The organism is Collinsella sp. AF23-2 (assembly GCF_003459245.1).
GTDB lineage: Bacteria > Actinomycetota > Coriobacteriia > Coriobacteriales > Coriobacteriaceae > Collinsella.
Genome location: NZ_QRVG01000005.1, coordinates 59165 through 111688, shown reverse-complemented (window position 1 = coordinate 111688; position 52524 = coordinate 59165). Strand labels below are relative to the sequence as shown.

The following is a 52524-nucleotide window of genomic DNA, read 5'->3' as shown; positions in this document are numbered from 1 at the left end:
TATCTTTTTAGTGCCCTCGGATTGGGTCATAGTGTCTGTCGCGCGTGCATTCATGCACATATTCACAATGTATCGCGCAGATAAAATCGAATTTCCGACTGCACGCCAGCTCTATGTGACCTTAATTTTGGGTACATTGTTGTCCCGATATTGAGCTTGGGGGATATATGGAAAATGAGACGAGGGGCCAAGAGGACGCGGCCCAAGATGCAGCGGCGTGCGCCGAGGCCTTGGAGAGCCTAGACCGGTTTTCGCTGGACGAAGTTGCGTTTGACGAGACAATCGTCGACATGCAGGACGCGGCGGGCGATGGCATACCGGATACGGGCGACGACGTCGAGGATGCTCGCGATGAAGCCGATGTCGAAAAAGGCGATGACGAGGGCAATGGCCAACCGGAACCCAACGCGGGAGATGAGACCTCCCTGCTTGGCGACTTGCCCGTCGACGAATCGCTCACCCGCGAGCTCCCCGGCTTGGGCTCTGCGCCAGTCGTCGACGAGACCATCGCCATGGGAGATATTCCCCTGCCGTCCGCTCCCTCGGCACACGAAGCCGAGGTTCGTCATCGTAAGATGTCGCCCAAGCGCCGCAATCTGATGGTCGCCGGTGTCGTGGCCGTCGCGCTCGTCGCCGGCGGCGCGGGCTATGCGGCTTGGAACGGATACCAGCAAGAGCAGGCCGCCGTAGTTGCCGCAAACGCCCATACCATGATGTCGGTGCAAATTGGCGTACATGCCGCGGGACTCGACTGCTCCACCGGCTCAAAGATCCCCGTGCAGGTGAGTGGCCAGGACTCCGACGGCTCTTCTGTGAGCGAAACGCTCTACGTTGACGAGCACGGCCGCGGCATCAAACTGCTGCCCGGCGATTACACGCTCTCCATCGCTGCCTCCCCCATCGCGGCCGACGGCACCATCTATACCGTCCCGACCACCAAGACGCAGGTCACCGTTAAGAGCGATGGACAGGATTTAAGTGCCCAGGCTGCCTTTAAACTCAAGGTGCCTTCGGCCGACACGGTAACCGACGACCAGATCGATGCCGCCGCCAAATATGCCGAGGAGGGAGGCGCGAGCTCCGCCGCCACCGCCAAGGTGCTCCAGCAGGCGGCAACCGCGCGGCGCGACGCCGCCGTCAATGCCCTGAGCGCGCAAAAGGCACAGGCAGCCCGTGATGCCGACGCCCGTCACAAGGCAACCGACCTCTACCAGCTCGATATCCCCGTCGAATGGTACGGCAAGGTCGAGACTTGGCAAAATGGCAGCACGCTATGCATCTATCTTGCCGGCGACAGCGATACGCCGATTGTGACGCTCGTCGCGGTGCGCGAGGGCGAGAGCTTTACGCCCGATGAGGGCGATACGGTTTTGGGTGCGGCCAATCTAGGCAACGGTTATACCGTCTACGCCAGCGGCCCCGTCTATCCGTACGTGGTGCCCCAGACCATCAACAGGCGCACGCAGAACCCCGTGTCGACCTATCCCATGGACACAGCCATTGAGCTTGTCGAGCTTACGACCGGCAACCGCTACACCTACAGCCAGATCAAGAGCGTGCTGGTCGGCAAAGACGGCAAGGCCGACGCTGCCACCAAGCTCGAATGCGACTACATCGCCCAGATTCTGCTGCCGAGCATCAAGGCCCAGGACTAGCCGGGCGCATCATGGTACTCCCCAACCGTGATGAAGGGGCCAGGAGGTCCTGGCCCCACAGATCCGTAGATGATTAGGCAAGGAGCCACTTCCATGCGGGCACAGCGTGTACCACACCGTGTTCACATGGAATATCGGCCTGTTCATCCATAGTAACGATTACCGACTCGCCAAGATCAAACTGGGCCATCGAGGCATCGAGGGCTGCAATTTCGCGTTCGCGCGTTTTCTCGCTTGCCATATCCACACTCACCTGAGTCAGGCTATAAGCCTGCATGAGAAGTGCATCCCCAGCCACAAAGTCAACCTCATGGCTTTTATTCTTCTCCTTGACCAGTAGGCGGCAGACCGAACCGACCCGCACCGCAGGAGTCCTTCTTCTGAGCGCATTGAACACCGCAGTCTCGAGCCTCTGGCCCTGGTCCAATGCCGATGCGGGAGAGAATGCTCCAAACATCGCAGGATCGACAGCGTAGACTTTAGACGCAGACCGCGTATTATTTGCAAGTGAACGCGTAAACTCCGGCACAGAAAACAGCAGGTAGGCGTCCTCGTAATACTCAAGTAAGTCGCTGAGCGAATTACGACTGACGGGTATCTGCCTGCTCTTGAACTCGTTGTACACCTTGTTCACCGACAGCTCTCGTCCCGAAGATGCCATACACCGCGTCAGAAACAGTGAGGCCAAACGAGGGCTCTTGACGTCGTAACGCTCCACAACGTCCATAGCGACCGTTCGCGACGCATATTCCTGTAGCAGCTGAATCGCGTCTGCGGGCGTCTGCTCAAGTGTCGCGATGAATCCCCCTCGCTCGAGATATCCGACCAGATGGTGTCGGAGCAACGCTGCAGCGCTTGAGGAGAAGGGCGCGTTCGACTCAGGAACGCTCCCCGTCTTATATCGGACGTATTCCGAAAAACTCAACGGAAAAAGCTCTCGCACAAGAGAACGGCCCCTGAACTCGCTCTTAAGTTCTGAGGACAGCATCTTAGAAGAAGATCCCGTCACGTAAACGGTCGCCTTCTCCGTATCGACCACGCGTCGCAGAAACGCACCCCATTCGGGTATTTCCTGGATCTCGTCAAAGAAAAGGTAGGCGCCCTCGCCTCGAGCAGCAGGATATAGTGCATAGAATGTATCGAGCACGTCCGCTAGTAGCGATGGCTCATACGGACGCAAGCGCTCATCCTCAAAATTGAAATATAGCATCCGGTCAAGCTCGACGCCTTGGCCCTGAAGCCGCCGTATCTCCTGATACAGGCGATACGTCTTTCCACAACGACGGGCGCCCACAATCACATATACGATGTTGTCGCGCTTTGGCTCCTGCGGGTTGCCCAGATCAAGGTCGCGCTCAAAGACCTGCGGAATCCCCTGTTGCTCAAAGTCCTTTATTTTTTGAGCCACCAAGTCGTTGAATGCCATAATTCTCCAATCTTGCTCTCCTGCTAATCAAGATTATAACGATTCTTGATTAGCAGGAGAGCAAGATTATGCGTATCTTGATTAATGGATAAGCAAGTTTTCTATTAGTGGCCCCTCCCGGAGGATATCGAGCGGCCGAGGGGGCAGGCATGAACGCCTCTAGCCGAAAACAAAGTAGCTAAAAAAGCCCCGTCCCAAATCAGCTACTTAACGCCAGGGGTCGGCTTCGAAGAGGGGCTCGCGCTCGGGGCGACGATCGCTATAAGGATCGTAGCCGTCGTCATCCTCGTTCTCGGCACGAATGTAGGGATCGGTGGGCTTTTTCGTCTCCCTCTTCTCGCGCAGGGGCTGCTTGCACTCGTCCTTGCTATCCATGGCATGCACCTTTCCGTGTGGCTTGAATTCCATTCTTACACTATGACTGATTACGGCCATCGTAATGCATGGATACCGCGGGATGCGGTATCCAGAGCGCACACGTGCTTACGAATCGTCTACGCGTATCGGCGCAGACAGTGTATACATTGCTTTAAACCCAACGCAAGCCCGCCCGAGCGCACCTTAGGCACACTCGGGCGGGTAAACATCGTCTTGAAACTTGCAGCAACTAGCAAATCCCCGTCAGGCCAAGCACCAGGCCAATGATCATGGTGCCGATAATGATCCAGTTCACGTTGGTGTTCTTCTTGAGCAGCTTGAAACAACCCAGGGTGTACAGCAGCGGAATCAGGCCGATGAAGATCGTATCGAGATACGTCTGGATCATGACCGGATCGCCCTCGGGCATCGGAATTGAGATCGCGCAGTTGAACTTAACGAACGAGGCAGCCATGGCGCCGATCATCAGCAGGCCGAGCGTGCTTGAGAGTTTGGTTACAATACCCATCAAGCCGCTCTCGTAGATCTTGGTGATGAAGCTCGAACCGACGCGATACCCAAGAACCGTCAGCACCCAACGCGTAATCCACGACGGAATGTTGTAAATGAGCAGAAACGCGATCGGACCCAGAAGCGATCCGTTCTGAGAGCACAGCGCCATACCGACCGAGGCCGCGATAACACGGATAACGCCCCAGAAGATTGCATCGCCGATGCCCGACATGGGACCCATGAGCGAAGCTTTGACCGAGTCGATCGAATGCGTATCGAAATCAGGCTCGGCCGCGTTCTCCTTCTCCATCGAGGCAACAAGGCCCATGCAGAACGTACCGACATTTGACGTGATGTTATACCAGGTCGAATGGCGTACCAGGGCATCGCGACGCTGTTCTTTATCCGGGTAGAAACGCTCGATGGCAGGCCAGATGGACCACATGAAGCCTGAAGCGCCTCCGCGAGCGCCGCCGCCGTAATGGGCAAAGACGTTGAACGAGTGGAAGAAGATGCCGCGCAGCATCTTACGGTCTTCAGCGGAAAGATCCTTAGTGGAGATGCTGATCTTCTCGCTTGCGGTATCGGTGGTACTCATGCGAAGAAATCCTCCTCTTCGAGCTCGGCGACGGACTGGGCACCAGCTGCGACGCCCGATTCGCGCAAGGCCTTAATCTGGTTGCGCAGGTCGAGATTTTCAAGGTCACGCAGGGCCGTAACGACCAAGATCACTGCACCGACGGCGGCAATTGCGACCATGGGCATGTTGAGATATTGGAAGAGCACGAAGCCGAGCAGGAAATAAATTGCAATCTTGTTATCCCAGAGCATGCGCAGAAGTAGCGCCATGCCCACGGCGGGAAGCAGGCCGGATGCAGCATTGAACCCGTTCAGGACCGCCTGCGGCACCATATTCATAAGCTGCGATGCCGGCTCGGCACCGACCCACACCGCCAAAAACGTCGGGATGGCGAATAGACCGTTCATGACTACGGCGCCGCCAAAATGGCAGATGAAGAGCTTCTTACTGTCACCCGAGTTCGCGGCCCAATCAATAACAGGAGCCCAGAAAAACATGAGCACGTTGAGAACGAGCGAGTAGATGATGTTCGCAAAAATAGCCGCAGCCACCGCGAGCGGAATCGCTACGCCCTGCTCCATGCCAGACACGACCACGAAGCACACAGCGAGCACCGTTCCTGCCACCGTATCAGCCGAAGTCGCACCGCCCACGTTGACGCTTCCGATGAAAATAGCCTGGAGCGCAGCACCGATGATAATGCCTGCGGTAACATCGCCAAAGATAATGCCCGCCACAAGACCCACGCCCAGGGGCTGGTCAATCATGGGCTGTCCAAACGTCCATTGGACGAAATAGCAGATAAAAGCTGCCAAATATGCCAAGAGCGCAGTCGTCAGCATATCAATCCCTCCTTAGAGCTTTGCCAGCAGGTCGGAAACCTTGACCTTACCGTCTGTAACGCCGACCTGATGAAACACCGGCAGATCTTGCTCACACAGCTCGCGCGCTGCAGCCACCTCGTCTGGATTGAGCGTTACACCCGTTGTCAGCAGCACCTTGGCTGCATCGTCGCTTCGATCGAAGCGGCCGACATTCGCAACGTTCACGCTGCCGATCCTACCGGGAGCCCCTTTCACTAGTTTGAGTGCATCGGCGATGTTCCCAGTAAGGGCGAAGATGCGCATCTCGCCCGCACGCGGATCGTTAGCAATCTTGATAGCGTCGTCTATTGTACGGATGAGAAGCTTCTGCCCACTCGGGCAAGCCATCTTGAGCGTCGACGACTGGGTTTCATTTTGGGCCGCAGCGTCATTCGCGACTAAAATACCCTTGGTGCTCAGCTCCTTTCCCCACATGAGCGTGACCTGTCCGTGAACCAGGCGGTCATCCACTCGCAGCTGAACGATCATTTCGTTCTCCTTTCGTCTTCGCTCCGCCCGCCAAAGCGGACCACTTCCTATCCAAAGAAATCGTCATCGGTATCTGTCGCCCCGCCTGCCCGCAGGACCACACGCCGCATGGAGGTCGATGCCTGCGCGATTACGCTGTCGATATACTCGGGCGTGAACGCCTCGCCCGTAATCAGGCATTCGAGAATTAACGCGATGTTGAAACCGGTCACATGTACGATGCCGTGCTTTTCCGGCTGCATGGCCGTAACCATGTTGCAGACGCTCCCGCCCAAAAGATCGGTAACGATCAACGCATCGTCCTCTGGCCTCACGCCATCGATAAACTCTGCGATCTGCTCATTGGGATCCGATTCGTCCACATAGCAATCAACGACGGTTATGGCGCTATCATCATGAAGCAGCACCTCAGCCACACTTTTGACGCCACTTGCTAGGCGTCCGTGGGTTGCAACTAAAATTTTCTTCATAGCACACCCCTTAAGCCAAAGGAGCCGCGCCATTGGCGAATACTCGCACGACATGCTCGAATGTGCTGCGCAGGCTCTCGAACGCGACTGCCGTCATATCGTGCCAATAGATCGGAGCATCCGGATGTCCCTCAGTCTTTTCATCAACCATGGCGCGCACGGCATCGCCGGCATATTTAACGCCATACGTGTAGTAGTTAATCTTGCGGATGCCGGCATTGATGGCACGAGCGTAATCCTCGTCGGAAACACCGGAGCCACCGTGCATGACAAGTGGCACGTTCACACAGCTGCGAATGTCGGTCAGAACGTCAATGTTCAAATGGGGCTCGCCCTTATACAGGCCGTGCACCGTTCCGAACGAGCAGGCCAGGATATCGAGCCCCGTGGACTCAACGAAGTCACGCGCCTGGTCAGGATCGGTATAGATGGCGCCCGCCTCTTCCGCCGTGGACCCAGCATCAGGATCGCCACCCTCACGCGACCCCATAGAACCAAGTTCGCACTCAAGGCCTGCACCAAAGTCGGCGCACATCTGGGCAGCGTACTGGGAAAGCTCAACATTACGTTCGTAGGAAAGTGCAGAACCGTCGAACATGACGCCCGTGAAACCGAGCTCCAACGCACGACGAGCATAGGATAGATTCTCACAATGATCCAGATTCAGGCAGATATGCGCACTCGAGCGCTCAGCCAGTGCTGTAACCAGCGGAGCCACCACGTCAATCGGCACCAGCGACTCGTGAACCTCGGCATGCTGGATGATAATCGGATAACCTGTTTCCTCCGCCACGTCCACAGCGGCGCGGACGGCCTCAAGACTCGCGGAATTTACTGCAGCGACCGCCATATTGTTCTGTTCGGCGATGTTGCAGATATCTCTCATACTGACGAGCATCTGTTCTCCTTTCCTCAGGCAGACCATCGCTGTTTGGCTTTCTCCAAACGCAACATTTTGCGAGTTCATTATATTGCGTTTTGTTTTGCTTTGTTTCGGAATTGACGTCTGCTACCGCGAACGGTCGAAAACCTGCCCCGAACGTTCGATATGTTTTGTTTAGAGTTGTTTTATTTCATTTCAGGAATTGTTGTTCTGGTAAAACTGAAGGTAACAAGCCTTGTCCCACAACAAGCCCTGGGAGTTCTTATGAGTGAACCGCGTCCCTATTACCTGGAAGAACGGCAGGAAGAAATACTCGACTTACTCAATGCGAACAGCACTGTTCGCATTGTTGACCTCAGCGAGCGCTTCGGTGTTTCGGAAGCGACCATTCGAAAGGATATGCGGGCTCTCGAAGGCAGAGGACTTCTCAGGCGAACCCATGGCGGCGCGATCTTACCGAACCCCAATTCTCGCGAACTTTCGTTTGAAGACGCTTCTTCGACGGCCCAAGACGAAAAACGCCGCATCGGTTACGCTGCGGCGAAAATGGTGCGCGACGGCGACACGTTCTTTCTTCAATCGGGAACAACAACGGGCTGCATGCTACGCGCTCTCAAGGGCCGCAAGAATCTCACGGTTCTCACGAACGACCTATCTCACGCGATACTTGCCGAAGAATTGCTGGTGGACAGCGAGGTCATTCTCCTGGGCGGACAACTGAGATTTGGCTATCACTACACACAGGGCAACGAGACTATCCGGCTGCTTAACGAGTACTTTGTTCCCACTGCTTTCATGGGAACCAATACCTTCTCGTTTTCAAAAGGATTTATGGCGCATCGATTGGAGCAGGCGAACATGGTGAGCGCCATCGCGAACGCTGCCGACCGACGCATAACCCTCATGGACTCATCGAAAATCGGCGTCATCGGCTTGGTTCACGCCCTTGACCTCAATGAGATTAACTGCCTGATCACCGACACCGGTGTCGATGCGGACACGAGGCAGCGACTTGCCGAGCTTGCCCCCAACTTGGAGATCATCTACGCCTAGACTGCCCGGCACATTCGACGCAGCATGAAAAAGGGGCGACGGGTAAATCCCGCCGCCCCTTTGCTTGAGCTCAGCTATTCCTCGGGCGCCTCGTATATCGGCGTCGGCGTGTTGTCGCACACGACGGTAAAACCGCCGTCCTTGTCGACATCGACCGTCACCTGATCGCCCTCGCGCACCGTACCGTCGATGATAGCGGCGGCAATGGCATCCACGACCTCGCGCTGCACGAGACGCTTGAGCGGACGGGCACCAAAGACCGGGTCCAGGCCGCCCACGGCGAGCATCTGCTTGGCCGCCGGGGTGATGGCCAGCGTCATGCGCTCCTTGGCCAGACGCGCGCGGACGTCGGCGAGCTGGATGTCGACGATCTTCTCGATCTGCGCCATGCCGAGCGGATGGAACACCACGATATCGTCGATACGGTTGAGGAACTCGGGGCGGAAGGTTTGAGCCATGGCCCCGTCAACCTGATGGCGCATCTCCTCCTCGTCCTTGCCGGACAGATCGGCGATAGCCTTGGAGCCCACGTTGGACGTCATGATGATAATCGTGTTCTTGAAGGACACTTGGCGACCCTGACCGTCGGTCAAACGGCCGTCGTCGAGCACCTGCAGCAGCACGTTAAAGACATCCGGATGAGCCTTCTCCATCTCGTCGAGCAAGATCACGGAGTAGGGACGACGGCGCACGGCCTCGGTGAGCTGGCCGCCCTCGTCATAGCCCACGTATCCCGGGGGCGCACCGATCAGACGCTGGACGCTGAACTTCTCCATATACTCGGACATGTCGATACGCACGAGCGCGCGCTCGTCATCGAACAGGCACTCGGCCAGCGCCTTGGCGAGCTCGGTCTTGCCTACGCCGGTGGGGCCCAGGAAGAAGAAGCTGCCGATGGGCTTGTCTGGGTCGGAGAGACCCGCACGGCTGCGACGCACGGCCGCGGCTACAGCGGAGACGGCCTCGTCCTGACCGATAACGCGCTTATGCAGCTCGCCCTCCAAGCCCTTCAACTTGTCGAGCTCGCCCTGCATCATCTTGGACACGGGCACACCGGTCCAGGCGCTCACGACCTCGGCGATCTCGTCGGAGGTCACCTGTTCGTTGAGGCCCTCGCCGTCCTGCTGCTTTTGCGCCTCGAGCGCAGCCTCGGAATCCTGAATCTGCTGCTGCAGACCCGGGATCACAGAATAGCGAAGCTCGGACGCACGGCCCAGATCGCCGTTGCGCGTCGCGCGCTCCTCTTCGCTCTTGGCCGCGTCAAGCTGGCCCTTAAGCTCCTGCACGTGGTCGATGGCGTTCTTTTGGTTGAGCCAGCCGGCCTTTTGCACGTTGAGCTTTTCCTGGACTTCGGCAATCTCTTGGCGCAGAGCCTCCAAACGCTCCTTAGAGGCGTCGTCGGTCTCTTTCATGAGCGCCTGTTCCTCGATCTGCAGCTGGGTGAGCTGACGCGTGGTGGCGTCGATCTCGACCGGCATGCTGTCGAGTTCCATGCGCAGGCGGCTCGCGGCCTCATCGACCAGGTCGATAGCCTTGTCGGGCAGGAAGCGGTCGGCGATGTAGCGGTCGGAGAGGTCGGCGGCAGCCACGAGCGCGCTATCGGTGATGTGTACGCCGTGGAAGATCTCGTACTTCTCCTTCAGGCCACGCAGGATTGAAATGGTGTCCTCGACGGTAGGCTCGCTGACCATCACGGTCTGGAAACGACGGGCGAGCGCCGCGTCCTTCTCGATGTACTTGCGGTACTCGTCGAGCGTGGTCGCGCCGATCGCGTGCAGGTCGCCACGAGCGAGCGCCGGTTTGAGGATGTTGCCGGCGTCCATGGAGCCCTCGGTGGCACCCGCGCCCACGATGGTATGGAGCTCATCGATGAACAGGATGACCTTGCCTTCGGATTTTTGCACTTCCTTGAGCACGGCCTTCAAGCGGTCCTCGAACTCGCCGCGGTACTTGGCGCCGGCGACCAGCGCGCTCATGTCGAGCTCGATGAGGTCGCGGTCGCGCAGGGTGCTCGGTACGTCGCCGGCCACGATTCGCTGAGCAATGCCCTCGACGATGGCCGTCTTGCCGACGCCCGGCTCGCCGATAAGCACGGGGTTGTTCTTGGTGCGGCGGGACAGAACCTGAATAGTACGACGGATCTCGTCGGTACGGCCGATGACCGGGTCGAGCTTGCCGGCGCGAGCCAGATCGCAGATGTTGCGACCGTACTGCTCCAACGCCTCAAACTGCGTCTTGTCCTCGGCAGACGTCACGCGGTCATCGCCGCGCAGTTCCTCGTAGACTTGCTCGATGCGCTCCTTGGTCACGCCGGCGTCACGCAGCACGCGACCCGCCTCACCCTTGTCCTCGGCAAGTGCCATCAGCAGATGCTCGGTCACCACAAAGCTGTCGCCCATCTTGGTGGCCTTTTTCTCGGCCTTCTCGATCACGCGAACGAGCTCGTTGGACAGGCCCATCTGCTGACCCTCGCCCGACACCTTGGGCGCATGGTCGATGGCATCTTGTGTGGAGCGTGCGAGCTGAGCCGGGTCGGCACCGATGCGCTCGATGATCACGGAGATATTGCGCTCGCCGGCACCGAGCAGGGCAGACAGCAGGTGGATCGGCTCCACCGCGCCGGCCTGTGCATCGGCAGCCGTGCTCATGGCGGTCTGCAGCGCCTCGCGCGACGTCATTGCTAGCTTATCGATTCTCATGGAATCACCTCTCTTGGGGCGGCCGCCCTACGGGGCGGCTTCACGTTGTTCGAGAAGTATTGTTGCCAGCTTTACGCGATCTTATACACAAATCTAAGTCTCTATATATAAGATTTTCTGAGTGAATTACGGATAGGGTACTGAGATGTCAGCCCGCCGCTGCCCAGGCGCGCTACCGTCTCGATCTGTAACATCTAGCAGCCATTTTTGATCCTAGATGTTACAGATCGAGACAGACCGAAAACCACCACAAAGAGGACAGGCACCTTTGTGGTGGTCGCGGTCTCTACTCCTTCGCCGAACCCGTACTTCCCGATTCGACGGTCCAGGGCATCTCATCCTCGAACAGCCATGTACGGGCAGACCCACTATCGCGTGCAGTCTGCGGGTCAGGCAAGCAGGTCTGTTTATAGGCATCTTGGATACACTGACCCATAAAATCGTTGAGCTCGCTCTGGTCGCCCTCCATGACATAGGCGACATCGCCGTCCATGATGTAGATGCCCGGACCCTCATTGCCCTCGTAGCCCGGATCGTACGAGACATCACATAACTTTGCGCCGTTTGCAGTGTCCAGCTCGATGGACGAGTGGCATCCGCCAACCATGTCGTTCGCTTTTGCCCGATAGGACGCATATCCGTACCAACGCTTAAATGTTTTGCCCTTGAGTAGCTCGGACGCCCTATCGATCAGGCTTGTATCCGTGGTATAGCGCATGGCCCCAAGCTGAATACGCGGATAATTACTAATACCCAGCACAGCCGGCTGCTCATCAAAATCAACGGTAATGGTCTCGGGCTTGTCGTCGCCGGTCAGAAGTTCGACAGATTGAGTCACAGGCTTGACCACCGGCTCCGTCACCGCAGCAGGTAGAAATGCCATACCGACAGCGCCCGCGCCAACCACAGCGATCGCAAGCGCCAAGACAATCAATCCAATACGGGCAGAACGGCTCACGGCAAAACACCCCACAATGCAAACCTTCGCCACCTGCACTAATGATACCGCCAGCTAACACTATTACCAAAAGAAGCCGCGCGCTCCTCACCACCACAAAGGGGACAGGCACCTTTGTGGTGGTTTTCGACGCTAACGGTCGACCATCTCGCGCAATGAGATTAAACTTGAATTGCTCTCTGAACATATCCATTTCTGCCTATCCTCAACAGATCTTTGTCTCGAGGAGCGCATATGAAGCCGCCTCATTCCACCGGTCGCAACGTCATCGCCATTCTCGCCATACCCATCGTGATGCTCTTCCTTATCGTCATCACGCCCTTTTCCCTTGGTATCACCTCGCCCTTCGATTTATGCGGAATGGTCGACGCCAGCTCGCGTGCCACCTCGCTCTCCTTTATCTGTCGCGGCGTGTTTTACGAAGATGGAATTCCCACCGGAAGTTGGCAGTCAAAGTTGCCACTGCTCGGTCAGATCGACGGATGCTCCCCCTATTTCTGCCTTGGACCTCAGACGCTAAACTATCTAATCGACGACCAGCCACTCGACTTCATCACCCTCGCCTACGACTACGCACCAAACACCGATGAGCGCCACATGAACCAAGTCCTCGACAAGATGCTTGGACAGTGCGGGCTCACCGAGGAGGCCGGTCGAACCATCTATAGCAACCAGAAATTAAAGCGAACAGAACTCCGCCGTGTCGGAAAAATCAAAGGGCGAAACGGGGCCGCCTACTGGGATGCCTGGGCAACACGCGACAAGGGCGAATTCGGACACAGCACCTATATGGTCACTGTCTACACCAAAGACGGAATTAAGGACAATGTTGACGATTTCGCGTCATCCAAACTCGGCATCCCCAAAACAACCAAACCCGCCAGCCCAGATGAAATTCTGTAGAGCCGCCCATTAACATGCCGCTCAACGATCACAACAGCATCGAGCTCGTCCCCACCACCACAAAGGTGCCTGCCCCCTTTGTGGTGGTTTTCAACAAAAAGAAGCCGCCCCGATAACAGAGGCGGCATCAAGCAAGTCTATTTATTAGCGTCCCTCAAGACCCAACGAGAACGCAGAAATGTAGCCCGGGGCTTACCCTTTCCCGAACGCGGCCCTCGTGAAGCGCGTGAGCGGGCGGGAAAGGGTAAGCCCCGGGCGGACAATTAAGTGCGCTACTCGGCAGCGGCCTTGAACTTGTTGTAGTTGATCAGGCAGCCGGCCTTGACGATGGCACGCTCCTCTGCCGTCATATCGGCAATGTAGAGCTCAATCTGCTCGACCGCACCATCGGCGCGCACCACGTAGGCGGCGATGTCCTTCAGGTCGCCATCGAGCGCGGCACGGATACCCGGCACAAAGACGTAATCGCCCACCTCAAAGTTGGGCTCGGCCTCCATCTGGAAGGGCACCATGCCCCAGTTCATCACGTTGGAGCGATAGCGCTTGGTGGCGTACTCGTGGACGATGTTGGCCAGGCCGCCAATTACGCGCTGGCAGCTCGCGGCCTGCTCGCGGGCGCTGCCGTCGCCAGGCTTCTTGGCGTAAATCATGGAACCGAACTCGGTCGCCTTGGCATCGGCCGCGACACCCGCGCCGGCCAGCGCCTCAAACACACCGGCAAGCTCGGCATCGAACGCCGCCAGGTCGCCCGCGGACTCGCCGGCAACGCGACGCTTCTCCACAGCGTCGACCTCCTTGGAGCGACCCACGTAGGCCGGGTCGCGGCGGCTCAGCGTAAACTCAGCCAGGCCCAGCGGGTTGGAGCGGAAGGAGCTCGTCTCGCCCGAGGGAATGAGCTCGTCGGTCGTGGTGACCGGGTCCATGATCTTGGAGCAAACCTTGAGCAGGATGTCGTCGCCGAGCGGCTCCATCGCGGGCCACGGCTTGATGTTGGGGCCTTCGACCAGCTCGTCGGCAGGCTCCGCCTTGCCAAAGCCCCAGTACACGCGCTTCTTGTACGGCGCGTCGTCAAAGGTGTACTCGCAGGCCTCGTCCCAAGTGTCCTCGGGCAGGTCGGTCGCCGGCGTCAGGACGCCGCCGTTGGCAGCCGTTGCCGCAATGGAGCGGGCGTCCATCAGGGCCACGGCGCTCAGCTGGCCATTACCCGGCTTGGAACCCTCGCGGTTGGGGAAGTTGCGCGTGGTGTGACGGATCGAAAGGCCGTTGTTGGCGGGCGTGTCGCCGGCGCCGAAGCACGGGCCGCAGAATGCCGTGCGCACGATTGCGCCGGCCTCCATGAGGTCGTAGATGTAGCCGCGGCGTGTAAGTTCGAGCGCCACGGGCTGGCTCGTGGGATAGACCGACAGCGAGAACTCGCCGCAGCCGGTATTGGCGCCCTTGAGCACGCGGGCAGCCTGGACCACGGAGTCATAGTTGCCGCCCGAGCAGCCGGCGATAACGCCCTGCTGCACGTGCAGCTTGCCGTCGACGATCTTGTCGAGCAGGCTAAAGTGCGTCTTGCCCTCGCCGATCTTGGCGGCCTCGAGCTCCACCTCGTGCAGGATGTCCTCGAGGTTCTCGTTGAGCTCGTCGATCTCAAAGCCGTTGGAAGGATGGAACGGCAGTGCGATCATGGGCTTGATGCTCGACAGGTCGACCTCGACGCAACCGTCGTAGTAGGCGACATCGGCGGGCTTGAGCTCGCGATAGTCGTCGCCGCGGCCGTGCATGGTCAAAAACGCGTGCGTGTCCTCGTCGGTGGCCCAGATGCTCGACAGGCAGGTGGTCTCGGTGGTCATGACGTCGACGCCGTTGCGGTAGTCGGTCGTCATGCTCGCGATGCCGGGGCCCACAAACTCCATGACCTTGTTCTTGACGTAGCCCTTGGCAAAGACAGCGCGGATGATGGCGAGCGCCACATCGTGCGGGCCGACGCCGGGGCGCGGGGCACCCGTGAGGTAGATGGCGACGACGCCGGGATAGGCGACGTCGTAGGTGTCGCGCAGCAGTTGCTTTGCCAGCTCGCCACCGCCCTCGCCCACGGCCATAGTGCCCAGAGCGCCGTAGCGGGTGTGCGAGTCGGAACCCAGGATCATCTTGCCGCAGCCCGCGAAGTTCTCACGCATAAAGGAGTGGATAACGGCGATATGCGGCGGAACGAAGATGCCACCGTACTTCTTGGCGGCCGAGAGGCCAAAGACGTGGTCGTCCTCGTTGATGGTGCCGCCCACGGCGCACAGCGAATTATGGCAGTTGGTGAGCACGTAAGGCAGCGGGAACTGCTCCATGCCCGAGGCGCGCGCCGTCTGGATGATGCCGACAAAGGTGATGTCGTGGCTCGCCATGGCGTCGAAGCGAATCTTGAGTGCCTCGGGATCTCCGGACGTATTGTGTGCCTGGAGGATCGAATACGCGATGGTGCCGCGCTTGGCATCCTCGGGCGTCTGCGTAATACCGCGCTCGGCAGCCTCGACCGCAGGCACAACCTCGCTGCCGCCGCGCAGGTAGATGCCGTCCTCGTACAGCTTGACCATACTGTCTCCCACTCTGCCCAAAACGATTTGGGCGCATAGCATACATTCGTTCAATATCGTGCCATAGAACGGTTGCGAGTGGGTTACGAATCTGCACGTTCACTTTATCTCAGTAAAGCAAAGAACGAGTTGGGTGCCGGGGGCAGACTTAGACGCCGAAATGACGAGAGTGGATAATCTCCCACTTTGAGCCTGCAAACAGGCCAAAAACGGGAGATTATCCACTCTCATTCTGCGGGCACTCATTTAAGTCTGTCCCCAATGAGTGCCCGGCAGCGTCGGCGGAGCTATAGGTCGCTACCCGTACCTAGCAGCTTGCGCATGACTTGCTCGGGGTTGACTGAGCCGTCGCGCGGGGCCAGGGCGGTGATCTTCTTCTGCATCTTATACTCGTGCAGCTCGTCCTCGAGCTGGCGCACGCGAGCGCGGAGCTTCTCGTTCTCGCGCTCGCGCTCCTCGGAACGCTCCTTCATATCGAGGATGCGCACCACGCCGGCAAGGTTGATGCCCTCGTCGGTCAGTTGGTTGATGAGTTCCAGACGCTCGATATCGGCACGCGAATACAGGCGCGTGTTACCGCCCGAGCGCTGAGGATTCACCAGGCCCTTGGACTCGTAGACGCGCAGAGTCTGCGGGTGCATGCCGGTCAGCTCGGCCGCCACGCTGATCATGTACAGCGGTTTGTTCCTATTGTCCTCGGCCATGCTACCTGACCCCTTTCCGTCTCGTTATCGTCCATCATAAGCCCGCGGGCGTGGGCGTGCGCCGCGACCGCCCTAGTACGTCGCCTTGTAACGATTGACCTTCTCGCGATAGTCGCGCGTGTCGGCCTCGCGCAGCTTGGTCATGGCATCGCGCTCATCGTCGGACAGGTTCGTGGGAACCTGCACCTTGATCTCGACGAGCAGCGCGCCCGTGCGGCCACGGTGCTTAACATCGGGCGCGCCCATCTCCTTAAAGCGGAACTTCTTGCCCGTCTGGGTACCCGCGGGCACTTTCAAACGGACCGTCGCACCGCCGGGCGTGGGCACGTCCACCGTGCAGCCGAGCGCCGCCTCGTAGACCGAGACCGGTACCTCCATGGTCACGTCGGCGCCTTTGCGCCTAAACAGCGGATGCTCCTCCACATGCGTGGTCACGACCAGGTCGCCGCGCTCGCCGCCGGCAACGCCATACTCGCCGCGACGTTTGTAACGCAGCTTGCCGCCGTCGACCGCGCCTTCAGGCACCGAGACCGTAATGGTCTGCTGCTCGCCTGTCGAGGGAATGCGGTAGGTGACCTTGTGCGTCACACCGCGAAACGCGTCCTCGGCCGTCACATCGACGGTCAGCGACAGGTCGCCGCCCTTGCGAGCGCGGCTGCGGCCAGCGCCGGCACCGGCAGCGCCCGCAGCCCCGGCAAAGCCCGAGCCCCAATCGCTGCCCCAGGCGCCGTTGCCGCTAAAGATGCTGTCGAAGATGTCGCCCCAGCCGCTGGCACCAGCGCCGGCACCGTAGCCGCCGCCATACGCGCCGCCCGCGCCCGGCATGCCGCCAAACATGAGCATCTGGTCGTACTCTTTGCGCTTCTTCTCGTCCGAAAGCGTCTCGTAGGCCTCGCTAATCTCCTTGAACTTGGCCTCGTCGCCTCCGGCATCGGGGTGATATTTTTGCGCGAGCTTGCGAAACGCGCTCTTGATCTCTTTGTCGGAGGCGCTCTTGGATACGCCCAGGATGTCATAGAAGGTTTTGCCTGCAGCCATCGTAGCTCCTCTCCTGTTTCATCCGCCGCCCAGCGGGCGGCGGCTCATGCTTTCATATGGCACTAGGCCAGAAAGGGCCCCGGGTGTTGCCCCGGGGCCCTTCTCAATTACTCCTCGGTGCTCTCGGCCGTATCGGCCGTAGCATCCTCGGGCGCCGCTTCGGGCTCCGGTGCGGGGCGCTTCTCGCCACCGTAGGTCACCGTCACCATCGCGGAACGCAGGATGCGATCCGCCATGCGGTAGCCCTTCTGGTACACGTCGTTGACAGTCTCGTCGTACTGCGATGCGTCCTCGACACGCCCCACGGCCTGGTGCTCGAGCGGATCGAACGCCTCGCCCTTGGGGTCGATGGGCTCAACGCCCTCGTGCGCAAACACATCGAGCAGCTTGGCATGCACCGCATCGACGCCATCGACGAACTGCTTAAAGTCGTCGGAAAGCTCCTGGCTACGGGCATGGTCGATCGCGCGCTCGATATCGTCAATCACCGGCAACAGCGCGGTAACAAGCTTCTCGGTCGCGCGCTCGCGCTCGGCGATACGCTCATTGGCGGTGCGGCGACGGAAGTTCTCCCAGTCGGCCTGCAGACGGGCGGTACGCTCGGTGGCGTCCTTTGCCTTGTCCTCGGCGGCCTTCTGAGCCTCTGCCGCAGCATCGAGCTCATTGCGCACGTCGGCAAGCTCTTTCTGAGCCTGCTCGAACTTGAGCTTAAAGTCGTTGTCGGCGGCTTCCTCACCGGCGCGGATAGCGGCTTCCACCATCTCGTCCTCGGTCATCGTCGCCTCCTTGTTGGAATCCTCTACCTGGTTCTCGGCAGCCTCGGCGGCCGGGGCCTCGTTGGCCACGGTATCGTCAACGGCCTCTACGGGAATCTTCACGTCCTTCTCCTCAGAGTCAACGGGGGCGGCGCCAGCGGCGGCCGCCTCCGTGCGAGCTTTACGGGCGGACATGATTATTTGTCCTCGTCGTCCACAACCTCGTAGTCGGCGTCGACAACGTCATCGTCGGCAGGCTGGGCGCCGGCGGCACCGTCGGTCTGCTGCTGAGCGTCGGCGTAGACAACCTGGGCCAGCTCGTAGGCCACGGACTGCAGGGACTCGCCGGCGGCCTTGATAGCCTCGACGTCAGAACCCTCGAGCGCCTTCTTGGCGTCGGCGATAGCGGCCTCGGCCTTGGACTTCACGTCGGCGGAAACCTTGTCGCCCAGCTCGTTGAGGGTCTGCTCGGTGGAGTAGCACAGGCTATCGGTCTGGTTACGGACCTCGACCTCTTCCTTCTGCTTCTTGTCCTCCTCGGCATGAGCCTCGGCGTCCTTGACCATACGATCGACTTCGTCGTCGGACAGAGCGGTGGAGCCGGAGATGGTGATCTGCTGCTCCTTGCCGGTGCCCTTGTCCTTAGCAGAGACCTTGACGATGCCGTTGGCGTCGATGTCGAAGGTGACCTCGATCTGCGGCACGCCGCGGCGGGCAGCCGGGATACCGGTCAGCTGGAACTTACCGAGCGACTTGTTGTCGCGGGCAAGCTCGCGCTCGCCCTGGAGCACATTGATCTCGACGCTGGTCTGGTTGTCGGCAGCGGTGGAGTAGACCTCGGTCTTGGAGGTCGGGATCGTGGTGTTGCGGTCGATCATCTTGGTCATGATGCCGCCCATGGTTTCGACGCCCAGCGACAGCGGGGTAACGTCGAGCAGCAGGATGCCCTCGACGTCGCCGGTGAGCACGCCGCCCTGGACGGCAGCGCCGTCGGCAACGACCTCGTCGGGGTTCACGGACATGTTGGGCTGCTTGCCGGTCATGGTCTTGACGAGCTCCTGGACGGCGGGCATACGGGTGGAGCCGCCGACGAGGATGACCTCGGTCAAATCGGAGAGCTTAAGCTTGGCGTCACGCAGGGCGTTGGTGACAGGCTGCTTGCAGCGCTCGAGCAGGTCGCGGGTGATCTTCTCGAACTCGGCGCGGGTCAGCGTGTAGTTGAGGTGCAGCGGGCCGGACTGGTTCATGGTAATGAACGGCAGGTTGATGGTGGTCTGCTGGGCGGCGGAGAGCTCCTTCTTGGCGTTCTCGGCGGCCTCCTTCAGGCGCTGCAGGGCCATGGGGTCCTGACGCAGGTCGACGCCGTTCTCCTGCTGGAACTTGTCGGCCATCCAGTCGATGACGCGCTGATCCCAGTCGTCGCCGCCCAGGTGGTTGTCGCCCGAGGTGGACAGAACCTCAAACACGCCGTCGGCGAGGTCGAGGATGGAGACGTCGAAGGTACCGCCGCCCAGGTCGAAGACCAGGATGCGCTGGTCGGTGCCCTGCTTGTCCAGGCCATAGGCAAGAGCAGCAGCAGTCGGCTCGTTGACGATACGCTTGACGTTGAGGCCGGCGATCTTACCGGCGTCCTTGGTGGCCTGACGCTGGGCGTCGTTGAAGTAGGCCGGGACGGTGATGACGGCGTCGGTGACGGTCTCGCCCAGATACTTCTCGGCGTCAGCCTTCATCTTGGCGAGCGTCATGGCGCTCACCTGCTCGGCGGTGTAGTCCTTGCCCTCGATATCGACGACGGCACGGCCACCCTGGCCCTCCTTGACCTCATACGGCACGGTCTTGATCTCGGAGGTGCACTCGGAGTACTTGCGGCCCATGAAGCGCTTGATGGAGAACACGGTGTTCTTGGGGTTGGTGACGGCCTGGTTCTTAGCGGCCTTACCCACAACGCGGTCGCCGTCGGCGCGGAAGCCCACGACGGACGGGGTGGTGCGGTCGCCCTCGGCGTTCACGATAATGGTCGGAGAACCGCCCTCGAGAACGGCCATTGCGGAGTTAGTAGTACCAAGGTCGATACCAAGAATCTTACTCATTAGAAATTCCCTCTCTCTTTTGCGTTCGCGCCGCCTCGACGGTCTGTCGCGCGGCGCTTCGGCTTGTCTTTCAGGATGTAGTGTATCCCCTTATGGGCTGGAATATACAAAATCTAAGTCAATTCATATAAGATTTCTTATCTCTGAGAGTTTAGGTTCTCAAATGTGCAGGTAGATGCACTGTTTGAGTTCTCGGCAGATCTATTGAGATCTATGTAGAGTTGACTGAGGTTTGCGTCCGGGGGTGCCTGGGGGCCGTCTTGCGGCAAGCGCATCCCGGTTTGAGCGTGGATTCCGGGTCGCAGTTTCCGTCTGAAGGCTCAACCGGAAACCGTATCCCGTTTTGAGAGCTGATACCGGGTCGCAGTTTCCGCTAGCGGGCCCAACCGGAAACTGCGACCCGGTTTTCGGCCAAATAACGGGATGCCCTTTCCGCAGGCGCGCTCAATAGGTCAATATTACAAGTCACCTATAGCTAACATTTGCGCAGCTCAACGGCCCCACCTGCGCGTTTTTTAGTAAACCTTGGCATACTCGGCGAACGGTATGAAGATGCCGGCCAGAGGGTATTGCAAACGGTCGCTCCCGTGGTATGTTTTTGCCCGAATCAAACCGACGCGCATCGCCTGTAGCGTCGGTCAACAGAGAGGAAACTACCATGGCTCATCCCGTAATTGATGCCGACGAGTGCATCGCTTGTGGCGTTTGCGTCGACTCCTGCCCCGCTGGCGTTCTGGAGCTCCAGGACGTCGCTACCGTCGCCGACGAGGACTCCTGCGTCGCCTGTGGCGCTTGCCAGGACGCTTGCCCCGCTGGCGCGATCACCGAGATCGTCGAGGAGTAACAACTCCCCCACTTGCACACTCAAAAGTACACCGTGCACAAAAAAGGAGGCTTCCGCATCGCCGCGGAGGCCTCCTTTTGTTTGTACAGGCAGCTAATTGGGGACGGGGCTACCTTGGCAGTTGCGGTGGAATAGTTCCTGGCTCATTGCTTAGGTGCCGATTGTAGGAACTATTTCACCGCAACTTATAAAGACAGTATCGGGTTAGGACAAATCATCCTCGTAGGGCATTAAATCGGCAAGGTAGCCTTTCTCCTTGAGCATGGCCTCGATCTCGTCGAGGGTCTGCTCGTCTTCCGCCGCGATGCGATGGAAGTGGTAGCCGCTCGTCACCGTCAGCAGCGGGAAGCTCTTGCCGCTGGCGATGCCCTCTAGGTAGCGCTCGACATCGCGGCGGTTGCGGATGTCCAGGTCGGCCGTGATCTTGCCGTACACGCGGTGATTGACGATCACGTTGAGCACGGCGCCACCGGCGTCGACGATACTCGTGAGCTCATCGCCTGCCTGCTCCACGCTGTGGCGAACCTTGACCAAGCGCGTGGGCACGGCGGGGCTGCTGGGGGCCTCCTGCAGCACGTAGCCGCGGTTGGTCGCCACGATATCGTGCCCATCGGCACGCAACAGGGCAATATCCTGAACCACGACCTGACGGCTCACGCCAACCTCGCGGGCAAGTGCGCTGCCCGAAACGGGCTCCTTGGCTCCTTCGAGCACGCCCATGATGGCACGGCGACGCTCGCGGGCGTTCATTATTTACCGTCCAGCAGACGCAGGTGCTTAAGCGAGAGGTCGAGGATCGGCGCAGAGTGCGTCAGGGCGCCCGAGCTAATATAGTCGACACCCAGATCGGCCAGGGCGCGAATGTTGCTGGCGTCCACGTTGCCCGAGCACTCGGTCTTGGCGCGACCGGCGATAAGCTCGATGGCGGCGGCCATGTCGTCATGGGTCATGTTGTCGAGCATGATAATGTCGGCACCGGCCTCCACGGCTTCGCGCACCATGTCCAGGTTCTCGCACTCAATCTCAACTGTCGTGGTAAACGACGCATGGGCGCGCGCCATCTCGATCGCGCGCGTCACGCCACCGGCGGCATCGATATGGTTGTCCTTGAGCATGACGGCCGTCGACAGGTTGTAGCGGTGGTTGCTGCCGCCGCCAATCTCAACCGCCGCCTTCTCAAACACGCGCATGCCCGGCGTGGTCTTGCGCGTGTCGACGAGCACGGTCTTGGTTCCCTCGAGCGCCGCGGCCATGCTGTGCGTGTAGGTAGCGATGCCGCTCATGCGCTGCAGGTAGTTGAGCGCCACGCGCTCACCCGAAAGCAGCACGCGCGCATCGCCGCGCACCTGACCCACATGGTCGCCGGCGTGCACCTCGTCGCCATCGGCAACGTCGAGCAGCACCGAGCTCTGCGAATCCAGCAGCTCAAAGGTACGGGCAAACACATCCAAGCCGGCGATGATGCCGTCGGCCTTGGCGATAAGCTCCACCGTGGCGGGACGCGCCGTGGGGCACACGCTCGCCGTGCTCACGTCCTCAAACGTAATGTCCTCGCGCAGAGCCTGCAAAATCAGATCATCGACGACGAGCTTCATGGTAATGGGATTCATGGTCTACTCCTCTGCGGCCTGCGTGCCGGCGGCACGGGCCAAATCATCGATTGCAAGGGTATCGGAACTCAGGGCGCGATGGCGTCCATCGAGCGCGGGCTCGCCCGCCTGCTCCACGGCCAGCGACTCGCCGGTGCGCATGTACCACGCGGCGCGACGACCCCAGACCAGCGCCTCGAGCAGACTATTTGATGCAAGGCGATTCTTGCCGTGAACGCCGTTGCAAGCCGTCTCGCCCGCGGCGTAGAGCTCGGGCATCGAAGTGCGGCCGTCCTTATCGACCCATACGCCGCCCATAAAGTAGTGCTGCGTGGGCGTAACGGGGATGGGCTCGTCCAAGATGTCGCGGCCGTCCTCAAGGCAGCGCGCGCGAATGTTGGCAAAGTGCCCAGTCACCACGTCGCGCTCGACGGGGGCAAAGCTCAGCCACTCGTGCTCGGTGCCGTCCTGCTTCATCTGCTCGCGGATGGCGGCAGCGACAACGTCGCGCGGCTGCAACTCGTCGGCAAAACGCTCGCCGGCGGCATTGAGCAGAATCGCGCCCTCACCGCGGCAGCTCTCGCTGATCAGGAACGTACGGCCTGGCTGCGGCGAGAACAGGCCCGTGGGATGGATCTGCACGTAGTCCAGGTGCTCCATCTTAATGCCGTGCTCCTGCGCGATGTAGCAGGCGTCGCCCGTGAGCTGCGGGTAGTTGGTCGAATGGTCGTATACGCCACCGATGCCGCCCGTCGCCCACAGCGTATGGCGGGCATGGATCTTAAACGGCTTACCGACATGCACGCCCTCAGCGGCATTTGCCAGCTCGTCGGCGGGGCGAGCTGAATCGTCCTCGTCCACGGCAACAGCGACGACACCAGTGCACACCGTGGCCCCATCGCGCTCGGCCGTCAGGATGTCGGTCATGGCCACGTGCTCCAAAATCTGCACGTTATCCAGTTTGCGAACGGCCTGAAGCAGCTTGGTCGTGATCTCCTTGCCCGTAATGTCGGCATGGAAGGCAATGCGGGGGCGGCTGTGCGCACCCTCGCGGGTAAAGTCGAGGCTGCCGTCGGCCTTGCGCTCAAAGTCCACGCCCATCGCCAGCAGGTCGTTGATGACCGAGCGGCTCGAGCGAATCATGATGTCGACGCTCTCGCGGCGGTTCTCGTAGTGGCCGGCGTGCATGGTGTCCTCAAAGAAGGCATCGTAGTCAGAACCCTCGGGCAGCACGCAAATGCCGCCCTGCGCGAGCATCGAATCGCACTCGTCGACAGCGCCCTTGGAGAGCATGATCACGCGCATGCTCGTCGGCAGGTTGAGAGCCGCATACAGGCCCGCTACACCGCAGCCGGCAATAACGACGTCGCACTCCATATCGGGGTATTGCTTGGTTTCCACAGGAATCCTCTCCCTTGAATGTGACATAAGGGACCGTCCCTCATGCCGCATTGTTCTAGCGCGCTGCGTACTCGAGCATGCGGTCGAGCGTGAGCTTGGCCTGATCGGCGGCCTTGTCCGACACGCCAATCTGCACCTCGCCCTCGCCCGTCTCCAGGCAGCGCACGAGCTTTTCGAGCGTGATGAGATCCATGTTGACGCAGGTGGGCTGCACCGCGGGGAAGTAGAACTTCTTGCCGGTGCCCTGGCAGCGGCGCTCGAGCTCGTAGAGTACGCCGCGGACCGTCACGATAATGAACTCGCTCGCGTCGGACTCCTCGGCATACTTGATGATGCCGGCGGTGGAGCCGATGTAGTCGGCCTCAGCCAGGACGTCAGCCTTGCACTCAGGATGCGCCAGCACGAGCGCGTCGGGGTGGGCCTCCGTCGCGTCGACGATCTGCTCGACGGTGATGATGTGATGGCGCGGGCAGTAGCCGTTGTTGGGGATGACGTGCTTTTGGGGCACCTGCTCGGCTACGAAGCGGCCCAGGTTCTGGTCGGGAATGAACAAGATGTGCTGCTGCGGCAGCTCGGAGACGATCTTGACGGCGTTTGAGCTGGTAACGCACACGTCACTCCAGCTCTTGATCTCGACCGTCGAGTTGACGTAGCACACCACGGCCAGGTCGTCGCCATACTCGGCGCGCGCCGCGTCGACCGTCTCGCGCTTGACCATGTGCGCCATGGGACAGTCCGCGCCCGGCTCGGGCAGCAGCACGGTCTTGGTGGGATTGAGCAGCTTGGCGCTCTCGCCCATAAACTCCACGCCGCACAGCACGATAGTCTGCTGCGGTAGGCTTTTGGCGAGCTTTGCCAGGTAGAAGCTGTCGCCGACGTAATCGGCCACAGCCTGAACCTCGGGCGCCACATAGTAGTGCGCCAGGATCACCGCGTCACGTTGGGTTTTTAGTTGCTGAATGGCCTCGACAAGCTCTGCGGGCACCAGTGCCGCGCGCTCCGTTGCCGTCGTTGCCGATGCTAGGCCGGCCGCGATATCGCGTGCAAGCTCCGACGCATCCATGTTCGCGCTCTGTGCCATCAAGGCCCCTCTCTTTTGGCGAATCTTGGGGCTTTAGTATGACACCTAGGTTTACAGCTGACAAGACAGCTGTAAACCTAGGTGTAAGGTTGAAATAAAGATTCAATCATGCGGCAGGTCCATTTTCGAACTGGCAAGCTGAGGATAGCCGAGCTCTCGATAGCGCAGGAGGCATCTTTCGCCACCGCAATACCGCTCGGCGCGAGTTGCGCACCGTGAGGCACGAACGGGCGCTCCCCCGCGAGTGGTCCGCGCCCAATGTGGCAAAATCGAACTACTAAGGGGGCTCAGAATGCTCAAGATTATTGCCTGCGACGATGACGCCGCTTTTCTAGATAGACTGCACCGGATGATCGACCGTTGGTCGATCGAGACGGGCACGGCGGTCGATGTTGCGCTCGTCACGCGCGGCGAGGACCTGCTGGCGCGCCATGCCGCGTCGCGCGCCGACATCATCCTGCTCGACATGATCATGCCGCTCGTCAACGGCATGGACACCGCACGCGAATTGCGCCAGGCCGACACCGCCGTGCGCCTGGTGTTCCTCACCTCGTCGCCCGAGTTTGCACTGGAGTCCTACGAGGTCCGCGCCTTCGACTATCTGCTCAAGCCCGTGACTTACGAACGCCTGGCGCAGTTACTCGACGAACTTTCGAGCATGCGCCCGGCGGCAACCGACGAGCTCGTGATCAAAACGTCCTTTGGCTACCACGCCCTGCGCCTGTCCGACATCGAATATGCCGAGGCGCGCAACAAGCACGTGGTCTTCCATCTGCGCGACGGACGCGATATCGAGGCACTCGAATCGTTCCGCAGCGTCGAGGACCGTTTGGCGCAAAATGCCACCTTCTTTAAATGCCACCGTAGCTACCAGGTCAACTTGCGCAACATCGACCACTTCGATCGCACAGACATCGTCATGCGCTCGGGCGCGTGCATTCCGCTGTCGCGCAGCAGCAAGCAGGGGTTCCAAGACGCCTACTTTGCGGTGCGCTTTGAGGGCGGGAGGCGCTGATGATCTCCTCGGTCGAAATGGTCCTTTGGGCAATCCACCACGCCACGACGCTGCTCTTTGGCGTCTTTGCCTCGGCGGCGCTGTGCGGTATCGAAATCAATCGACGCCATGCACTCGAGTTGGTGGGGGTCGGAGCCGCAACCGGCGCTGCCTTTTCGATCGCCAATGTCGTTGGCGGAGAGCTTTTTGCCCGTCAGGTCTATCCGCTCGTCGTGCACTTGCCGCTTACCGTCTACCTATGCGCGCGCTACCACTTGAGTCCGCTACTCGCGACGTTGGGCGTCACCAGCGCCTATCTGAGCTGCCAGTTCAGCAATTGGATGGGCATCGCCGCATTTGCCGCAACCGATTCTCAGATCGCGTACTATCTGGCACGCATCGCTACCACGCTCGGCGTCTTTGCCGTCCTGCTGCATTGGGCCGGCGACATTGGACCCCGCCTGGCGATTAAAAGCCCCACCGAGCTGGGCATCCTTTTAATCCTGCCGCTCGTCTATTACATCTTTGACTACGCCACCAACGTCTACACCACGCTGTTCCACTCGGGCTCGGTGGTGACAGTTGAGTTTTTGGCATTTGCGCTCTGTGCCTTCTATCTTATGTTTCTTGCCGTTTACCTGCGCGAATACGAAGAAAAGGAAACCGCCGAGCGAGAGCGTTGGATGCTCGAAACCCGCGACAGCGCCGCCATCAAAGAGCTCGAGGCTTGGCGTCAATCTGGGCGCGAGCTGTCGATTCTTCGCCACGATATGCGCCACTTCCTACGCGGCCTGGCCACTTTAATTGAGGAGGGCCACACCGACGAGGCGCTCAACCGCATCGACGAACTCTGCGAAGCCGGCGACCGCACCGCCGTACGCCGCTTCTGCGCCAACGAGACCGTAAACATCGCGCTTTCGTCATTCAACTCAGATATCAATAGAAACGGCATTACCGCCAACCTGCGCGCCGCCGTACCCGAAACCGTCCACGTAGGTGACGCCGACCTGTTTAGCGTGCTCTCAAATGCCTTGGAAAACGCTATCACCGCCGCAAGCGCCGCACCCCAAGGAAAGCGATTCGTCGACCTTGACCTGCGACTTGAGGACGGCCAGCTGTTGCTGTTAGTTTCCAACACGTTTGACCGCGCGCCGCGCATGGTCGACGGCATGCCCGTGACCCGGCATGCGGGCCACGGCTTTGGAACCAAGAGCATCAAACTTGCCGTGGAGCGCATGAACGGCAACTGCCAGTTCCGCATTAACGGCGATCGGTTTGAGCTGCGCGCTGTGATGTAGAAGTACGGCGCCGATCTCGCGGCGCGCCTCGCCCGCCAGGCAATCGCTCGCCGGTGCCGATCCGCTACAGTGGAGCGACCGCCGGGGTCAGCTGCTTGATGTAGGCCCACATACGCTGCTTGGCCGCTTTGTCGGTCAGCGCCGCCTCAAAGCCATCGAGCGCGAGCACGCGGCGGCCCTGCACATGGGCGACCAGGCCGGGCTTGAGCATGGCGGTGTCGAAGTCATCAATCGCCACGAGCATATCGGCGTAGGTTTCGCGCATGACATCGGCCGCACTGTTGTCGAGCAGCAGCACCGCCTCGGGGTCCAGAGCCTCCAGCGCCTCGCGGAACAGGTCGCACGGCAGAGTCTCGCCCACCGCGACCGCTCCGTCACCCGCGCCGGCGACGCTTGCCAGCACGCAAAAGTCCTCGGGGGCATATCCGATGGCGCCGAGCGCCTTGCGCAACGCGGCGCCATCCGCGCCGGCAGCCAGCTCGCCGCCCGAGCACTCGGCTTCATCCAAATCGCCTTTGACCAGCACAATCGGCGAGCACGCGTTGCCCGCGATACGCACACCGCGACCTGCAAGCGACGCGAGCTCCTGCTCGGCCGCCTGAGCGATGGCTTCTTTTTTCTGGCTTTGTGACGTGGGCATGCGCTCTCCAATCGTTTGCGTGCCCACCATTATATAAAAGAGCCGCCCGCGAGTGGTTGCTTTGCGGGCCGCTGGGTATAAGCACGGTCGTACTGAGTTTTACGCGGCCGAGCCGCGTCGTATTATGGAGGTCACCATGGCTGACATTAAGCAGATTACCCCCGAGAACTTCGATTCCATCGTTAACGACAGCCTGCCCGTACTGGTTGATTTTTGGGCCCCGTGGTGCGGCCCCTGCCGCTCGCTCTCGCCCATCGTAGACGAGGTTGCCGACGAGCTGGCCGGCAAGTTGGCTGTGGCCAAGTGCAACGTCGACGACAACCAGGACCTGGCCATGAAGTTTGGCGTCATGAGCATCCCCACGCTGATCGTCTTTAAGAACGGCGAGGAGGTCGACCGCTCGGTCGGCGCCTTGCCCAAGGCAAGACTTCAGGCACTGCTGGAGAAACATCTGTAATACGCTTGTTACCCATCTGCCGTCCATGAGCGGTTTCGCACCGCTCGCCGGAGTGCCAAACGCAAGGTATGCGACCACGGATAGTATGGTAGATACAAACAGCCCCCAGTGAACGGGTGCGGGTCAGACGGACTCGCACCCGTTTTCTTATGCGGCGGCGCTCAAGGCGGGCGTAGTAGAATCTGAACCACCATATCGCCCCGTACAAAAGGAGACTCCCCATGCATGACGTCGGAATGAACATGAGCCAGCTTGCCATGAGCGTCAAGCAGGTCGACGACACCATTGAGCTCGCTCACGAGTGGAGCCATCAGCTGCTGCATGCGACCGAGAACTTTGACATGGAGCGCATTGGCGCCAAGCTCGAGGCCGCCATGGCGGCACTCCACGAGGCGCACGATGCGCTCGAGGGCTACGAGGAGGCCATCGAGGCCGACCACAACTCCGTCGGCTCTGTGAAACTGGTGTAACGTGGCCGAGCACGAGCACGCGCACAATCACGGTGCGGACGACGATGCAAGCTGCCGCTACAGCGGCTCCAGCTCCGAGCTGGTCCGCTTTTCGGTCACCGCGCCCGACGACCTGCTGCGCCGCTTTGACGAGCAGATCGCGCGCCGCGGTGACGTGGCTAACCGATCCGAGGCCGTACGCGATCTGATTCGCGCCTCGATCGCCAAGGAGCAGATGCGCACGCCCGACGAGCATGTTATCGGGTCGCTCACCATGATCTACGACCACCATACCGGCGACCTGACGCGCCGTCTGGACGAAGTGCAGCACGACTACACCGACGAGATCGTATCGACCATGCACGTGCATCTGGATCACCACAACTGCTTAGAGATTCTGGCGCTCAAGGGTCGCGGCGAGCGCGTCTACGAACTAGCCGACCGCCTGCTGGGCCTGCGCGGCGTTAAGCACGGTGAGCTCACGTGCGCCGCCACCAAGCAGAGCCTGGGGCTGTAGCGCACCTGTCCCTATTTGGTCGGTTTTGATGAGGGGTGTCGCATGCGACATGTGCATATTCATGTGACGGGCATTGTGCAGGGCGTTGGCATGCGGCCGTTTGTGTATCGCGAGGCCATGGCGCATGGCATTTGCGGATGGGTGCTCAACGCGGGCGACGGCGTGCATATCGAGGCGCACGCCCGTGCCGAGGCGGTTGACGGATTTGTCGCTGCTCTTTCTGAGCATGCGCCCGCGGCGGCTCGCGTTGAGCGAGTCGATATTGCGGATTTGAAGCCTAGCGGCTGGAGCGCTGCCGATGAGCAGGGCTTTCGTATTGTGGCATCGCAGGACCAGACCGCGCACACGACGCTCGTCTCGCCCGATATCGCCACCTGCGATGATTGTCTGCGCGAGTTGTTCGACCCCGCCGATCGGCGCTATCACTACCCTTTTATCAACTGTACCAACTGCGGACCGCGCTTTACCATCATCCGGTCGCTGCCTTATGACCGAGCGGCCACGTCGATGAATTGTTTTCCCATGTGTCCTGAGTGTGCCGCGGAGTATGCCGACCCACTCGACCGGCGTTTTCACGCGCAGCCCGATGCCTGCTTTGATTGCGGGCCGCATATCACGTGGCGCGAAGCGAGCGTGGGCGGTGAGCCGGGCGAAGCCGCCGCGTTGCCGGCCGTCGGCACCACACGCGAAGCCAGCGACGCTATCATCGAGCGCTGCATTGAGCTGCTGGCCGGCGGTGGCATCGTCGCCATCAAGGGCCTGGGCGGATTTCACTTGGCATGTGACGCCTCCAACGAGCAGGCGGTAGCCGAGCTTCGTCGTCGCAAACGCCGCAGCAACAAGCCGCTTGCCGTTATGGTGCGCGACCTTGCCGACGTTGAACGCCTGTGCCATGTCAACGACGTTGAGCGCGGCTTGCTGGCCGGCAGCATTCGCCCCATTGTGCTGCTGCGCCGACGTGCTGTTTGCGAGAGCGGCGGCTCCCCCGACGCCCTCGCGCTCGCGCCGTCCGTCGCGCACGACCTTCCCGAGCTCGGCGTTATGCTCCCCTACACCCCGCTTCAGCATCTGTTGCTTGCCGCAGCAGAAGCCCGCGGTGTGCACGCACTCGTCATGACCAGCGGAAACCTGAGCGAAGAGCCCATCGAGACCGATGACGACCTTGCCTGGGAGCGCCTCGTTGCCGCCGGCATTGCTGATGCGCTACTCGGCAACGACCGCGCGATCCTCTCGCGCTACGACGACTCCGTGGTGCGCGTGGTCAACGGCGCCATTATGCCCGTGCGCCGTGCCCGCGGATATGCACCCCAGCCGCTGCCGTTGCCGGCGCTCGACGGCGCTCCGTCCTGCGTGCTCGCCTGCGGGCCACAACAAAAGGCCACGATTGCGCTCACGCGCGAAGGGACGAACGGCGAGGCAACCTGTTTTGTGTCGCAGCATATCGGCGATGTTGAAAACGGCGGGACCTTCGATGCCTGGAACGCCGCGCGCACGCGCTTGGAAGATCTCTTTGACTTGGCGCCCGCCGCCTTGGCCTGCGATTTACACCCCAGCTATCTATCGGACCAGTGGGCGCGCGAACAGGCGCGAAAATGCAATCTGCCGCTCGTCGAGGTGCAGCACCATCATGCGCATATCGCGAGCGTAATGGCCGAGGCTATCGCCGCGGGCCAGCTTACAACCGACGCGCGCGTCCTTGGCATCGCCTTCGACGGCACCGGCGCCGGTACCGATGGGACCATTTGGGGCGGCGAGTTTCTTGTTGCCAGCCTTGGCGGCTTTGAGCGCGCCGCGCATTTGCGCACCTGGGCGCTCCCCGGCGGGGCGGCCTCCGTGCGCGACGCCCGCCGCAACGCCTTTGCCCTGCTCAGTGAGCTCGGCCTGCTCGAGCACCCAGGCGCCGCTCGGCTTTTGGACAGCCTCGACGAGCAAACGCGCAGCGTGACAGCCACCATGATCGAGCGCGGCATCAACAGCCCGCATACCAGCAGCATGGGGCGTCTCTTTGATGCCGCGGCAGCAATTCTGGGCATCTGCGACAAGGCAACCTACGAGGGCGAACCCGCCATAGAATTCGAAGCCGCCGCCTGGCGCGCGCTCAGCAGTGAAAGTGCCTGCCCTACCGGCAATATGGCCAGCTTTTCCGTAACCGAATCATCCCGTCCGGACGACTGCCATGTTCTGAACTCCAGACCGCTTTTTGAGGCGCTTTTGGAGGGAATCAGGACCGGCGTGCCCGCCGGCAGGCTCGCGCTCGGGTTCCACATCGCCATCGCGCGCTCTTCGGCACGAATCGCACACGAAATCTGCGCGCGCGAAGGCATCGATACCGTCGCGCTCTCGGGCGGCGTGTTCATGAACCGACTTTTGCTTCAGCTCCTCACCCGCAATCTTAAAGACGCAGGCCTTACGGTCTTGATTCCCCAAACCGTGCCCGTTAACGACGGCTGCATCGCCTACGGTCAGGCCGCCATCGCTCGCGCCCGCCTCGCGCAGACAGCATCGCGATAGGCTGTTTTGCCAGCCTGCGCGCCGCCGTCTCACAGGTGTAACGCGTTTGCTCGTGACTTCCGCGAGCGCTACCATCAACTGATGGGTAATTAGGCGCCTATCCAGCGCAAAACGTATAAAAGGGGAACATTATGTGCCTTGCCGTTCCCGGTAAAGTGGTCAAACGCGACGACGACCTTAAGGCGACCGTCGACATGATGGGCATCGAGCGCCCCGTTTCGCTGCGCCTCGTGCCGACGGCACAGGTAGGCGACTATATTCTCGTGCACGCCGGCTTTGGCATTCAGATTGTCGACGAGCAGGAAGCCCAAGAGACACTCGAGCTCGTCAATACCATGACCGAGCTGGCCGAAGAGGACCAGCTCGCCACCAACCCGGCCGAGGCATACTAGTGGCGGCGGCGCAGCCGGTTCGCTCCGGTATCGACTTTTCGGCATTTCGCGACCCCAGGCTGGCTCGCGAGCTCATCGATCGCATTCATGAGCTTGTCGGCGACCGCACCATCAACCTTATGGAAGTCTGCGGCACGCATACCGCGAGCATCGGGCGCTATGGTTTTCGCTCCATTATGCCTGCCGGGCTCAAACTGCTGAGCGGTCCGGGTTGCCCCGTCTGCGTTACCGCCAACCGCGATATCGACCATGCAATCGCGCTCGCCAAGATGGACGGCGCCATCATCACCACCTTTGGCGACATGATGCGCGTGCCCGGATCGTCCACCTCGCTTGCCGCGCAAAAGGCCGCGGGGCGCGATATTCGCATTGTGTACTCCCCACTCGATGCACTCGATATCGCCGAACACAACCCCGATCGCCCGGTCATCTTTATGGGCGTCGGCTTTGAGACCACGACGCCCACCATCGCCGCCGCCATTTTGGAGGCCGATGCACGCGGACTCCAAAACTTCTCGGTCTATTGCGCCCACAAGACCACGCCGCCGGCGCTATGCGCGATTGCCAACGATCCCGAGACCACCATCGACGGCTTTATCCTGCCGGGCCACGTCGCCACCATCACGGGCTTGGCCCCCTTTGGCTTTTTGGTCGACGAGTTTAAGACTCCAGGCGTGGTAACGGGATTTGAGCCGGTCGACATCTTGCAGGGAATCTGCATGCTGGTCCAGATGGTTGTCGAGGACAGGCCCGCGATCGACAACGCCTACCGCCGTGGCGTCAATGCCGACGGCAATCCCGTGGCGCGCCAGCTGGTCGAGCAGGTATTTGAGCCGTGCGATACCACATGGCGCGGATTGGGGCCGATTGCCAACTCGGGCCTTTCCATCCGCCCCGAGTTCTCGCGCTTTGATGCCCGCGTTCGCTTTGACGTGCCCGTTGAGACGACGGTCGAGCCGCGCGGATGCCGCTGCGGCGACGTGCTGCGCGGGGCCATTACGCCGAGCAGCTGCCCGCTCTTTGGCCGCACCTGCACGCCCGAGCACCCCGTCGGCCCGTGCATGGTGAGCTCCGAGGGCAGCTGCGCGGCGTACTACCGCTACCGCGACTAGCCCGGACACACCCACATACTGGCACCACCCACGATTGGAGTTTTGGATATGTCCCATAGCATCACCGATAGCACCGTCCTGTTGGGCCACGGCTCCGGCGGGCAGATGATGAAGCGCATTATCGATGAGGTCTTTCTGGATGCCTTTGGGTCGCCCGAGCTGCTCGAGGGCAACGATGCCGGCGTCGCTGCGCTGCCCGCAAGCGGGCGAATCGCCATGTCGACCGACAGCTTTGTGGTAACGCCGCAGTTCTTCCCCGGCGGCAATATCGGCCGCCTCGCCGCATGTGGAACCGTCAACGACGTCGCGACCTCGGGCGCCAACGTGCGCTATCTCTCATGCGGCTTTATCCTCGAAGAGGGCTATCCCATGGACAAGCTGCGCCAGATTGTGCAGACCATGGCCGAAACAGCGCGCGAGGCGGGCGTGTCCATAATCACCGGCGACACCAAGGTGGTCGAGCGTGGCGGTGCCGACGGCGTCTACATCAATACCGCCGGCGTGGGCGAGGTGCCCGCAGGCGTGACGCTCAGCGGTGCCAACTGCCGGCCCGGCGACGCCATCCTGGTATCGGGTACGCTAGGCGACCACGGCATCGCCATCATGAGTCAGCGCGAGGGTCTGGCGTTTTCGAGCACCATCGAAAGCGACGCCGCGCCGCTCAACCACCTGATTGCCAATGTGCTTGCCGCAGCACCCGACACACGCTGCTTTCGCGACCCCACGCGCGGTGGCTTGGCGTCCACACTCAACGAGTTTGCCCAGGCCAGCGATGTTGCCATGGAGGTCGACGAGGATGCCGTGCCCGTGCGTCCCGACGTGCAGGCAGCCTGCGAGATGCTCGGCTACGATGTACTGCAGGTGGCAAACGAGGGCAAGATGGTTGCCGTCGTGCCGGCCGAGCAAGCCGATGCCGCGCTGGCCGCCATGCGCGCCGCCCGCTACGGCGAGAACGCCGCCATCATCGGTCGCGTGCTGCCACTTGCCGAGGGCGCCCGTCCCGCCGTGCGCGTGCGCACCGGCTGGGGCTCGACCCGCATCCTCGACATGCTCGTGGGAGAGCAGCTGCCGAGGATTTGCTAACGACAAAGGCTCAGGGCTATTAAAGATATTCAGATTCCAAACATGCCCGGCACGCATGCCCAGTATTATGGGGTGCGTTTTACAACTCAAGCGGCAGGAGCACCCATGGCAGCGGATTATTCCCATGTGATTTTTGATCTGGACGGCACCATCCTCAACACGCTCGAGGACCTGGCAGCCGCCGGCAACCATACCTGCGAGATGCACGGCTGGCCCACGTTTGCCGTTGACGAGTACCGCTACAAAGTGGGAAACGGCATGCTCAAGCTGGTTGAGCGTTTTATGCCTGCCGAGTATGCGGGCGACGGCCGCATGTTTGAGCAGACGCTTGCCGAGTTTAGGGCTTATTACGGCGAGCACAAGGAGGACCACACCGCCCCCTATGCCGGTACGATCGAGATGCTCGACCGCCTGCGCGCCGCGGGTGTGCAGCTTGCCGTGCTCACTAACAAGGACCACGTCTCGGCGGCTCCGCTTATCGAGAAATACTTTGGTTCCGAGCGCTTTGCGCTGGCGCAGGGCCGCGTCGATGCGTTTCCTCCCAAGCCCGAGGCGCCTGTTACGCTGCATGTGATGAAAGAGCTAGGCGCCGACCCGGCAACCACACTCTATGTGGGCGATTCCAATGTCGATGTTCTGACCGGCCACAACGCCGGCCTTAAGAGTGCGGGCGTCAGCTGGGGCTTCCGCGGCCGCGCAGAGCTGGAAGCCGCCGGCGCCGACTACGTGGTGGACACCCAGGACGAGCTCGCGGCGCTGATTCTGGGCGAGTAGCGGGGCTGTCGCTCAACACGGCTGCATAGATTCTGTCGCGCGGAAAGCGCATCCCGTTTTGCCGCCTCAGAATGGGATGCGCTTTCCGGTTGAGCCTTGTCGGGGAAACCGCATCCCGTTTCAGAGCAGTATTCCGGGTCTCACTTTCCGCAACCCACCCCATCCGGAAACCGTGACCCGCTATTCGGCCAAATACCGGCTCGTATTTTCCGAGCATTCGATGCAACGCTGGCGCAAGGAGTGTCCCCAACTGCCGGCAGAAAAGGAACGTCCCCAAGTGCCGCCTCAATGACTACCATGGCAACGCCGCAGGTAGAGGACGGGCAGCGAGCGGGCACCAGTGCGAACAAATTGGCATGAAAAGAGGACGGTATAGACCTTCTGGTCATGCCGTCCTCTTTGAATGACAAGTTGTCGCTCTGGTGCCCGCGCAGCGTCGGGCAGTTACGGCGTTTGGTAAAACGCCGTAACGAACTACCGCGTAACTCCCCTAGCTCATCATCGCATTCATCATCTCGGTGGTTGCGGAATCGTCAGCAGACCACTCGCCATCGTCATTGGCGGTGTACTTGAAGGTAACCTTGGTGTCCTTGGTCTTAGCGGCCTTGGTCACGTCGACCATGACCTGGCCGGCCATCTTGTACAGGTCGTCCTCGGAAGGCATCGTATCGAGCGCCGCGATCTTCTCCTGATACTGGGTGGCGAAATCTTCAACGATCTTGTTCATGGACTTGCAGGTAATGGTGACATCGGCAGTCGCGGTGCCCTTGTCCTCGTCGACCGTCACATCGCCGATCTTGTAGTCAAAACCCTCGAGATAGCTCTTGGCGTACTCCTTGGGATCGATGCCCAGCTGCTCGAACTCGTCGCCCGAGGCCTCTTCCAGGCCGGCGAGGAAGTCGTCGCCGCCGTTCTTGACCTCGTCAAACTGCGTCGTAAGATCCTCGGTGATGAGCTCCTCAACCGAAGGACCTCCGCAGCCGGAAAGCACAACCACGCACGCGACCAGAACAGCCATCAGGGGCGCAAGCAGCAGCTTCTTCTTCATGACATTCCTCCCAACAAGCGGCACCGCGCTTCCCGACGCGGTGCGCGTCGTAACAATAAGGCCATACTAGCCGATAACGAACACCCCCGGCAAAGCAAAGGCGCAGTCGGCTCGATTTAACGTCCGAACGGTTTACCGGTCCGCCCAACGCGCAATAAAACGTTCCGCCGCATTGCAATAAAAAAGGGCGGCCGGATAACCCGACCACCCCAAAACACCCTTATGTTGCCGCAGACTACTTGCGGACGACCTTGACGATGGCATCGCCAGCGGAGACAGCGGAGTCAGCCTCGACGGCGAGCTCGACATCGGCAAACTCGGCGGTGTTGGACACGGCCACGACGACGCAGTCCTTGTAACCGGCAGCAGCGATCTTGGCGCGGTCGATCTTGAGCATGGGCTGGCCGGCCTTAACGACGTCGTCGGCCTTGACGAAGCCCTCGAAGCCATCGCCGTTCATGTTAACGGTATCGACACCAACGTGCACCAGAACCTCGATGCCGCTATCGGACTGTAGGCCCACGGCGTGACCCATGGTGACGGTCACCTTGCCGTCGCAGGGAGCGTAGACCAGATCGTCCTCGGGCCACACGGCACAGCCCTTGCCCAGGACCTCGCCACCAAAGACGGGATCGGGCACGTCGGCCATCTTGATGACCTTGCCCTTGACGGGCGAGCACAGCACGTCGGCGCCGGCAGAAGCAGAGATGGAGGCCGGAGCAGCGGCAGCCGCGGGCTCAGCCTTCTTCTTGAACATGTCAAACAGACCCATACGATTTCTCCTCTTGATTAAGCGCAACGTTTTGCGCATGCCTATGGTGATTATAGTGCCAAATGGCCAAAATACTAAGGTGAGGGTTCGAATCGCAAGCCCTTCCAAGCCCTTCCCAAAACCTTTTCCCCAGTGGCGCTCATATTGTCGATTAATCCAGACCCTCGGCACCGTTGGACTTGATGATCTTCTGGTAGGCGTAGAAGCTGTCCTTGCGGCGGCGCTCGTAGGTACCGGTGCCGTCGTCGTACTTATCGACGTGAATGAAGCCGTAGCGCTTGCGCATCTCGCCGGTGCCGGCGGACACCAGGTCGATGGGGCCCCACCAGGTATAGGCGATCAGGTCGACGCCGTCGGCAATGGCCTCGCCCATGGCCTTGATGTGGCTGCGCAAGTAGGCGATACGATACGGGTCGTGGATGGAGCCGTCCTCCTCGACCTCATCGTAGGCGCCCATGCCGTTCTCGACCACCATCAGCGGAATCTCGTAGCGGGCGTAAATCTCGTTGAGGGCGATGCGCAGGCCCAGCGGATCGATCTGCCAGCCCCAGTCGGTGGACTCCAGATAGGGATTCTTGCCGCCAAAGGTCATGTTGCCCTCGGTCATCTCGTGGTCCTTGTGGGTGCCCACGGTGCCGGACATGTAGTAGCTAAAGGTGTAGAAATCGACCTTGCCGTCGGCGATATCCTGCAGATCGCCGTCCTCCATCACGAGCTCGACGTCGTTCTCGGCCCAGAAACGCTTGGCATAGAACGGGTACTTGCCGCGCACCTGCACGTCGGAGCAGTACCAGTTCATGGTATTCATCTCCTGCTGCGTGGCGAACACGTCGGCCGGATCGCACGTGGCGGCATAGGAGAGGATGAAGCAGTCCATGTTGCCCATCTTAAACTGCGGATAGTGCTCGTGGGCATAGCGCACGACGCGGCCGCTGGCGACAAACTGGTGATGCAGGGCCTGCATACGGGCCTGCGGCGTGGTGTGGACCGCCGAAGCCGGGCCCTCAAAGCCCTGGATCATGCTGGTCCCAAAGAGGTTGCCCATGTCCTGGGTGCCGCAGTTGATCTCGTTGAAGGTGAGCCAGAACTTGACCTTGTCCTGATAGCGGTCGAAGACGGTCTGGCAGTACTTCTCAAAGAAGCCGATGAGCTCGCGGCTCGCCCAGCCGTTGTACTTCTCGACCAGGTGATAAGGCATCTCGTAGTGCGACAGGGTCACGAGCGGCTCGATATTGTGAGCGCGCAGGCAGTCGAAGACGCGATCGTAGAAGGCGAGGCCGGCCTCGTTGGGCTCGGCGTCGTCGCCGTTGGGGAAGATGCGGCTCCAAGAGATGGACATGCGGAACATGTTGAAGCCCATCTCGGCGAACAGCGCGATATCCTCCTCGTAGTGATGGTAGAAGTCGATACCGTCATGATTGGGGTAGAAGCGGTCGGGGTCGATGTCGATCGTAATCTGACGCGGCTCCTTGTAGCTGCCGCCCAAAAAATGGTCATCGACGGAAGGACCGCGGCCGTCCACGTTCCAAGCGCCCTCAAACTGATTGGCGGCGGTAGCGCCACCCCAATAGAAACCCTCGGGGAATCCCATAAGTGCCTCCTCGCTCATGCGTGTTGCTGATGAAACGAGTATGCCGCCGAGTCGCTCCAGGCCAGGGCGAAGGCGCCGATTTGGACACTTCTTTTCGCAGACGCGCGCTGCAACAGCGCTGCAGCTGAAACTTTTTGACACCGAAGGAGCGAAGACGATCCGCCCCGCGCTTACCGGCGGTATGCCGCGGGGGTGCAGCCATACTTGTCGTGAAACTTACGGTAGAAGAAGCTCATGTTTTCATAGCCCACCGCATGCGCAGCCGCCCCGGCCGTGGCGCCACCGCGCAGAAGCTCGGCCGCACGTACCAGGCGTCGCTCCTGCACAAGCTGCCTAAAGGTCTTGCCCACATGGCGCTTGAGGAGCGCCGTCGCATAATTAGGGCTCAAGCCAAACTCCGCCGCCATCCCCTCGAGGGAGCATGCAGCGAATTCGCGATCGATATAGCCGAGCATTCCCGTCACCAGGGCAGTGGGCCCCGCCGCGCCGTCCGCCGCGCCGCGCACCAGCTCGCGCTCGTAGCAATCCATGAGCTCGGCCAAAAACAGCTGAAACAGACGCAAGACGATCTCGGGACCGTTGGGGCTCGGGTCGTACAGCTCACAGAGCATCTCCTGCATGTAGCGCCGAATCCGACGGCTCTCGCCGCAATGAAAACGGACATGGCCCCGATGGTCCGTCTCGCTGTTGAGCGCGTTGAACAAAAACCGCGAGACCGCGCTCTCGCGCGAGAGGCTCGACTCGAGGCTCCGGCGCAAAAAAGAGCGTGAAACGGTCATGCTTAGCATGATGTCGTCCTCACCAAGCGCCGCCACGGCATGCGGGCAGAGGGCGTCGAGCAAAAGCACCTCGTTGCGGCCCAGCTCGAGCCTCTCCCCCGCCACCGTCTGCGGGCAGCGTCCGCGATACACATAGCTCAGCTCCACGTAATCATGCACGTGCTCGGGAACTGCATTAAAGCGCGAGTTTTTCCTTATCGTCAGGCCACGCGGCATGCCGGGCTGGGCGTAGGCAAACCCTGGCTGCCCAATCTTGCGCACTGGGCATCCGTCGATTTCGACATGCTCGGTCATAATCGACCAATCAAATGCCATGCCGTCTTTATAAGCGATCTCACTGGCGCTCAGTTCGCTGAGCCTACGCTCGAGCTCGTCGATCTCCATGGCTTGCCAATCGTTGATTTGGTCATAGTTCGTCGTGATTCAGATATTAGCAGAACGCGCCGACGCGTCCATAATCTGTGCTATGCAGCAGATCGATCGAGCCAAGGAGGATCCATGACCGCGTACTATCAGCAGGTGCTCGAGGGCACATACGACAACCACGTGCTTCCGTTTTTGTGGATGAAGGGCGAGAGCCATAAAACCATTGCCGAGTATCTGGAAAAGATCGCCGGCGCCGACATCCACGAGGTCTGTCTCGAAAGCCGCCCACACCCCGATTTTTGCGGCGAGGGCTGGTGGCGCGACCTGCGCTTTGTCATTGACGAGTGCAAGCAGCTGGGCCTTAAGCTCTGGATCTTGGACGACGCGCACTTCCCCACGGGCTTTGCCAACGGCGCCGTCAAGGAGGCCGTGCCCGAGCTCCGCAAGATCGTTCTCACGCACCGCACACTCGACATCGTGGGTCCCACGTCCGCCGCAAGCATCGCGCTCGCCAACATGTTCGACAAAACCGAGCACTTCTACGGCGTGACATTTATGCAGGACGGCAGCCCCGTCGACGTCGCTTACCGAGTAATCGACGATGCAGACGGCAACCCCAGCCGCCTGGTCTTCGATGCACCTGCGGGCCTCACGCAGGCATGCGTGATGTTCACGAGCGGCAAGACCTCCTACAACGAGGACTACATCAATATGGTCGACCGCGCCTCGGTGGCGCAGCTCATCGATGCTGTCTACGAGCCGCATTTTGAGCATCTGGGCGATGAGTTTGGCAAGACGATCCTGGGCTTTTTCTCCGATGAGCCCGGATTTGCCAACGAGAAGGGCACCACGGGCCCCGATGGCATCTCGGACACGCTCATCGGCAAGGCCACCGCGCCCCTACCCTGGTCGGCCGAGCTTGAGCGTCGCCTACGCGCTGCACTGGGCGAGCGCTACCTGGCCGAGCTCCCGCACCTGTGGGACCGCGAGCCGGCCGGCGCGCACGTACGCCACGTCTATATGGACATCGCGAGCACCCTCTATAAGGAGTGCTTCTGCGACCAGCTCGGAGACTGGTGCCGCGCGCGCGGCGTGCAGTACATCGGCCACGTTATCGAGGACAAGGACTGCCACGCGCGCCTGGGCGTGGGCGCCGGGCACTACTTCCGCGCCGTGGGCGGTCAGGACATGGCGGGCGTCGACATCGTGATCAACCAGCTGGTACCCGGCATGGACCGCGGCCTTCACAGCTACGGACGCGGCGTATGGGACCTCGAGTTCTATAACTACGTGCTGCCCAAGCTGGGCTCCTCGGCAGCACACCTCGACCCCAAAAAGCAGGGGCGCTGCATGGCCGAGGTCTTTGGCGCATTTGGATGGCACGAAGGCCTGCGCGAGATGAAGTGGATCGCCGATCATTTTTTGGTGCGCGGCGTCAATTGGTTTGTGCCGCATGCCTTTAGCATGGCCGCCTTCCCCGACTGGGACTGCCCGCCGCATTTCTATGCGCATGGCCAAAACCCCCAGTTTGCACACTTTGGGCAGCTCATGAGCTACATGAACCGTACGGCGAGTCTGCTGAGCGGCGGGCGTGCAACGACCCCGGCGGCGCTTCTCTACCATGCGGACGCCGAGTGGGCAGGCGAGGCGAACTTTATGCAGCATGCCGCCTCCGAGCTTATGCGCGCGCAGGTCGACTTTGACATCGTGCCAGCAGAGGCATTTGAGGACGCAGGGCGCTATGCCGTTGAAATTGCCGCAGACGGTAGCGGCTTTAGCGTGAACGGCCAGGCATACCGCTGCCTGGTGATGCCCGGAGCCGAGTTTGTCGGCGGAGCCGTGCTCGACTTTGCCGCGCGCGCCGCAGCCGCGGGCGTTGCCGTGTACGCGCTGGATAAGTTGCCGAACAAGCGCTACGACGGCGACACTGCAGGCCGCGAGGGCTTTGCCTCCCTGGATGCAACCGCGCTCGCCGGCATCAAACTCCTGGCGACCACCGGGCTCGCAGGCACACTTGCCAATACCGGCATGCAGACCGTGGTTTGCGCCGAGCCCCAGCCCTGGCTGCGCGCACTGCGCTACGAGCGGGCGGGCGAGAGCTATCTGATGCTCGTCAACGAGCATCCCAAGCAGGGTATCTCCACTCAGGTTGCGCTTGCCGACGGCACACCCGTTGCAGGCGCGCGCCTCGACCTGCTCAACGGCACCGAGCCCGCCGCCTTTGACGGCACGCTCGAGTTGGCTCCCTACGAGAGCTGCATCGTGGTCCTTGGGGCTACAGGTTCCGCCGGCGCGGCAACCGTTGGAGACGAAGCCGCATGCATCGACGGGCCCTGGGCGGTTGCCTTCTCTGCCCCTGGCACCGATGCCTTTGGCGAGCCTGTTGAGCTTGCAGACCTGCACGACCTTTCCTCGGCCGAGTTCCCCGGCAAGGACGGCACATTCCGCTACCAGGCCTCCTTTGTCCTGGGCGAAGCGGTCACCAGCACCGTCATCGACCTTGGCGAGGTCTTTGAGACCGCAACCGTCGCCCTCGACGGCAAATCCCTCGGCACCCGTATCTGTCCGCCTTACCGCTTTGAGGTCGGCGCGCTTTTGGCCGGTGAGCACGCGCTTACGATCGACATCATCAACACCCTCGATCACGCCGTCCCCGACATATTCGGCATGACCGAGCCCTCCGAGCCCAGCGGCCTCTTGGGGCCCGTACGTGTGCTCGGGTAACGCCCCGGGCGCAAACGGCCCAACAAGGACAGTGCCCCCATGTTGAGCCCGCACGGCGTCGAGCGGTCCGTCGTTCATAGACCGGCGGACCAAAACTCCCAGCCAAGCCGAACGTTTTATTTATCGTTATGATTGGTTTATCGCGACGCAAACGCATAGGAGCCATATGGATATCAGGCGAAAGATCACGCAGGGCAAAAGCCTCACCCCCACCGAGCAACAACTTGGGCAAACGGCCCTCGCCATGGGCGAGGATGTGCGCGGGCTTTCCATTAAGGAATTTGCCGCGTGCGCCAACGTTTCGGTCGCGAGCGTGCACCGCTTTTGCAAAAAGCTCGGCCTCGAGGGATTCAAAGACCTCAAGGTCGAGCTCATCCGCCAGGCGACCGAGGCGGGCAATCGGCGCGACGTGGACATCAACTTTCCCTTCGATGCCACCTCCACCCCCGCACAGGTAATGGAGCGCATGGAGGGGCTCTACCAGACCACCTTGGCCGAAACGCAGGAACTGCTCGACCCCGCACAGCTCGACTACGCCGCCAAGCTCGTCATGCGCGCCGACACCGTGGACATCTACACGGGCTCGCATAACCTGTATCCAGCGGGAATGTTCCGCGATCGCTTGCTTTCCGCCGGTAAAAGCGCGACGTGCTACGGCAGCGTCGAGGCGCAGGTGCGTACGGCGCTCGCCTCGGGCCCCGACCATGTGGCGATTGTCATCTCCTACAGCGGCCTTGCCCCCAACCTCAGGGAGATCTTGCCGATCCTCAGCAGTCGACGCGTCCCGGTCATCGTCATCGGCACACCGTACTGCGCCCGCATTCACCCCGGCTTTGCCGCCTATCTCATGGTGAGCGACCACGAGAGTATGACGCACCGCATCACGCAGTTCGCCAGCCACATCGCCGTGCAATACGTGCTCGATTCGCTCTACAGCAGCTACTTTGCCAAAGATTACGCCCGCTGTTCCGAGTTCCTCGAGCGGTCGTTTCCCTACACCCGCCTGCCCGGGCTCAAGTAACGACGAGCGTGGATTTTTGGACACTCAGATAACGAGCGTGGATAATCTCCCACTTTGAGCCCGCACACAGGCCAAAACCGGGAGATTATCCACGCTCATTTTGGGTCCCCTGGGAAACGCATGAGGAGGGCGGATAGACAGCCGTTATTTGCGAGGCGTCAGCGACGTAAAGAGCCCGTGTTGGTTGCAGTAAAGATATATCCTGCCGCGCCCGGTAATATGGAAGCGCGGCTGCACCGATTGCTCTGGATAGAGCTTCTTAAAGCAGACGCCGTCCATAGTCGCATATGCCACAAAGCTAATGTAGTGATCCTTGGTCATGGGATGATCGAGCGTGACGTACCAATCGTCCTCGATGCGCTCGATGGAAAAGGCGTGGTCCGCGTCCGGCTCTTCGGCCTCCTGGGGAAACATCGTGGAGCCACAGCAGCTAAAGCTGCCTTCTCCGAGCGCGTGCACAACGTTTCCGCAGATAGGGCAAACGTAAAAGACGCCTTTGAGCATATTGCCTGCACGGTTGGCGTTGGCCCGAATGTCACCAGCCAAAAGCTCAGCCACGCTTATGCCGAGTCTCTGGGCCAAAGGCTCAACGAGGGAAATGTCGGGAAGGCCGCGGCCGGATTCCCACTTGCTGACGGCTTTATCGGTCACACCAAGGCTTTCCGCCAGGGCGCGCTGGGTGAGGCCGCGCTCTTCGCGCAGCTGCTTAATGGCATGCGCTGCCAAAAAAGTATGGGAGGCATTGGTTTGCCGTGTCTGGTTCATGGGCTGTCCAATCAAATTGAAGAAATGGAGTGAACCGGTTCGACAGTCAGTATCCATTTGAAGGCCAGGCTCGACAACCTACGCTGCGTAGACATGCGCCAATCGAACGAGCGCGGATTTTGGACGCTCATCCTAAGTAGTCATTTAAGAACGTCCCCAATGACTACATCAGGAGTGTCCCCAGATGCCGCATCGCCAGCAACGGGAGTGCCGATGTCTTGGCAACGACAGCGAGCGGGCCGCATTTGAGACAAGGTGACGTGAAACGAAAGGGCGCTGACCTTCTGGTCGCGCCCTTGAAGTTGAACGTCAGATTGTCCAAATGCGGCCCGCGCAGCGTCGGCCGGTTACGGCGTTTGGTAAAACGCCGTAACCTACTTAACTCCGTACTGCTCGTAGTAGGCGTCGATAGCGGCCTTGAGCTCGTCATCGATGACGACCTTGCCGTCGATCTCGTGGTTGTAGAGGGTCTCGACGACCTCGGCCATGGAGACGATGCTCGCGACGGGGAAACCGTACTTGGCCTCGATCTCCTTCTGCGCGGTGGTCACGCCACCCTTGCCGACCTCCATGCGGTTGAGGGAAACGATAAGGCCCTTGATCTCGACATCGGCAGCAGCCTTGACCTTGGGGTAGGTCTCGTCGATGGACTTGCCGGAGGTGGTGACATCCTCGACCATAATCACGCGGTCGCCGTCCTGGGGCTCATAGCCCAAAAGGTTGCCCTTGTCGGCACCGTGGTCCTTGGCCTCCTTGCGGTCACAGCAGTACTTGACCTCCTTGCCGTACAGCTCGTGGTAGGCAATGGCGGTCACGACGGCCAGCGGAATGCCCTTGTAGGCCGGTCCAAACAGCACGTCGAAGTCGTCGCCAAAGTTATCGTGAATGGCCTGGGCGTAATACTCGCCCAGCTTCTTGAGCTGATAGCCCGTCACGTAAGCGCCGGCGTTCATAAAGAACGGGGACTGACGGCCGCTCTTGAGCGTAAAGCTGCCGAACTTAAGAACATCGGACTCGACCATAAACTTGATGAACTCTTGCTTGTAAGCCTCCATGCGGGCTCCTCTCGTAATCGCGTACGTGTCTTCCAGTTTAGCGCAGGCAAGGCGCGTTGCGGGCGCGCTTTGGGGCCTCAGCATTCTGTAAAGGCTTTGTCAGGGGCAATGGTTTTCCAAACAAAGGGGTTGACACGGCAAACCCCCTCATAAAAATACGGGCGGATTAAAACGGGTACGAGATACCCAAAGCGCGCCGCGCCCGGCCTTAAGGGGGTGTGCCATGGAAGGCAGCCATAGTCGAAAAACCTGCATGTCGCCCTCGGCACGCCGCGAGGATTCCGCGCACGCATAAGCGCCACTAACCGATCGTCAAAACCACCACAAAGGTGCCTGTCCCTTTGTGGTGGTTTGAAAGCATGACGTGAGCGACATCTAGGTTTTTTGAAGCAAATACGACACGTACGCTAACTCCCTTCAACAAGGAGGACCCTATGCTGATGCTCAAAACCGCCACGGTACTCGAAGCCATCTCCAAGCGCCGCCGCACGGCGCGCCCCGCCGCTCGCGCCGGCATGTCCAAGAACATCATATTCGCCGCCACCCATAGCGCCGAGGACGCCCTCGTGCTGCTCGACGCCACGGCCGACGGACTCACTGCCGAGCATGCCGCCGAGCGCCTGAACGCCGTCGGCCCCAACACCATCGAGGCGCCGACCAAGACGCTTGTGCGCCGCATCGCCGACGCATTCGTTGACCCCTTCGCCGGCATCCTCGCCGCGCTCGCGCTGGTCTCGCTCTACATCGACGTGCTCGCCGTGCCCGAGCCGCAGCGCGACCCCTCCACGGTCATCGTCATCGGCATCATGTTGCTGGTATCGGGCGGCATGAAGTTTATCCAGGAAGCCCGCAGCGGCAATGCGGCCGAGGCCCTCAAGGACCTGGTCTCTAACACCTGCTGCGCCCTGCGCGACGACGAGCGCCTCGAAATCCCCTTCGACGAGCTCGTCCCCGGCGATGTGATCCGTCTCTCTGCCGGCGATATGGTGCCGGCCGATGCCCGCATCATCACCGCGCGCGACCTGTTTGTGATCGAGTCCGCGCTCACGGGCGAGAGCGAGGCCGTCGAGAAGACCTCTGCCGCAGCTGTCATTGAGGGCGCCGACAGCTCCGCGTTGCCGCTGTCTGCCTGCAAGAACATCGTCTTTACCGGCACCTCCGTGCAAAACGGCACCGCCATGGCACTCGTCGTTGCCACCGGCTCGGACACATACCTGGGCGGCATCGCCAAGATGCTCAACGGGCGCGGCGAGAAGAGCGCGTTTGACCGCGGCGTCTCGAGCGTCTCCATGCTGCTCGTGCGCCTCATGCTCGTTATGGCGCCGGCGGTCTTTGCCATCAACGCCGCCACCAAGGGCAACGTCATCGATGCGCTGTTGTTCGCCACGAGCGTGGCCGTGGGCATCACGCCGCAGATGCTTCCCGTCATCGTGACCACGAGCCTGTCGCAGGGCGCCAAGGACCTCGCCCGTCGCCAGGTTATCGTCAAGGAACTGCCGGCGATCCAAAACCTCGGCGCGATGGACGTCCTGTGCTGCGACAAGACCGGCACCCTCACCGAGGACCGCATCGTGCTCGAGCGCTACCTCAACACCGACGGCAACGAGGATGCACGCGTGCTGCGCCATGCGTTTTTGAACAGCTTCTTCCAGACCGGCCTCAAAAACCTTATCGACCTGGCCGTCATCGACCGTGCCGATGTGACGCCCTCGACCGTCGTGCCCGATTCCATGCTGGGCCAGAGCCTGCGCGACCGCTATACCAAGGTCGACGAGGTGCCCTTCGATTTCTCGCGCCGTCGCCTGAGCGTAGTTGTCGCCGACGCCCAAGGCAAAACCCAGATGGTTACCAAGGGCGCTGCCGAGGAAATGCTCGAGATCTGCTCCTTTGTCGAGGTCGATGGCATCGCTCAGCCGCTCACCGACGAGAGGCTCGCCCAGATTCGAAAGCAGGTCGCCGGACTTAACGCCGAGGGCCTGCGCGTGATTGCCGTGGCGCAGAAGACCAATCCGCGCTGCGTGGGCGAGTTTGGCATCGCCGACGAGTGCGACATGGTGCTGATGGGCTTTTTGGCCTTCCTCGATCCGCCCAAGGCGAGTGCCGCGGGCGCCGTCGCCACCCTCGAGGCCAAGGGCGTGGCGGTCAAGGTCCTGACCGGCGACAACGATCGCGTCGCCGCCACCGTCTGCGAGCAGATCGGTATCGACGCGAGCAATGTCTTGCTGGGCTCCGAGATCGATGCGCTCGATGACGCCGAGCTTGCCGAGCGCGCCGAGCACACCCACCTCTTCGCCAAGCTCTCGCCGCTGCAGAAGGCGCGTCTGGTGCGCGTCATGCGCGAGCTGCTCGGCCACACCGTGGGCTTTATGGGCGACGGCATCAACGACGCCGTCGCCATGCGCGCGAGCGACTGCGGCATCTCGGTCGATTCGGCCGTCGACATCGCCAAGGAATCCGCCGATATCATCTTGCTTCAGAAGGACCTGGGTGTGCTCGAGCGCGGCATCATCGAAGGCCGCCGCACCTACGGCAACCTGCTCAAGTACCTCAAGACCACGGTGAGCTCCAACTTTGGCAACGTACTGTCCGTGACCGTCGCGAGCCTGTTCCTGCCGTTTTTGCCCATGAGCGCCCTGCAGCTGGTGTTGCTGTCGCTGGTCTACGAGATCGTGTGTATCGCGCTGCCGTGGGACACCGTCGATGACGCCTGGACCGCCCGTCCGCGCGCCTGGGACGCCGCGTCCATTAAGGGCTTTATGCTCGAGTTGGGTCCCGTGAGCTCGCTGTTTGACATCGTAACCTTCGCCGCGCTCTTCTTTGTGGTGTGCCCTGCCACCGTAGGCGCAAGCTGGTCCGAGCTCGCCGGGACGGGCAACGCCGCAGGCATGGCGGCCTTTGTGGCGCTCTTCCAGAGCGGCTGGTTTGTCGAGTCCATGTGGTCGCAGACGCTCGTGATCCACATGCTGCGCTCCCCGCGCCTGCCGAGCCCGCGCGACCACGCCGCGCCCGCGCTGTGCGTTCTCACCGTACTGGGCCTGGCGCTCGTCACCTGGCTGCCGGCAAGCCCCATCGCCGATGCGCTCGGCCTCTTGCCGCTGCCGGCGAGCTTCTTCGCGCTGCTCATCGGCATCGTCACCGCCTACATCGCGCTCACTCAGCTGGCAAAGCGCCGCTACATTGCCCGCCACGGCGAGCTGCTGTGACGCCCGAATCGTGGCGCGCGACCCATCAGGCGGTCAAAAAGTCCCGTCTCAAGTTAAACCACTCATTTAAGTACGTCCCCAATGAGTGCGGCGGAATGGCTCCCCTTGACAGCTTAAAGCCGTCATGCAGGAACCATTCCGTCGCAGCCTTATGAAAGGGACTGGGTTGTAAATGTTGGAGAAGAGCCGTTAGCGCTCGGGTGTCAGGATCACCAGAGCGTCGTGCTCAAAGGGATGCTGCGCCACGCGCACGGTGCCGTCACCGTTGTCACGGACGGGCAGTTTTGCGATGCGCTTGTCCTCCATGTCGAGGACCGTCGCCGTCCAGCCACGCGCGCCGTCGAGCTTAAACTTGAGCGCCGTGGTGCGCGGCAGGTACGTGACGACGCGATCGCCAACGCGCGCCACACGGATGGCCTCGCGCGCGTCATCGAGCAGCTCCTGCGCCGGAACCACGGCAAGCGCATCGTCACCGGCAGTAGCGCCTAGGCTGGCAAGCACATGCTCGATCGCGCCAAAGTCCCACACACCCGCAAACTGCAGGCACTCTTGCCAGCGGAAGGGCATGTCAAAGCCCTCGCCCAGGACCGAACCCTGGCTGCGCGATGTCTGCCAGTTCCAAACGCCGTGCGCGCCATAGGTCACGCCGGCACTGGCGCCGGCAAGAATCGACGACCATACGCTCGCGCGGCAATCCTGCGCGGTAAAACGCCAGTAGACGTTGCGCGACGCACCCATCTGCTCGTAGCAAGGCTCGGAGTTGACCATCGGCTTTTTGGGATAGTTGGCGATAAAGTCCTGCGGCAGACGCCATGCCTCGGGCTGGCCCTCGTAGTTGTGGCCGGGCTGGAACATGTAAAAGTCCAGACGGCCCAGATACTGCGCCGGAATGGTACGATTGCCGCGGTTGATATGCATGGTGCGCAGTGCCTCGGGCGCGCGCTTGACGACCTCGTCGAGCGCGTCCTCGTAATAGACGATCGCCTCGTCACCGGCAAAGTCGGTATCGCCCGTCACTACGTAGACGGGGTCGAACTCGCCCAGGTTCTCGACGACGCGGGCAACGTGGGCACGGACCTCCTCACGCGGCATAACCTCGGCGCCGCAACGCTCGGCGATCTTGGCACCCCAGGTACCGGGCACGTAGTTGCACCACATAAGCACGAGCGCCGGGCGAATGCCGTGCTCCACGGCCGCCTGGCACATGCGGCGGGCGCGGTCCCAGTATTCCTGGTTGGGCGCGCTCCAGTCAAAGTGCACGCCGTCCTCGCTCGCGTAGGGCCAGATGCCCAGGTCGGGCAGGCAGCGGTCCCACTGCGGCAGGGTATTGACCTGCAGCACGTTCATGCCCTGCTCGGCGCGGCGGGTCAGATAGTAGTCCCAGTCCGCCTCGGTGATACTCGTGAATGCGCTCCAGCACGTGTCGGCAAACCAAAAGAACGGCTTGCCGTCGCAGAGAAACCCGTCCTCACGACCGTTGACGGTCAGCTTTCCCAAACTCATCTGCGTGTCCTTTCGTTTGATAAAGGATTTGCGAACCGCCGGGGGCTTTCGCGATAACCCCGCGCGAAAGCCTCCGCCGCTTGGCAAACCCTCGCGGGCGAAGCTCACCCGCCCCATCAGTCTACCTTGCAAGAAGGGCCCCGCCGGGCTTACGCCTGACGGGGCCCTGTCGTGTAGGTGAGGTCATATGTGACCGAATGGCTTGGCCTTAGGCCTCCATCTCGGCGAGCTCCTCCTTGGAGAAGCCGGAGACAAAGACGACGGCAGCGGCGATGACAAAGGAGATTGCCATACCAACGATAGCCCAGACGGTGTTCATCTGGCCACCCTGCAGGTAGTTGGTGAAGACCAGGAAGTTGGAAGCACCGCCTGCGAGGTAGTAGGTGACGCCCATGAGGCCGGAGAACACAGCGCCGATGGCACCGCCGATGAACATGCCGAACATGGTACGACGGAAGCGCATGAGGATACCGAAGAGCGCGGGCTCGGTGACGCCGCCGGCGATAGCGGAGATGACGTAGCCGATGGCAAGGGACTTCTCGTCGGGGTTCTTCATCTTGAGGAAGGCACCGAAGGCGCAGCCCCAGACAGCGGCCATAGCGCAGTTGGTGGAAACGAAGACGAAGGGATCGTAGCCGGCAGCGATGATCTGAACCTGAGCGAGCAGGATGACGGGCATGTGCATGCCGCAGACCACGAAGAGCTGCCAGAAGGCGCCGAGGACGGCCATGACGATCAGGATACCGATGCCGCCAAGGTCAGCAAGGCCGAAGAGCGCGTTAGCGATCAGCGTACCGATCTCGTTGCCGATGGGGGCGAGGACGATGAAGGCGATGGGGATGGTAACGATCATGGTGCAGAACGGCGTGAAGACCGTGGAGAGCACGTCGGGCATGACCTTCTTAAAGAACTTCTCGACGAAGTAGAGGACAGGCACCGAAAGGATAATCGGCAGGACGGACTGCTGATAGTTGGCAGCGGCGATCTGGATGCCGTAGACGGAGATGATGCCGCCACCCTCCTGAGTCGCGACACTCACGACGGACGGGGCCATGAGAGCGCCGCCGAGGAGCATGCCCAGAACCGGAGAGGCGCCGAGCTTCTTAGCGGCGGCATAGCCCAGGTAGATGGGGATAAAGGTAAACGTTGCCTCGTACAGCGTGGTGTAGAGGAACGTATAGGTCGGGTCGTCGGCCGAGAGCACACCGAGCATGGTGGGGCCGAGGACGGCCGCGATGGTGCGGAACAGACCGCCAGCCATGAGCAGCGGGATGAGCTGGGTCATGGAGCCGGACAGATAGTCGAGGATGATGTTAGGCAGGTTCTTGAGCTCGAACTTCTCCTTGGGAGCATCGAGGTTCTCGTCAACGGCCTCACCCTGCTTGACGCCGGAAATGGCGACGAACTCGGCGAGTACCTTGGGCACGTTCTGGCCGATGATGACCTGGAGCTGGCTGCCGGCGAACTGGCAACCCAGAACACCCTTCACCTTCTTGATCTTCTCCACGTCGGCCTTGCTGTTATCCTTGAGCGTCAGACGCAGGCGCGTCATGCAGTTGGTGGCGACGGTAACGTTCTCCGCGCCGCCCACGAGCTCGAGGACATCGGTGGCAATCTGTTTGTTATCTACTGCCATGGGACCCCTCCCCATATCTTCGTGTGCCTACCCGCTTGGGCGTAGGCACGCCTTTGGCCCGGCGACTATAACCCCTTACGGTTACCGAACCCTTGGATACGCTTTTGTAAACAAGGTGTTTACTGAACGTTTACGGGCTTTAGTTTACACGGAGCGCCGAATTTATGGCAATTTTGCCGTCTACAGTCCGGTGAACGGTAGGAAATCGGGGGTGAGCGTATTTGAATGGCGGGAGATGGTCTCTTTGACCCTCTATTGATATATAGCCATTTACGTGGGATTTTATTTTGATGAACACCTCACTGATCTGTTAACTCATCAACAGAATCCCTGCTAGAAGCTAGTAAACATACGTTTAGTAGTTCACAACGTGTTCAATTTTGCCGTTTACCGAGTTCATCTGGTTATTCTTCAATTCTAGATTACACTAAACATGTTTAGTTTGTATTGCCGCAGATGCCAGGCATTCGCGGCGCAAGGGAGGCAGCTCATGGAACTCAAATTGTGTACCTACGCAACCGTCACCACCTTGGGCGACTTTGGCCCCTGGATCAGCAAGGTCGTACTCGACCTGCCCTGCACCGTGCGCGCCAACGACATCGACACGAACACCTTCCATATATATGTAGAGCGTCACGAGCGCTCGGGCGAGGTTCTGATGCGCAAGGAGCGCGGCGCCGACCATGCCGCGCCCTCCGTGGGTTACATCGACATTCTCGCCGCATATCCGTGCGACGAGAACGGACGTAAGCTCGCCGTGGGCACCCATGTGGCACTCGAGGTCGCCGAGCAGCGCCTGACCAAGACCATCGAAGGCGGCGTCATGGGCTCGCGCATGCTCGATGACCAGCTGCGCATCACGCAGCTCACAGCTCTTCCCGGCAACGACGGCGACGATCCCACCTGCGGC

General features: G+C 60.9%; 45 protein-coding genes (1 of these 45 running past the window's edge). 18 read left to right on the top strand and 27 right to left on the bottom strand.

Annotation, left to right across the window (positions count from 1 at the left end):
* Nucleotides 1–167: 167 nt before the first annotated feature.
* A complete protein-coding gene (locus DWY03_RS03940; protein ID WP_117839969.1) occupies nucleotides 168–1655 on the top strand; it encodes a hypothetical protein in 1488 nt (495 codons plus the stop codon).
* A gap of 73 nt (nucleotides 1656–1728) precedes the next feature.
* Here DWY03_RS03940 and DWY03_RS03935 read toward each other — a convergent pair whose 3' ends face one another.
* The 7 genes from DWY03_RS03935 to DWY03_RS03910 all read right to left on the bottom strand — a co-directional run bounded on the left by DWY03_RS03935 (nucleotide 1729) and on the right by DWY03_RS03910 (nucleotide 7251).
* Nucleotides 1729–3081 carry an ATP-binding protein gene (locus DWY03_RS03935; protein ID WP_117655936.1) on the bottom strand — a complete coding sequence of 451 codons (1353 nt, stop codon included), beginning with the start codon at nucleotides 3079–3081 and terminating at the stop codon, nucleotides 1729–1731.
* Between the two features lie 207 nt (nucleotides 3082–3288).
* Nucleotides 3289–3456: a hypothetical protein gene (locus DWY03_RS10130; protein ID WP_164473271.1), complete on the bottom strand. Its 168-nt coding sequence runs from the start codon at nucleotides 3454–3456 to the stop codon at nucleotides 3289–3291.
* Between the two features lie 232 nt (nucleotides 3457–3688).
* On the bottom strand, nucleotides 3689–4549 hold the full coding sequence (locus tag DWY03_RS03930) for a PTS system mannose/fructose/sorbose family transporter subunit IID (RefSeq protein ID WP_117839968.1): 861 nt from the start codon (nucleotides 4547–4549) through the stop codon (nucleotides 3689–3691).
* Nucleotides 4546–5373: a PTS sugar transporter subunit IIC gene (locus tag DWY03_RS03925; protein WP_117839967.1), complete on the bottom strand. Its 828-nt coding sequence runs from the start codon at nucleotides 5371–5373 to the stop codon at nucleotides 4546–4548. The genes DWY03_RS03930 and DWY03_RS03925 overlap by 4 nt, the downstream gene beginning before the upstream one ends.
* Before the next feature lie 12 nt (nucleotides 5374–5385).
* Nucleotides 5386–5883: a PTS sugar transporter subunit IIB gene (locus DWY03_RS03920; RefSeq protein ID WP_117839966.1), complete on the bottom strand. Its 498-nt coding sequence runs from the start codon at nucleotides 5881–5883 to the stop codon at nucleotides 5386–5388.
* Between the two features lie 47 nt (nucleotides 5884–5930).
* On the bottom strand, nucleotides 5931–6353 hold the full coding sequence (locus tag DWY03_RS03915; protein WP_158558613.1) for a PTS sugar transporter subunit IIA: 423 nt from the start codon (nucleotides 6351–6353) through the stop codon (nucleotides 5931–5933).
* 10 nt (nucleotides 6354–6363) lie between these two features.
* Entirely contained in the window at nucleotides 6364–7251 is an 888-nt protein-coding gene (locus DWY03_RS03910; protein WP_117839964.1) for a class II fructose-bisphosphate aldolase, read from the bottom strand.
* 249 nt (nucleotides 7252–7500) lie between these two features.
* Between DWY03_RS03910 and DWY03_RS03905 the strand changes: the two genes are divergently transcribed.
* Nucleotides 7501–8289 (top strand): DeoR/GlpR family DNA-binding transcription regulator, encoded by a 789-nt coding sequence (locus DWY03_RS03905; protein ID WP_158558612.1) that lies wholly within the window; start codon nucleotides 7501–7503, stop codon nucleotides 8287–8289.
* A gap of 74 nt (nucleotides 8290–8363) precedes the next feature.
* On the opposite strand, the gene clpB is transcribed toward DWY03_RS03905, so the two are convergent.
* Together clpB and DWY03_RS03895 are read right to left on the bottom strand one after the other, a co-directional pair.
* Nucleotides 8364–10988 (bottom strand): ATP-dependent chaperone ClpB, encoded by a 2625-nt coding sequence (clpB, locus tag DWY03_RS03900; RefSeq protein ID WP_117839962.1) that lies wholly within the window; start codon nucleotides 10986–10988, stop codon nucleotides 8364–8366.
* Nucleotides 10989–11274: 286 nt separating this feature from the next.
* Nucleotides 11275–11946 carry a hypothetical protein gene (locus tag DWY03_RS03895; RefSeq protein ID WP_124785760.1) on the bottom strand — a complete coding sequence of 224 codons (672 nt, stop codon included), beginning with the start codon at nucleotides 11944–11946 and terminating at the stop codon, nucleotides 11275–11277.
* Nucleotides 11947–12180: 234 nt separating this feature from the next.
* On the opposite strand from DWY03_RS03895, the gene DWY03_RS03890 reads away from it, so the two are divergent.
* Nucleotides 12181–12849: a hypothetical protein gene (locus DWY03_RS03890; RefSeq protein WP_117839960.1), complete on the top strand. Its 669-nt coding sequence runs from the start codon at nucleotides 12181–12183 to the stop codon at nucleotides 12847–12849.
* Between the two features lie 272 nt (nucleotides 12850–13121).
* Here the strand turns inward: DWY03_RS03890 and DWY03_RS03885 are convergent, their stop codons facing one another.
* The 5 genes from DWY03_RS03885 to dnaK form a co-directional block, all read right to left on the bottom strand.
* A complete protein-coding gene (locus DWY03_RS03885) occupies nucleotides 13122–15422 on the bottom strand; it encodes a hydratase (protein WP_117839959.1) in 2301 nt (766 codons plus the stop codon).
* Nucleotides 15423–15709: 287 nt separating this feature from the next.
* Nucleotides 15710–16126 carry a heat shock protein transcriptional repressor HspR gene (locus DWY03_RS03880; RefSeq protein WP_117839958.1) on the bottom strand — a complete coding sequence of 139 codons (417 nt, stop codon included), beginning with the start codon at nucleotides 16124–16126 and terminating at the stop codon, nucleotides 15710–15712.
* 72 nt (nucleotides 16127–16198) lie between these two features.
* The gene (locus DWY03_RS03875; protein ID WP_117839957.1) at nucleotides 16199–17164 is read right to left on the bottom strand and encodes a DnaJ C-terminal domain-containing protein; all 966 of its coding nucleotides are present in this window, start codon (nucleotides 17162–17164) and stop codon (nucleotides 16199–16201) included.
* Nucleotides 17165–17271: 107 nt separating this feature from the next.
* Complete coding sequence (locus DWY03_RS03870; RefSeq protein WP_117770264.1) at nucleotides 17272–18114, bottom strand: nucleotide exchange factor GrpE; 843 nt, start codon at nucleotides 18112–18114, stop codon at nucleotides 17272–17274.
* Between the two features lie 2 nt (nucleotides 18115–18116).
* Nucleotides 18117–20009 carry a molecular chaperone DnaK gene (gene dnaK, locus DWY03_RS03865; RefSeq protein ID WP_055310046.1) on the bottom strand — a complete coding sequence of 631 codons (1893 nt, stop codon included), beginning with the start codon at nucleotides 20007–20009 and terminating at the stop codon, nucleotides 18117–18119.
* Nucleotides 20010–20667: 658 nt separating this feature from the next.
* Here dnaK and DWY03_RS03860 point away from each other — a divergent pair.
* A complete protein-coding gene (locus DWY03_RS03860; protein ID WP_006235216.1) occupies nucleotides 20668–20853 on the top strand; it encodes a DUF362 domain-containing protein in 186 nt (61 codons plus the stop codon).
* 204 nt (nucleotides 20854–21057) lie between these two features.
* Here the strand turns inward: DWY03_RS03860 and DWY03_RS03855 are convergent, their stop codons facing one another.
* Genes DWY03_RS03855 through nadA form a run of 4 tightly spaced genes read right to left on the bottom strand, consistent with a single transcriptional unit; the run spans nucleotide 21058 to nucleotide 24924 of the window.
* On the bottom strand, nucleotides 21058–21603 hold the full coding sequence (locus DWY03_RS03855) for a transcription repressor NadR (protein WP_117800607.1): 546 nt from the start codon (nucleotides 21601–21603) through the stop codon (nucleotides 21058–21060).
* Complete coding sequence (nadC, locus tag DWY03_RS03850) at nucleotides 21603–22463, bottom strand: carboxylating nicotinate-nucleotide diphosphorylase (RefSeq protein WP_117839956.1); 861 nt, start codon at nucleotides 22461–22463, stop codon at nucleotides 21603–21605. Before nadC ends, DWY03_RS03855 begins: the two co-directional genes overlap by 1 nt.
* Nucleotides 22464–22466: 3 nt before the next feature.
* Nucleotides 22467–23870: an FAD-binding protein gene (locus tag DWY03_RS03845; RefSeq protein WP_197032778.1), complete on the bottom strand. Its 1404-nt coding sequence runs from the start codon at nucleotides 23868–23870 to the stop codon at nucleotides 22467–22469.
* Between the two features lie 28 nt (nucleotides 23871–23898).
* Nucleotides 23899–24924, bottom strand: coding sequence for a quinolinate synthase NadA (nadA, locus tag DWY03_RS03840; RefSeq protein ID WP_117839954.1), 1026 nt, complete (start codon nucleotides 24922–24924; stop codon nucleotides 23899–23901).
* Nucleotides 24925–25216: 292 nt separating this feature from the next.
* Here nadA and DWY03_RS03835 point away from each other — a divergent pair, with 292 nt between their 5' ends.
* Together DWY03_RS03835 and DWY03_RS03830 are read left to right on the top strand one after the other, a co-directional pair.
* Complete coding sequence (locus DWY03_RS03835; protein ID WP_117839953.1) at nucleotides 25217–25939, top strand: LytTR family DNA-binding domain-containing protein; 723 nt, start codon at nucleotides 25217–25219, stop codon at nucleotides 25937–25939.
* Complete coding sequence (locus DWY03_RS03830) at nucleotides 25939–27216, top strand: GHKL domain-containing protein (protein WP_117839952.1); 1278 nt, start codon at nucleotides 25939–25941, stop codon at nucleotides 27214–27216. The genes DWY03_RS03835 and DWY03_RS03830 overlap by 1 nt, the downstream gene beginning before the upstream one ends.
* Before the next feature lie 64 nt (nucleotides 27217–27280).
* Here the strand turns inward: DWY03_RS03830 and DWY03_RS03825 are convergent, their stop codons facing one another.
* Complete coding sequence (locus tag DWY03_RS03825; RefSeq protein ID WP_117839951.1) at nucleotides 27281–27856, bottom strand: hypothetical protein; 576 nt, start codon at nucleotides 27854–27856, stop codon at nucleotides 27281–27283.
* Between the two features lie 136 nt (nucleotides 27857–27992).
* Between DWY03_RS03825 and trxA the strand changes: the two genes are divergently transcribed.
* The 8 genes from trxA to DWY03_RS03785 all read left to right on the top strand — a co-directional run bounded on the left by trxA (nucleotide 27993) and on the right by DWY03_RS03785 (nucleotide 35151).
* Complete coding sequence (gene trxA / locus DWY03_RS03820) at nucleotides 27993–28313, top strand: thioredoxin (RefSeq protein WP_117776407.1); 321 nt, start codon at nucleotides 27993–27995, stop codon at nucleotides 28311–28313.
* A 221-nt stretch (nucleotides 28314–28534) separates the two neighbouring features.
* A complete protein-coding gene (locus DWY03_RS03815; protein ID WP_006235225.1) occupies nucleotides 28535–28783 on the top strand; it encodes a hypothetical protein in 249 nt (82 codons plus the stop codon).
* 1 nt (nucleotide 28784) lies between these two features.
* Complete coding sequence (nikR, locus tag DWY03_RS03810) at nucleotides 28785–29279, top strand: nickel-responsive transcriptional regulator NikR (RefSeq protein ID WP_117839950.1); 495 nt, start codon at nucleotides 28785–28787, stop codon at nucleotides 29277–29279.
* Nucleotides 29280–29321: 42 nt separating this feature from the next.
* A complete protein-coding gene (gene hypF / locus DWY03_RS03805; protein ID WP_117839949.1) occupies nucleotides 29322–31790 on the top strand; it encodes a carbamoyltransferase HypF in 2469 nt (822 codons plus the stop codon).
* Nucleotides 31791–31921: 131 nt separating this feature from the next.
* The gene (locus tag DWY03_RS03800) at nucleotides 31922–32182 is read left to right on the top strand and encodes a HypC/HybG/HupF family hydrogenase formation chaperone (protein WP_055250830.1); all 261 of its coding nucleotides are present in this window, start codon (nucleotides 31922–31924) and stop codon (nucleotides 32180–32182) included.
* The gene (hypD, locus tag DWY03_RS03795) at nucleotides 32182–33294 is read left to right on the top strand and encodes a hydrogenase formation protein HypD (protein WP_117839948.1); all 1113 of its coding nucleotides are present in this window, start codon (nucleotides 32182–32184) and stop codon (nucleotides 33292–33294) included. Before DWY03_RS03800 ends, hypD begins: the two co-directional genes overlap by 1 nt.
* A 48-nt stretch (nucleotides 33295–33342) precedes the next feature.
* Nucleotides 33343–34377: a hydrogenase expression/formation protein HypE gene (gene hypE, locus DWY03_RS03790; protein ID WP_117839947.1), complete on the top strand. Its 1035-nt coding sequence runs from the start codon at nucleotides 33343–33345 to the stop codon at nucleotides 34375–34377.
* A 105-nt stretch (nucleotides 34378–34482) separates the two neighbouring features.
* Nucleotides 34483–35151: an HAD family hydrolase gene (locus DWY03_RS03785; RefSeq protein ID WP_117839946.1), complete on the top strand. Its 669-nt coding sequence runs from the start codon at nucleotides 34483–34485 to the stop codon at nucleotides 35149–35151.
* Nucleotides 35152–35641: 490 nt separating this feature from the next.
* On the opposite strand, the gene DWY03_RS03780 is transcribed toward DWY03_RS03785, so the two are convergent.
* The 4 genes from DWY03_RS03780 to DWY03_RS03765 all read right to left on the bottom strand — a co-directional run bounded on the left by DWY03_RS03780 (nucleotide 35642) and on the right by DWY03_RS03765 (nucleotide 39725).
* The gene (locus tag DWY03_RS03780; RefSeq protein WP_117757704.1) at nucleotides 35642–36199 is read right to left on the bottom strand and encodes a hypothetical protein; all 558 of its coding nucleotides are present in this window, start codon (nucleotides 36197–36199) and stop codon (nucleotides 35642–35644) included.
* Between the two features lie 235 nt (nucleotides 36200–36434).
* Nucleotides 36435–36971 carry a PTS glucose transporter subunit IIA gene (locus tag DWY03_RS03775; protein ID WP_117629667.1) on the bottom strand — a complete coding sequence of 179 codons (537 nt, stop codon included), beginning with the start codon at nucleotides 36969–36971 and terminating at the stop codon, nucleotides 36435–36437.
* 151 nt (nucleotides 36972–37122) lie between these two features.
* Nucleotides 37123–38562 (bottom strand): glycoside hydrolase family 1 protein, encoded by a 1440-nt coding sequence (locus DWY03_RS03770; RefSeq protein ID WP_117839945.1) that lies wholly within the window; start codon nucleotides 38560–38562, stop codon nucleotides 37123–37125.
* A gap of 170 nt (nucleotides 38563–38732) precedes the next feature.
* Nucleotides 38733–39725: a helix-turn-helix domain-containing protein gene (locus tag DWY03_RS03765; RefSeq protein WP_117839944.1), complete on the bottom strand. Its 993-nt coding sequence runs from the start codon at nucleotides 39723–39725 to the stop codon at nucleotides 38733–38735.
* Between the two features lie 114 nt (nucleotides 39726–39839).
* Between DWY03_RS03765 and DWY03_RS03760 the strand changes: the two genes are divergently transcribed.
* Complete coding sequence (locus DWY03_RS03760; RefSeq protein ID WP_117839943.1) at nucleotides 39840–42431, top strand: glycoside hydrolase family 2; 2592 nt, start codon at nucleotides 39840–39842, stop codon at nucleotides 42429–42431.
* Nucleotides 42432–42597: 166 nt separating this feature from the next.
* Nucleotides 42598–43452: a MurR/RpiR family transcriptional regulator gene (locus DWY03_RS03755; RefSeq protein ID WP_117839942.1), complete on the top strand. Its 855-nt coding sequence runs from the start codon at nucleotides 42598–42600 to the stop codon at nucleotides 43450–43452.
* Nucleotides 43453–43596: 144 nt separating this feature from the next.
* Here DWY03_RS03755 and DWY03_RS03750 read toward each other — a convergent pair whose 3' ends face one another.
* On the bottom strand, nucleotides 43597–44217 hold the full coding sequence (locus DWY03_RS03750) for a helix-turn-helix domain-containing protein (RefSeq protein ID WP_117839941.1): 621 nt from the start codon (nucleotides 44215–44217) through the stop codon (nucleotides 43597–43599).
* A 374-nt stretch (nucleotides 44218–44591) separates the two neighbouring features.
* A complete protein-coding gene (pyrE, locus tag DWY03_RS03745; RefSeq protein ID WP_117839940.1) occupies nucleotides 44592–45272 on the bottom strand; it encodes an orotate phosphoribosyltransferase in 681 nt (226 codons plus the stop codon).
* Between the two features lie 434 nt (nucleotides 45273–45706).
* Between pyrE and mgtA the strand changes: the two genes are divergently transcribed.
* Nucleotides 45707–48475 (top strand): magnesium-translocating P-type ATPase, encoded by a 2769-nt coding sequence (mgtA, locus tag DWY03_RS03740; RefSeq protein ID WP_117839939.1) that lies wholly within the window; start codon nucleotides 45707–45709, stop codon nucleotides 48473–48475.
* Between the two features lie 189 nt (nucleotides 48476–48664).
* Here the strand turns inward: mgtA and DWY03_RS03735 are convergent, their stop codons facing one another.
* Both DWY03_RS03735 and DWY03_RS03730 read right to left on the bottom strand, forming a co-directional pair.
* Complete coding sequence (locus DWY03_RS03735) at nucleotides 48665–49978, bottom strand: DUF4038 domain-containing protein (RefSeq protein ID WP_117839938.1); 1314 nt, start codon at nucleotides 49976–49978, stop codon at nucleotides 48665–48667.
* A 208-nt stretch (nucleotides 49979–50186) separates the two neighbouring features.
* A complete protein-coding gene (locus DWY03_RS03730; RefSeq protein ID WP_117839937.1) occupies nucleotides 50187–51614 on the bottom strand; it encodes a PTS transporter subunit EIIC in 1428 nt (475 codons plus the stop codon).
* Nucleotides 51615–52104: 490 nt separating this feature from the next.
* Between DWY03_RS03730 and DWY03_RS03725 the strand changes: the two genes are divergently transcribed.
* Nucleotides 52105–52524 carry the start of a prolyl oligopeptidase family serine peptidase gene (locus DWY03_RS03725; protein WP_117839936.1) on the top strand. It continues 918 nt past the right edge of the window, so the window shows 420 of its 1338 coding nt (coding positions 1–420); it begins with the start codon at nucleotides 52105–52107; its stop codon lies off the right edge, out of view.

Excerpts from the sequence above, each read along its gene's own strand:
- DWY03_RS03940 (WP_117839969.1), top strand. The coding sequence starts at position 168 with ATGGAAAATGAGACGAGGGGCCAAGAGGACGCGGCCCAAGATGCAGCG.
- DWY03_RS03935 (WP_117655936.1), bottom strand. The coding sequence starts at position 3,081 with ATGGCATTCAACGACTTGGTGGCTCAAAAAATAAAGGACTTTGAGCAA.
- DWY03_RS10130 (WP_164473271.1), bottom strand. The coding sequence starts at position 3,456 with ATGGATAGCAAGGACGAGTGCAAGCAGCCCCTGCGCGAGAAGAGGGAG.
- DWY03_RS03930 (WP_117839968.1), bottom strand. The coding sequence starts at position 4,549 with ATGAGTACCACCGATACCGCAAGCGAGAAGATCAGCATCTCCACTAAG.
- DWY03_RS03925 (WP_117839967.1), bottom strand. The coding sequence starts at position 5,373 with ATGCTGACGACTGCGCTCTTGGCATATTTGGCAGCTTTTATCTGCTAT.
- DWY03_RS03920 (WP_117839966.1), bottom strand. The coding sequence starts at position 5,883 with ATGATCGTTCAGCTGCGAGTGGATGACCGCCTGGTTCACGGACAGGTC.
- DWY03_RS03915 (WP_158558613.1), bottom strand. The coding sequence starts at position 6,353 with ATGAAGAAAATTTTAGTTGCAACCCACGGACGCCTAGCAAGTGGCGTC.
- DWY03_RS03910 (WP_117839964.1), bottom strand. The coding sequence starts at position 7,251 with ATGCTCGTCAGTATGAGAGATATCTGCAACATCGCCGAACAGAACAAT.
- DWY03_RS03905 (WP_158558612.1), top strand. The coding sequence starts at position 7,501 with ATGAGTGAACCGCGTCCCTATTACCTGGAAGAACGGCAGGAAGAAATA.
- clpB (WP_117839962.1), bottom strand. The coding sequence starts at position 10,988 with ATGAGAATCGATAAGCTAGCAATGACGTCGCGCGAGGCGCTGCAGACC.
- DWY03_RS03890 (WP_117839960.1), top strand. The coding sequence starts at position 12,181 with ATGAAGCCGCCTCATTCCACCGGTCGCAACGTCATCGCCATTCTCGCC.
- DWY03_RS03885 (WP_117839959.1), bottom strand. The coding sequence starts at position 15,422 with ATGGTCAAGCTGTACGAGGACGGCATCTACCTGCGCGGCGGCAGCGAG.
- DWY03_RS03880 (WP_117839958.1), bottom strand. The coding sequence starts at position 16,126 with ATGGCCGAGGACAATAGGAACAAACCGCTGTACATGATCAGCGTGGCG.
- DWY03_RS03875 (WP_117839957.1), bottom strand. The coding sequence starts at position 17,164 with ATGGCTGCAGGCAAAACCTTCTATGACATCCTGGGCGTATCCAAGAGC.
- DWY03_RS03870 (WP_117770264.1), bottom strand. The coding sequence starts at position 18,114 with ATGTCCGCCCGTAAAGCTCGCACGGAGGCGGCCGCCGCTGGCGCCGCC.
- dnaK (WP_055310046.1), bottom strand. The coding sequence starts at position 20,009 with ATGAGTAAGATTCTTGGTATCGACCTTGGTACTACTAACTCCGCAATG.
- DWY03_RS03860 (WP_006235216.1), top strand. The coding sequence starts at position 20,668 with ATGGCTCATCCCGTAATTGATGCCGACGAGTGCATCGCTTGTGGCGTT.
- DWY03_RS03855 (WP_117800607.1), bottom strand. The coding sequence starts at position 21,603 with ATGAACGCCCGCGAGCGTCGCCGTGCCATCATGGGCGTGCTCGAAGGA.
- nadC (WP_117839956.1), bottom strand. The coding sequence starts at position 22,463 with ATGAATCCCATTACCATGAAGCTCGTCGTCGATGATCTGATTTTGCAG.
- DWY03_RS03845 (WP_197032778.1), bottom strand. The coding sequence starts at position 23,870 with ATGTCACATTCAAGGGAGAGGATTCCTGTGGAAACCAAGCAATACCCC.
- nadA (WP_117839954.1), bottom strand. The coding sequence starts at position 24,924 with ATGGCACAGAGCGCGAACATGGATGCGTCGGAGCTTGCACGCGATATC.
- DWY03_RS03835 (WP_117839953.1), top strand. The coding sequence starts at position 25,217 with ATGCTCAAGATTATTGCCTGCGACGATGACGCCGCTTTTCTAGATAGA.
- DWY03_RS03830 (WP_117839952.1), top strand. The coding sequence starts at position 25,939 with ATGATCTCCTCGGTCGAAATGGTCCTTTGGGCAATCCACCACGCCACG.
- DWY03_RS03825 (WP_117839951.1), bottom strand. The coding sequence starts at position 27,856 with ATGCCCACGTCACAAAGCCAGAAAAAAGAAGCCATCGCTCAGGCGGCC.
- trxA (WP_117776407.1), top strand. The coding sequence starts at position 27,993 with ATGGCTGACATTAAGCAGATTACCCCCGAGAACTTCGATTCCATCGTT.
- DWY03_RS03815 (WP_006235225.1), top strand. The coding sequence starts at position 28,535 with ATGCATGACGTCGGAATGAACATGAGCCAGCTTGCCATGAGCGTCAAG.
- hypF (WP_117839949.1), top strand. The coding sequence starts at position 29,322 with ATGCGACATGTGCATATTCATGTGACGGGCATTGTGCAGGGCGTTGGC.
- DWY03_RS03800 (WP_055250830.1), top strand. The coding sequence starts at position 31,922 with ATGTGCCTTGCCGTTCCCGGTAAAGTGGTCAAACGCGACGACGACCTT.
- hypE (WP_117839947.1), top strand. The coding sequence starts at position 33,343 with ATGTCCCATAGCATCACCGATAGCACCGTCCTGTTGGGCCACGGCTCC.
- DWY03_RS03785 (WP_117839946.1), top strand. The coding sequence starts at position 34,483 with ATGGCAGCGGATTATTCCCATGTGATTTTTGATCTGGACGGCACCATC.
- DWY03_RS03780 (WP_117757704.1), bottom strand. The coding sequence starts at position 36,199 with ATGAAGAAGAAGCTGCTGCTTGCGCCCCTGATGGCTGTTCTGGTCGCG.
- DWY03_RS03775 (WP_117629667.1), bottom strand. The coding sequence starts at position 36,971 with ATGGGTCTGTTTGACATGTTCAAGAAGAAGGCTGAGCCCGCGGCTGCC.
- DWY03_RS03770 (WP_117839945.1), bottom strand. The coding sequence starts at position 38,562 with ATGGGATTCCCCGAGGGTTTCTATTGGGGTGGCGCTACCGCCGCCAAT.
- DWY03_RS03765 (WP_117839944.1), bottom strand. The coding sequence starts at position 39,725 with ATGGAGATCGACGAGCTCGAGCGTAGGCTCAGCGAACTGAGCGCCAGT.
- DWY03_RS03760 (WP_117839943.1), top strand. The coding sequence starts at position 39,840 with ATGACCGCGTACTATCAGCAGGTGCTCGAGGGCACATACGACAACCAC.
- DWY03_RS03755 (WP_117839942.1), top strand. The coding sequence starts at position 42,598 with ATGGATATCAGGCGAAAGATCACGCAGGGCAAAAGCCTCACCCCCACC.
- DWY03_RS03750 (WP_117839941.1), bottom strand. The coding sequence starts at position 44,217 with ATGAACCAGACACGGCAAACCAATGCCTCCCATACTTTTTTGGCAGCG.
- pyrE (WP_117839940.1), bottom strand. The coding sequence starts at position 45,272 with ATGGAGGCTTACAAGCAAGAGTTCATCAAGTTTATGGTCGAGTCCGAT.
- mgtA (WP_117839939.1), top strand. The coding sequence starts at position 45,707 with ATGCTGATGCTCAAAACCGCCACGGTACTCGAAGCCATCTCCAAGCGC.
- DWY03_RS03735 (WP_117839938.1), bottom strand. The coding sequence starts at position 49,978 with ATGAGTTTGGGAAAGCTGACCGTCAACGGTCGTGAGGACGGGTTTCTC.
- DWY03_RS03730 (WP_117839937.1), bottom strand. The coding sequence starts at position 51,614 with ATGGCAGTAGATAACAAACAGATTGCCACCGATGTCCTCGAGCTCGTG.